Below are 55,580 nucleotides of genomic sequence, written 5' to 3'. Positions count from 1 at the left end.
CGAGCTGACCGGTGATGACGTCACCGTGGTCCTGCTGCTGCCGACCGACGATGCGCCGCTCACCGAACGCGCCGCCGCACTGGGCCAATGGTGCCAGGGCTTCCTGCACGGCTTCGGCGTAAACGCCGGCGGGCTGGAGCTGAGCACCGACGCCAAGGAAGTGTTGCAAGACCTGGCGGCCATCTCCCAGGTGCAAGACGCCCTGGAAGAATCCGAGGACGGCGAAGGCGACTATATGGAAGTGATGGAATACCTGCGTGTCGCGCCGCTGCTGCTGTTCACCGAGACCAAAAAATCCGCTGAGCCAGCCGCACCCAAGCCGTCGCTGCACTAAGCAAGGAAGTCCATCTGCCCATGATTCATATCCCGAAAGCGGAATACACCCGTCGCCGCAAGGCGCTCATGGCGCAGATGGAACCCAACAGCATCGCGATCCTGCCGGCCGCCGCCGTGGCCATCCGCAACCGTGATGTCGAGCACGTCTACCGCCAGGACAGCGACTTCCAGTACCTGAGCGGCTTCCCTGAACCCGAAGCGGTGATCGTGCTGATGCCCGGTCGCCAGCATGGCGAGTACGTGTTGTTCTGCCGCGAGCGCAACGCCGAACGCGAATTGTGGGACGGCCTGCGCGCCGGTACTGAAGGCGCCATTCGCGACTTTGGCGCTGACGACGCGTTCCCCATCACCGATATCGACGACATCCTGCCCGGCCTGATCGAAGGCCGCGACCGGGTGTATTCGGCCATGGGCAGCAACGCCGAATTCGACCGGCATGTGATGGAATGGATCAACGTGATCCGTTCCAAAGCGCACTTGGGCGCCCAGCCACCGAACGAATTTGTTGCCCTGGATCATCTGCTTCACGACATGCGCCTGTATAAATCGGCGGCGGAAGTGAAGGTGATGCGCGAGGCCGCGCGGATTTCCTGCGCGGCCCACGTCAAGGCGATGCAGGCCAGCCGCGCCGGGCTGTATGAATTCAGCCTCGAAGCCGAGCTGGATTACGAGTTCCGCAAGGGCGGTGCGAAGATGCCGGCCTACGGCTCCATCGTCGCCGCCGGGCGCAACAGCTGCATCCTGCACTACCAGCAGAATGACGCGCTGCTCAAGGACGGCGACCTGGTGCTGATCGACGCCGGTTGTGAGATCGACTGCTACGCCAGCGATATCACGCGCACGTGGCCGGTCAGCGGCAAGTTTTCGCCCGAACAAAAGGCGATCTACGAGATTGTGCTGGCCTCCCAGGAAGCCGCCTTTGCCCAGATTGCGCCGAACAAACATTGGAACCAGGCCCACGAGGCGACCGTGCAGGTCATCACCGCCGGGCTGGTGAGGCTGGGGTTGTTGCAAGGTGACGTCGACGAGCTGATCGCCAGTGAAGCCTACCGTGCCTTTTATATGCACCGCGCCGGCCACTGGCTGGGCATGGATGTGCACGATGTGGGCGAATACAAGGTGGGCGGTGAATGGCGTGTGCTGGAAGTCGGCATGGCGTTGACCGTGGAGCCGGGGATTTATATTTCGCCGGACAACCAGAATGTGGCAAAGAAATGGCGTGGCATTGGCGTACGCATCGAGGACGACGTGATAGTGACCAAGCAAGGCTGTGAGATTCTGACCGGCGGCGTCCCCAAAACCGTCGCCGAGATCGAAGCGCTGATGGCGGCTGCCCGATGAGCCGGGTCAACCTGGCGATTATCGGCGGCGGCCTGGTGGGCGCCAGCCTGGCGTTGGCCTTGCAGGCCGGTGCCAAGGCGCGGGGTTGGAAGATCGTGCTGATCGAACCGTTCGCGCCGGGTGACACTTACCAGCCGAGCTACGATGCGCGTTCTTCGGCGCTCTCCTATGGAGCGCGGCAGATCTATCAGCGCCTGGGTGTGTGGCAGGACATCTCGCGCCGCGCCGAGCCGATCAAACAGATTCATGTGTCGGACCGAGGGCGGTTCTCCACTGCGCGCTTGTCCGCCATGGAAGAAGGCGTGCCGGCCCTCGGCTACGTGGTGGAAAACGCCTGGCTCGGCCAGTGCCTCTGGCAAGGCCTGGACAAAGAGGTGGTGAGCTGGCGCTGCCCGGCGGAAGTCACGCGTATGGAGCCGCTGCCCGACGGCTATCGCCTGACCCTCAACGATGAAACCGTGCTGGACTGCGACCTGGCGGTATTGGCCGATGGCGGCCGCTCCGGTTTGCGCGAGCAGTTAGGTATTGGCGTGAAAACCCGCCCGTACAACCAGAGCGCGCTGATCGCCAACATCACCCCAAGCGAAGCCCACAACGGCGAGGCCTTCGAGCGTTTTACCGATGAAGGCCCGATGGCCCTGCTGCCGTTGCCGGACAACCGCTGCGCGCTGGTGTGGACGCGCATCGGCATGGACGCCCAGCGTTTGGCCAGCCTCGATGAGCGCAGTTTCTTGAGCGAACTGCAGGGCGTGTTCGGCTACCGCCTGGGCACCCTCAAGCAAGTCGGCGCGCGGCACCTGTACCCGCTGACGCTGGTGGAAGCCGAAGAACAAGTGCGCTCGCACCTGGCGATCCTCGGCAATGCCGCCCACAGCCTGCACCCGATTGCCGGACAGGGGTTCAACCTGTCCCTGCGCGATGCCAATGCCTTGGCCGAAGCCTTGCTGGCCGGGCCGGCGGTGCCGGGTGACTTGGCGACCTTGCAGCGTTACCGCGAAAGCCAGCATCTGGACCAGAAACTCACGGTGGGTTTCTCCAATCAAGTTACGCGCCTGTTTGGCAGTGCCCAGCCGTTAGTGGCTTTGGGCCGCAACATGGGCCTGCTCGGCCTGGACCTTTTACCGCCGGCCAAACGCTGGTTTGCTCGTCAGGCCATGGGCCTGGGAACGCGCCCCGATGCGTAAGTGGTTGATTCAACGTTTGGGTAAAGCGCGGCTGTTGCGTTGGGTCATGACCCTTTATCCGCCCTATCTCGGGGCGGGGATAAGCGTGCAGCACATGAGCGCTGACTTTCGTCATGTCAAAGTGCGCATGGGCCTGGGCTGGTACAACCGCAACTATGTCGGCACGCAATTCGGCGGCAGCCTGTATTCGATGGTCGACCCGTTCTACATGTTGCTGTTGATGGAAAACCTGGGTCGCGACTACATCGTGTGGGACAAGGCTGCGAGCATCGACTTCGTGTCGCCAGGCAAAGGCCCGGTGTACGCCGAATTTTCCATCGACGACGCCTTGCTGGACGAGATTCGCCGGCAAACCCAAGGTGGCGAGAAGTACCTGCCCCACCTCAAGGTCGAGATTCATGACGGCTCCGGCACCCTGGTGGCGCGGGTCGACAAAACCCTTTACGTGCGGCGCAAGCCGCCAGCAAAGCAGGCTTAAAGCATGGACATGCGCGCAGATGTGCTGATTGTCGGGGCCGGAATGGTCGGAAGCGCCCTGGCGCTGGCGTTGCAGGGCAGTGGCCTGCAGGTGCTGCTGCTCGACGGCAGCCCGCTGAGCGTCAAGCCATTTGACCCTACGGCTGCCTTCGAGCCACGGGTGAGCGCCTTGTCGGCCGCCAGCCAGCGCATCCTTGAGCGCCTCGGCGTGTGGGACGGCATTGTATCGCGGCGCGCCAGCCCCTATGGCGAGATGCAAGTGTGGGACGGCAGCGGCACCGGGCAGATCCACTTCTCGGCGGCCAGTGTGCACGCCGAAGTGCTCGGACATATCGTCGAGAACCGCGTGATTCAGGACGCGCTGCTCGACCGCCTGCATGACTGCGACCTGGGCCTGCTGGCCAATGCCCGCCTGGAACAAATGCGCCGCTCCGGCGATGACTGGCTGTTGACCCTGGCTGACGGCCGTAAACTGCGTGCGCCGCTGGTGGTCGCCGCCGATGGCGCCAACTCCGCCGTGCGCCGCCTTACCGGCACAGCGACCCGTGAGTGGGATTACCTGCATAACGCCATCGTCACCAGCGTGCGCAGCAGCCAAGCCCATCGGCGCACGGCATGGCAGCGGTTTACCGACACTGGCCCGCTGGCGTTTCTACCACTGGTGCGCGATGGCCAGGAAGACTGGTGCTCGATCGTCTGGTCGACCACCCCGGCCGAATCCGAGCGCCTGATGGCGCTGGATGATGAGAATTTCTGCCGAGAGCTGGAGCGCGCCTTTGAAGGGCGGCTTGGCTCGGTGATCAGTGCCGACCCGCGCGTTTGCGTGCCATTGCGCCAACGCCACGCCAAACGCTATGTGGCCGAAGGCCTGGCGCTGATCGGCGACGCCGCCCACGTGATCCACCCATTGGCGGGGCAAGGCGTGAACCTGGGGTTCCTCGATGCCGCCGTGCTGGCTGAAGTGCTGCTGGCGGCAACCGAACGCGGTGAGCGTCTGGCCGATGTGAAGGTGTTGAGCCGCTACGAACGTCGGCGCATGCCGCACAACCTGGCGCTGATGGCGGCCATGGAAGGCTTTGAACGCCTATTCCAGGCCGACCAGCTGCCGCTGCGCTGGCTGCGCAACGCCGGGCTGAAAATCGTCGACCAGATGCCCGAAGCCAAAGCCGTCTTCGTCCGCCAGGCCTTGGGCCTCACCGGCGACCTCCCGGAACTGGCCAAACCCTGAATTGCAATGCGTCTCCCTGTGGGAGCGGGCTTGCTCGCGAAAGCGGTGTATCAGTTACACATGTATCGACTGACACGACGCCTTCGCGAGCAAGCTCGCTCCCACAAGGGAAAGCGCTGTGCAACATCTCGTAACTCCTCCACCAAGCGCTACCAAATGTGAGTCCTTATCATTTGCCCTCTTTTTGCAAATGAGAGACCGCACCCATGTTGGCACCCAAGCGCCTCCTGACTGCCCTGGCACTCACCCTTATCGGCAGCACCACCGTGCAGGCAGCCGACGAAGTCGTGGTCTACTCCTCGCGCATCGACGAACTGATCAAGCCGGTGTTCGATGCCTACACCAAAAAGACCGGCGTGCAGGTGAAGTTCATCACCGACAAGGAAGCCCCGCTGATGCAGCGCATCAAGGCCGAAGGGGAGAACGCCACCGCCGACCTGTTGCTCACCGTCGACGCCGGCAACCTTTGGCAGGCTGAGCAAATGGGCATCCTGCAGCCATTCACCTCGGCGGTGATCGACAAAAATATTCCGCTGCAATATCGCTCCTCGAACCACGCCTGGACCGGCTTGAGCCTGCGTGCGCGGACCATCGCCTATTCCACTGCCCGTGTTAAGCCGGGTGACCTGACCACTTACGAAGCCCTGGCCGACAAACAATGGGAAGGCCGCCTGTGCCTGCGCACGGCGAAAAAGGTCTACAACCAGTCACTGACCGCCACCCTGATCGAAACCCATGGCGCGGCCAAGACCGAAGAAATCGTCAAAGGCTGGGTCAACAACCTGTCCACCGATGTGTTCTCCGACGACATCGCCGTGCTGGAGGCGATCAACGCCGGACAATGCGACGTGGGCATCGTCAACACCTACTACTACGGTCGCCTGCACAAGCAGAAGCCGGACCTGGCGGTAAAACTGTTCTGGCCGAACCAGGGCGACCGTGGCGTGCACGTGAACCTGTCGGGCATTGGCCTGACCCGGCACGCACCGCACCCGGAAGCGGCCAAGGCATTGGTGGAGTGGATGACCACGCCTGAAGCGCAGCAGATCTTCGCCGACGTGAACCAGGAATTCCCGGCCAACCCGGCGGTGCCGCCATCGGCGGAAGTGGCGACCTGGGGCAAGTTCGTGGCCGATACCTTGCCGGTGGAAGTGGCAGGCAAGCGCCAGGCTGAGGCTATCCGCCTGATGGATCGCGCCGGCTGGAACTGACTACAATTTGCAGGCAAGCGCCGAACTAAATGTGGGAGCGGGCTTGCTCGCGAAAGCGTCCCGTCAGTCGATACACATGTGACTGATACGCCGCCTTCGCGAGCAAGCCCGCTCCCACATTGGTTGGTGGCGCGTTCAAGACAACCGACACTCTGAGAGTCCTTTCCTTGGCCCACCCCGCCCAACGCCGCTGGTACCTGCCGGTCTTCAGTGTCGCCGCCCTGGTGCTGCTGCCGCTGAGCGTGCTGTTGCTGTCCTGGCAAAGTATCGACGCGCAAATCTGGTCGCACCTGTGGGACACCCAGATGCCACGCCTGCTGGGCAATACCCTCACCCTGGTGCTGGGCGTGGGAGTGGGGGTGACGCTGCTGGGCGTAAGCCTGGCCTGGCTGACCAGCCTCTGCGAGTTTCCCGGGCGGCGCTGGCTTGATTGGGCCTTGATGCTGCCTTTTGCCATTCCCGCCTACGTACTGGCCTTTGTGTTTGTCGGCCTGCTGGATTTCGCCGGCCCGGTGCAAAGCCTGCTGCGTGAATGGTTCGGTACCGGCCTGCGGCTGCCGCGCGTGCGCTCCACCAGTGGCGTGATTATCGTGTTGGTGCTGGTGTTCTACCCCTACGTCTACCTGCTGGCACGCACCGCGTTTCTGGCCCAGGGCAAAGGCCTGATGGAAGCGGCGCGGGTGCTGGGGCAATCGCCCTGGCAGGCGTTCTGGCGCGTCGCGCTGCCCATGGCGCGGCCGGCGATTGGAGCTGGCGTGGCCCTGGCCCTGATGGAAACCCTGGCGGATTTCGGCGCGGTTTCGGTGTTCAACTTCGACACCTTCACCACCGCCATCTACAAAACCTGGTATGGCTTTTTCAGCCTGTCCAGCGCCGCCCAACTCGCCAGCCTGTTGCTGCTGGTGGTGATGCTGGTGCTGTACGGCGAACGGCGTGCCCGTGGTGCCAGCCGCCCGAGCAATGAGCGGCCACGGGGCCAGGCGCTGTATCACCTGCGTGGGTTCAAGGCGGCAGCGGCCAGCACGTGGTGCGGTGTGGTGTTCGCCTGCGCCTTTGTCATCCCCTTGCTGCAACTGGTCGCCTGGTTTTGGCAGCGTGGCCGCTTTGACCTGGATGAGCGCTACACCGGCCTGATCGTCCACACCCTTTACCTGGGCGGTATTGCCGCGCTGATCACGGTCAGTGTGGCGCTGATACTGGCCTTTGCCAACCGGCTGGCGCCGACCCGGGCGATTCGCTCCGGTATCAGCCTGGCTAATGTCGGCTATGCGCTGCCGGGCTCGGTGCTGGCAGTGTCGATCATGTTGGCGTTCAGCTACCTGGACCGAGAGCTGGTGGTGCCGCTGTCGGGCTGGCTCGGCGGCGCGGGTAAGCCCTTGCTGCTTGGCAGCCTGTCGGCACTGGTGCTGGCGTATCTGGTGCGCTTTCTGGCGGTGGCTTACGGGCCGTTGGAAAACAGCCTGGCGCGAATCCGCCCGTCGTTGCCCGAAGCGGCACGCAGTCTCGGAGTGAGCGGGCCACGACTGTTTTGCAAAGTGTATCTGCCGTTATTGCTGCCGGGCACGTTGAGCGCGGCGTTGCTGGTGTTCGTCGATGTGCTCAAGGAAATGCCCGCAACCTTGCTGATGCGCCCATTTGGCTGGGACACCCTGGCAGTTCGCATCTTTGAAATGACCAGTGAAGGAGAATGGGCGCGAGCCTCGTTGCCGGCGCTGACCCTTGTGCTGGTGGGGCTGCTGCCGGTCATCGGCTTGATCCGACGCTCTGCGCGGCAAATCGGTTAGGTGCCAGTCCTACGGCTTGCGGCTACAATGCGCGGCATTCGGTGCGCTTCGTCTTTCGGAGCGAGTCGCTGGGCGTGGCTGCAGGCCTTGTAATTCAAGGCGTTCAGTGCAAACAGCAGCTCCGCGCACCTTCGCCAAGCCCGGAAGGAGAAACCCATGGGACAGCGTACGCCTCTGTATGACCTGCATCTCGCCCTCGGCGCGAAAATGGTCGATTTTGGCGGTTGGGATATGCCTCTGCACTACGGCTCGCAAGTTGAAGAACACCATCAGGTGCGACGCGACTGCGGGGTGTTCGATGTATCCCATATGACCGTGATCGATGTCACCGGCCCTCAGGCCAAGGAATGGCTCCAGCACCTGCTGGCCAATGATGTCGACCGTTTGCATGGCTGCGGCCGTGCGCTCTACAGCGCCATGCTCAACGAGCAGGGCGGCGTGGTGGACGACATGATCGTCTACCGCACCGAAGCCGGTTACCGGCTGGTGGTCAACGCAGCCACCCGCGACCAGGACATGGCCTGGATGCAGGCGCAACTGGGCAACTATTCGGTGCAACTGCAGGAGCGGTCCGAGTTGGCCATGCTCGCCATTCAGGGGCCCCACGCCCGGCAGAAAATCGCCGAGCTGGTCACCCAGTCGCGCGGCACCCTGATTCATCAGCTCAAACCCTTTGAAGGCCACGCTGACGGCGACTGGTTTATCGCCCGTACCGGCTATACCGGTGAAGACGGCCTGGAGATTGTCCTGCCTGCCGATCAGGCACCGGGTTTTTTCAACGATCTGGTGGGCGCGGGTATTTCACCCATTGGCCTTGGCGCTCGCGATACCCTGCGCCTGGAAGCCGGCATGAACCTGTATGGCCAGGATATCCACCAGCAGGTTTCGCCCTTGGCGGCGAACATGGCCTGGAGCATTGCCTGGGAACCTGCCGGTCGCAACTTCATTGGCCGCAGCGCGCTGCAAGCAGAGCTGGCGGCGGGTGTGCAGTACAAATTGGTCGGGCTGGTACTGGAGGAGCGTGGGGTTTTGCGCGCTCACCAAGTGGTTCGTATCGCCAATGTTGGCGAAGGGGAGATCACCAGTGGTAGTTTCTCTCCTACGCTGAGCAAATCCATTGCCCTGGCGCGCGTACCGACGGCCACCGCCGATCGGGCCGAAGTGGAAATCCGCGGCAAGTGGTACCCGGTTCGAGTGGTCAAACCGACCTTCGTACGCCATGGCAAAACCTTGATCTAACATTTCCGGCAGGCCGAAGGCCGCTGACATTTCTTCTTGAGGACACAGATTATGAGCGATATCCCAGCTGACCTGCGTTTTGCCGAAAGTCACGAATGGGCCCGTCTGGAAGCCGACGGCACTGTGACCGTCGGGATTTCCGACCATGCACAGGAAGCGTTGGGTGATGTGGTGTTTGTTGAGCTGACGGAAGTGGGCAACGTATTTGCTGCCGAAGATCAGGCGGGTGTAGTGGAATCGGTGAAAGCCGCCTCGGATATCTACTCGCCGATTGCTGGCGAAGTGATTGCGGTGAACGACGCCCTGAGCGGCGAGCCTGAGTTGTTGAACACCGACCCTTACGGCGCCTGGATCTTCAAGCTCAAGCCAAGCAACCCGGCCGACCTGGAAAAACTGCTGGATGCTGCGGGTTACAAAGCTGCCATCGGCGAGTAAAACCTGAGCCTTGCCACGGCGCAAATCAATGTGGGAGCTGGCTTGCCTGCTCCCACAGTTGATTGTTGCAAGCCAACGCTTTTTGTTTAACCCGCTTTCAACACTGCTTTAACCGCCGCAACAGACCGCTCCACGTCCGCCTCTGTCATCGCCGTGAACATCGGCAACGACACGATCAAACGCCCAACACGTTCCGACACCGGGAACATGCCTTCCTTGAAACCCTGTGCCCGGTACAGGCTCAGCAGGTGGATCGGCGGGTAGTGATAGCCAATACCGACGCCATGCGCCTGCATCTGTTCCATGAAGGTGGCGCGTGCCGGCTTGCCATCCTGACGCTCCGGCAATACCAGTTGGAACAGGTGCCAGTTGCTGTTTTCGAAGTCTGCCGGCGGCAGTTGTGCGCCGTACTGCGCTTCGAAATCACTGCCGAAGCATTTGAAGTAGTGGCGCGCCAGGTTCTGGCGATGGGCAGTGATCTTCTCGATATGAGCGAACTGACCCAGGCCGATGGCTGCAGCGATGTCGGTCATGTTGAACTTGCCGCCCAACACATCCACGTCCAGGCCGTCGAAACCGGTGCGGGTAACGCCCTGCAGGCGATATTTCTCGGCCAGGCGGGCTTCTTCGGCGTTGTTCAATACCAGGCAACCGCCCTCGGAAGAGGTGATGTTCTTGTTGGCCTGAAAACTGAAGGATACGAAGTCGCCGGTTGCGCCAATGCGTTCGCCATCCCAGCTGGAACCCAGTGCCTGGGCGGCGTCTTCGACGATACGCAGGTTGTACTTGTTGGCCAGTGCATACAGCATCGGCATATCCAGGGGCAGGCCCGCCAGGTACACAGGAATGATCGCCTTGGTACGTGGGGTGATTGCAGCTTCCACTTGGGCCAGGTCGATATTGCGGGTAACCGGGTCGATATCGGCAAATACCGGCGTGGCGCCGACTTCCAGAATCACGTTGGCAGTGGCGACCCAGGAGATCGGCGTGGTGATGACTTCATCCCCTGGGCCAATCCCGGCGATGCGCAGGGCAATTTCCATGGTGCAGGTGCCGGAATTGAACGTCCGCACCGGGCGGCCGCCAAAGTATTCCGACAACTGTGCTTCGAACGCCTGCACTTTTGGCCCACTGGTGATCCAGCCCGAGCGCAGTACATCGCCGACCGCCGAGATGGTGGCTTCATCAATGGTAGGTTTGGAAAACGGCAGAAAGGGCTGTTGGCTCATAACGACGAAGGCATCCGTTTCAGATAGGCGATGAGTAATAAACGTATCAGTACCGCATGGTTGCACGGTTCGACTGAATATAGCCTGTCACGGGTGAATGAATCGTCATGTTACGAGCAAAAAAATGCCGCTCCCAAAGAGCGGCATTTTTTATAGGCGTTTTACTCGGTCACAGCATTTTTGGCGAGGATAGCGTTGGCCAACTCCATATCCGTGGCCTTGAGGCCTGGGTTGTCAGCGCGGACCTTCTGCATGGCGGCTTCCAGGTATGGACCGCGGATGCCGCCATCGCTGGCAACAAAGCTGCCTGCGTCGTCCTGGGCGGCGACCACCAGCTTGTGGTCCTTGAAGGTCAGGTACGTCGAGCCGGTAGTAGCGCCCGATGAGATGACATTACGCCAGAAGCTGTCGGCCATGGCTGAACCGACTGGAAGGGAAAGCACAGCGAGGGTTGCGACAGCATATTTGAGACGCATGATGGGTGACTCCGACTGGGTTATCTGAACGGTTTGATTATAGTTGGCCCCGCTGAGTTCCCTATCGGACTAAACCGTTTCGACCTGTAAAACCACTCCGTCCTGACCAATGACGCGTACTTGAGCCCCTACAGGGCTGTCCGGGCCGTTGGCCATCCACACGCCATCACCGACTTTTATCTTGCCTCGGCCATCGACAATGGCCTGATGCACCATAAACGTACGGCCGATCAGCTCCGAGCCACGCATGTTCAGCCCCGGCTGGTCACTGACCTTGGCACTGCTGCGCTGGCGTTTCCACCAATAGACGGCGGTCAAAATCGACAGCACGGCGAACAACAGCAGTTGCCATTCCAGCCCGAGCGGCGGCACCAGGAACTTGATCACGCCTACAGCGGCAGCGGCGATGCCCATCCACAGCAGGTAACCGCCGGCGCCGAATACTTCAAGAATCAACAGTACCGTGCCCAGTGCCAGCCAATCCCAGAACGACAGATGCTGCAGGAAATCCCACATGGCAGTTGCCTCAGCCTTTCTTGTTGTCGAAAGTTGCCTTGACGATTTCGCCGATGCCACCGACGGCGCCAATCACCTGGCTGGCTTCCAGCGGCATCAGGATGACTTTGCTGTTGTTGGCCGATGCCAGCTTGCCCAAGGCATCGATGTATTTTTGCGCGACGAAGTAGTTAACCGCCTGCACGTTGCCCGACGCGATGGCCTCGGAGACCACTTGTGTGGCACGGGCTTCGGCCTCGGCCTGACGCTCACGGGCTTCGGATTCCAGGAAAGCCGCCTGGCGACTGCCCTCGGCCTCAAGGATCTGCGCCTGCTTTTTACCTTCGGCCGTCAGGATCGCCGATGCCCGCAGGCCTTCGGCTTCCAGGATTTGCGCGCGTTTGATCCGCTCGGCTTTCATCTGGCCGGACATGGCGGCCATCAGGTCGGCAGGCGGGCTGATGTCTTTGATCTCGATGCGGGTGATCTTGATGCCCCACGGCGCTGTGGCTTCATCCACGGTGCGCAGCAGTTTTTCGTTGATGCCGTCACGCTGGCTCAGCATGGCGTCCAGCTCCATGGAGCCAAGCACCGTGCGGATGTTGGTTTGCAGCAGGTTGCGGATGGCGTGCTCGAGGTTGTTGACCTCGTAGGCGGCCTGGGCGGTGTTGACCACCTGGAAGAAGCACACGGCGTCGATTTGCACGGTGGCGTTGTCGGCGGTGATCACTTCCTGCGGTGGAATATCCAGCACGCTTTCCATCACGTTCATCTTGCGACCGATGCGGTCCATGATCGGAATAATGATGTTCAGGCCAGGCTTGAGGGTGTTGGTGTAGCGGCCGAAACGCTCGACAGTCCACTGGTAGCCTTGGGGCACCACTTTAAAACCCATGAACAGGATGGCAATGGCCAAACCCACGAAAAGAAGCAGTACGGTTCCGATCTGCATAGCGATTCCCTATCTGATGGTGTCAGTGATGCGACGTATGGCCGATTGTAACGGCCCGGTCACGGATAAGGACGGTTTCACGGGCCAACAATCAAATCATTTGTTTCTGAATCCCCAAGATCTACGGGCGTTACCCGTAATACCTCTGCCAGGGTGGTCAGCCCGGCGTTCACTTTGTCGACACCGGCCATGCGCAGGCTGCGCATGCCTTGCTCCACTGAGGCCCGGCGCAGAGCCTGCACGTCGGCACCTGGAGTGATCAGCGCCTTGAGCGCCTCGTTCATCGGCATGATTTCGTAGAGCCCGGCGCGGCCTCGATAACCACTGTCACGGCATTCTGCGCAGCCGACAGCTTCATGGGCGGTGCCCGGCGCGCCCACCACACGTTTGCAATGCGGGCATAAAAGCCGCACCAGACGCTGCGCCATCACCCCTATAAGGGTAGCTTTGATCAAATAATGAGCAATGCCCAGCTCCTGCAACCGGCTGATGGCGCTGGGTGCATCATTGGTGTGCAGGGTCGACAGTACGAGGTGCCCGGTCAATGCGGCCTGGATCGCCATTTCTGCGGTTTCCCGGTCACGGATCTCACCGATCATGATGATGTCCGGGTCCTGGCGCAGCAGGGCGCGGACGCCGCTGGCGAAGGTCAGGTCGATGTTGTGCTGCACTTGCATCTGGTTGAAGGCAGGTTCAATCATTTCGATCGGATCCTCCACTGTGCACAGGTTGACCTCGCGGGTTGCCAGTTGCTTGAGCGTGGCGTAGAGGGTGCTGGTCTTGCCGGAGCCGGTTGGCCCGGTGACCAGGATGATGCCGTTGGCCTGACCGGTCATGGCGTGCCAGCGCTGTTGGTCGTCGTGTGATAAACCCAACTGATCGAAATCCTTGAGCAGCACCTGTGGGTCGAAAATCCGCATCACCAGTTTTTCACCAAACGCCGTGGGCAAGGTCGAAAGGCGAAGTTCCACCTCAATGCCCGCCGGGCTTTTGGTCTTGACCCGGCCGTCCTGGGGTTTGCGTTTTTCCGCCACATTCATCCGGCCCAGGCTCTTGAGGCGGCTGACCACCGCCATCGTGACCTGAGGCGGAAACTGATACACATCGTGCAGCAGCCCGTCGATGCGAAAACGCACGCGGCCTTGGTCGCGGCAGGGTTCGACATGGATATCACTGGCCCGCTGCTCGAAGGCGTACTGCAACAGCCAGTCGACGATAGTGACGATATGCGCGTCATTGGCATCCGGCTCCTGATCGCTGGCGCCGAGGTTGAGCAGTTCGACGTTGCCGGCCACCGTCGCTTTTTGATCGGCGCCGCTGACGGATTTGGCCAACCGGTAGAACTCGCCGATGCAGCGTTCAATAGCCGTGGGGTTGGCGACCACGCGCTTGATCGAGCGCTTGAGCACCTGCGCCAACCCGGCTTCCCAGTCGCGGACATGGGGTTGGGCGCTGGCGACGGTGACGGTCTGCGCATCCACGGCCACCGCCAGGATCCCATGGCGCTGCGCAAAGGCATGGGACATCAGCGGCACCACGGTGGCCACGTCGATCTTGAGCGGGTCGATACGCAGATACGGCTGCCCGACGTGCGTGGCCAGCCATTGCGTCAGGGTTTCCAGGCACAGCCCATGGTCTGCAATGCCTACCAAAGGGTGTTGCCGGGTGGCGGGCGCCGTCGACAGTGAATGCGCCATCTCTGCAGTTATCAGCCCTTGCTCGAGCAGCGCCGGCAGCAACTGATGCAGTTCCAATCGGTGAGTGTGCAAGGCGGTAGGCATGGGTATTTCCTGGCAGGCGTCGGGTGTAAACCCAGGCTAGCCTGCCCCCGAACATCCACCTGCCCCGGAGTATTGCCGGCTTTTACAGGCTGGCCGCCGTCATCGCTGCAGGCCGCAGAGAGTCAGCCCGCCACACCTCGAGCGAGCAGACGCTGATCAGGTTTCTAAGCTTTTCACCGATCACCTGGGCGCGGTGCCAGCTCAAACCGTCCATGACGATATCAATGTTCAACAGGTCGTCTTCACGGCTCACATTGACCTGTTGCGGGGTCAGGAACTGCAGAGCGAAATAGTTGAGCACCCGGCACAGCACGTCCGGCTCGGCCTCGGCGACGATCTGATAATGCGCCTGGCAATGGGCGTTGTTGACGGCCCAGGCATCGACGCGTGCGCAGGTGTGAGTGGTTTCGACGGCGTGCATGCTGACTCTCCAAATTCGACTGGAGAAATTTTTACATTCGCCATGGGAGATTTCTTATCTAAGATGGGCGCTATCTGCGATTTATTGAATAGATCAATTCAGGATAAGCACATTCAAAGGTATTTTTATGCAAAGTGAGTTGGACGCCTATGACCGCCGTATCCTGGCCCTGCTGCAAGAGGATGCTTCGCTGTCCAGTGCGCAGATCGCCGAACAGGTGGGCCTGTCCCAGTCGCCGTGCTGGCGGCGTATCCAGCGGCTCAAGGAGGAAGGGGTGATTCGCGGCCAGGTCACGCTGCTGGACCGCAAGAAGATCGGCCTTAACACGCAGATTTTTGCCGAGGTCAAACTCAATGCCCACGGCCGTTCCAACTTCACCGAGTTCACCGAGGCGATTCGCGGGTTTCCGGAAGTGCTGGAGTGTTATGTGCTGATGGGCGCGGTGGATTTTCTGCTGCGCATCGTCACCTCGGACATCGAGGCGTATGAGCGGTTTTTCTTCGAGAAGCTGTCGATGGTGCCGGGGATTCAGGAGGTGAACTCGATCGTGGCGTTGTCGGAGATCAAGTCCACCACCAGCCTGCCAGTCTTGCGCTGACAGGGCCTGCCTCATCGCGGGCAAGCCCGGCTCCCACATTGGAATGCATTCCCCTGTGGGAGCTGGGCGATAGCGATCTTACAGGCGCAGTAAAGTCTTCCAGGCGCGGTTCTGATACACCGCAATTGCCTGGTGCATACGCGCATCCAGCGATTCATCGGTGATCGGCTGGTTGGCCAGCAGCGCCAACTTGTTCAGCTCGCCGTACAAGCGGTCCAGCTCCGGGATGTCCACCACCTGGCGTGCGTGGTGCAACCAGGCCTGGATGCGTTCGATGCGCGGCAGTTGCTCGGCCAGGTCTTCCGGTTGCTGCTGGTAGCGCTGCAGTTGCAGGGCGACGGCGTCGTCGGCCAGCAGGCGTGGCAGCCAGTTGGTGATCTGCGCGGCGCCCTGGCGGTTGCCACGTACGTTGCGGTCGGCGGTCCAGGTGCGGGCCAGCAGCCAGCGCGAGGTGTTCAGCGAGAACAGGCCCCAGCGCACGTCTTCGAGTTCTTCGGCGAACTGTTCCGGTGCGGCTTTGCGGATGTCTTCGTCGTCGTCACCGGCCTGCACCAGTGGACGCCAGTCTTCCAGCAGTGCGTCCAGTGCACTGCGCAGTTCGCTGGTGGATTGACGCGGTGCGGCCTGGCCGAGGCTGCCGATCAGCGCGCGCAGTTCGCCGAGGTTGTCGACCCAGTCCTGCAACAGGCGCCAGTGGCCATTGAAACGGTATTGCTCCGCCAGACGCTGGCTGCTGCCGAGCAGATGCCACATGATCGCGGCGAAGGCATCGTCCAACGGCATTTCGGCGTGGATCTGCGGGGCCGGCAGGCTCAGCGAGTAGCTGCTGGCGTCGTACAGGCGGTAGCCGCGCTCGGCCTTGCTGATGTCGCACGGCATCAGTGCCAGGGTCGCGGCCAGTTCGGCGGCCAGTTCCAGCAGGGCAGCCGGTTCGCCTTCGCGCAGTTCCAGTTCCAGCTCGCAGATTTCTTCTTTCTGCTTGCCGACCACCACATGGCCCAGGTCCAGGGCGGCTTCGATCACCACCTTGGCCTTGCCACGGCCCCAGGCGATTTCGGCGCGCTCACGCACGAAATCGGTGGTGAAAATCGGCTTGAGGGTCTTTTTGTCCAGCTCGGCCAATTGCTCGGGCCAGCACTCGCCGTCGAGTTTCTTCACATCGAGCTTGGCTTTGGGCAGGTCCCAGTTGTATTCGTTGCGTTCCGACAAGCCGGCGACGCTTTGGCCACGGGTCTTGAGGGTCTGGATGATGTCGTCACCGTCCTTGCGCAGGCGCAGGGCGACTTTGGCCTGGGCCAGGTCGCGCTCGGGGGTGTCGAAGTACTGGTTCATCAACTCACGGCGTTCCCAGCCACTTTTGTTGCGTTTTTTCAGTAGCGGGTGCTCACGCAGCGCGGCGAGGGTTTCGCGGCTGACGCGGAGCTTGATTTCGGTTTCTTTCTGCATGGCCGGAAAATCCAGGATCGGGAGCGCAGCCGGGGAAATGTGTGGCTGCCAAGGTCGTGCAGTGTACAGGACTGAGCCCGGCAACGCGCCGCAACGGTTTATTGTGTCGTGCAGATGGTTCTATAGTGGGGCTCATCCGGGAAGTTGAGAGGCTGCGCATGCCGTTACCGTCCATGAAAGAGCAATTCGCCGCGTTGATTGCCGCGCCGTCGGTCAGTTGCACCCAAGCGTCTCTCGACCAGACCAACCGCCCGGTGATCGACCTGCTCGCCAGTTGGTTGGGCGACCTGGGTTTTGCCATCGATATCCAGCAAGTCAGCCCCGGCAAGTTCAACCTGCTGGCCAGTTTCGGCAGTGGCCCCGGCGGGCTGGTGCTGGCCGGGCATAGCGATACCGTGCCGTATGACGCCGCGCTGTGGAAGACCGATCCGCTCAAGCTGACGGAAGTCGACGGCCGCTGGGTAGGCTTGGGCAGTTGCGACATGAAGGGTTTTTTTGCCCTGGCCATCGAAGCCGTGCTGCCTTTGCTGGATCAGCCGTTCAAGCAACCTTTGCTGATCCTCGCCACTTGCGATGAAGAAAGCTCGATGTCCGGCGCCCGTGCACTGGCCGAGGCCGGGCGCCCGTTGGGCCGTGCGGCGGTGATTGGTGAGCCGACGGGGCTCAAGCCGATCCGCCTGCACAAAGGCGTGATGATGGAGCGCATTGATATTCTGGGCCAAAGCGGCCATTCGTCGGACCCAAGCCTGGGCCACAGCGCCCTTGAAGCCATGCACGACGCCATCGGCGAACTGCGCGGCCTGCGCCTGGCCTGGCAGCGTGAGTACCGCAACCCGCAATTCAGCGTGCCGCAACCGACCATGAACTTCGGTTGCATTCACGGCGGCGACAACCCCAATCGCATCTGCGGCCAATGCTCGCTGGAATTCGACCTGCGGCCGTTGCCGGGCATGGACCCGCAGGTGCTGCGCGCCGCCATCCGCCAGAAGCTCGAACCCTTGGCCGAGCGTCATAAAGTCAAGATCGACTACGCGCCGCTGTTCCCCGAAGTACCGCCGTTCGAGCAGGCCGAAGACGCCGAGCTGGTGCGGGTGGCGGAACGATTGACCGGTCATCGTGCACAAGCAGTAGCGTTCGGCACCGAAGCGCCTTATCTTCAGCGCCTTGGTTGTGAAACCCTGGTGCTTGGCCCCGGCGATATCGCCTGCGCCCACCAGCCGGGCGAGTACCTCGAAATGTCACGCTTGACGCCTACAGTGCGTCTATTGCGGGAACTGATCGAACATTACTGCCTGAAACCTGCATAAATTAACCCCTGCCTATTCGTACATAGAAGGAGAGCGAGCGTGTCGCCAAGCCTGTTCCGACGATAACCATCAGCCCGCTGTGCGCTTTCACGATTCATCCTTTTTTGGCTGCTTTTTATTACAGGCCCAGGTTTTATGCCCGAATACGTTAATTGGCTTCGTCACGCTTCGCCTTACATCAACGCCCACCGCGACTGCACCTTTGTGGTCATGCTGCCCGGCGATGGTGTGGAACACCCCAACTTCGGCAATATCGTCCACGACCTGGTGCTGCTCCACAGCCTGGGTGTGCGGCTGGTGCTGGTGCACGGTTCGCGCCCGCAGATCGAAACCCGCCTTGAAGCACGCGGCCTTACCCCGGCTTACCACGAAGGCTTGCGCATCACTGATGCGGCGACCCTGGAATGTGTGATCGACGCGGTTGGGCATCTGCGCATTGCTATCGAGGCACGCCTGTCCATGGACATGGCCTCGTCGCCGATGCAGGGCTCGCGCTTGCGCGTGGCCAGCGGCAACCTCGTCACTGCACGGCCGATCGGCGTGCTCGAAGGCGTGGACTACCACCACACCGGCGAAGTGCGCCGGGTCGACCGCAAAGGCATCAATCGCCTGCTGGACGAGCGCTCCATCGTGCTGCTGTCGCCATTGGGTTATTCGCCCACCGGCGAGATCTTCAACCTGGCCTGCGAAGACGTCGCCACCCGCGCCGCCATCGACCTGGGCGCCGACAAGCTGCTGCTGTTTGGCGCCGACCTCGGTTTGATCGATGAGCATGGTCGCCTGGTGCGTGAGTTGCGCCCGCAACAAGTGCCGGCGCACCTGCAACGTTTGGGCAACAACTATCAGGCTGAATTGCTGGACGCCGCCGCCGAGGCTTGCCGTGGCGGCGTAGGGCGCAGCCATATCGTCAGTTATGCCGAAGACGGCGCGCTGCTCACCGAGCTGTTCACCCGCGACGGCGGCGGCACCTTGGTGGCCCAGGAGCAATTCGAACTGGTGCGCGAAGCGGCGATTGAAGACGTCGGTGGCTTGCTTGACCTGATCAGCCCGCTGGAAGAGCAGGGCATTCTGGTGCGGCGTTCGCGTGAGGTGTTGGAACGCGAGATCGAGCAGTTCAGCGTGGTCGAGCGCGAAGGCATGATCATCGCCTGTGCGGCGCTGTATCAGATCGCCGATTCGGATGCCGGTGAGCTGGCATGCCTGGCGGTCAACCCGGAGTACCGTCACGGCGCACGCGGTGATGTGTTGCTGGAGCGCATCGAGACCCGCGCGCGGGCCCAGGGTTTGAAGACTTTGTTTGTCCTCACCACGCGTACCGCCCACTGGTTCCGCGAGCGCGGGTTTGTGCCGAGCAGCGTGGATCGCCTGCCGTCGGCGCGGGCCTCGCTGTACAACTATCAGCGTAATTCGAAGATTTTCGAGAAGGCGCTATAAACCCTAATCCGGGAACGCAGCAGGTCTAAATGTGGGAGCGGGCTTGCTCGCGAAAGCGCACTATCAGTCACTACACCTGTGACTGGTACACCGCATTCGCGAGCAAGCCCGCTCCCACATTGGATTGTGTTTAGTCTCTTACGAATTTATCGGTCACAAAGGCCGAGTAGTCCGGCAACACCGTTTCAACCTTCCCCTGTTCCTTCAAAAACTTCGCCGTCTCCCCGATCGCCTTCGCCGTGCCGCCTTTGAGCAGCGCCTCGGTTTGCTGCGCCTGGGCATCCGGGAAGGTGGTGCCGGCCAACAGTTCAGGGATATCGGCGGCATTCGAGCCTGTCAATTTGGCGATTTTCTGCACCGGTTCGGAATCGACGGTCCAGCGGTTTTTATGGGCCGCATAGTCAGCAAAGGAATCCAGTGTGACCTTGGCAAACTTGGCCACTACGTCAGGATGTTTTTGCGCGAAATCCTTGCGTGCCACCCACACTTCGAACGTCGGCGCGCCCCACTGGCCCACCTGGGCTGCGTCTGTCAGGGTTTTGCCGGTCTTGCGGATTTCCCCCAGCGCCGGTGACCACACGAACGCGCCGTCGATATCGCCACGTTTCCACGCGGCAGCAATTTCTGCCGGTTGCAGGTTCACCACTTTGACTTTTTGCGTGTCCAGGCCCCAGTGCTTCAGCGCCCCGAGCAGGCTGTAATGGGAGGTCGAGACAAACGGGGTGGCGATGGTTTTACCCGCCAGGTCTGCGGGTTTGTCGATGCCACTGCCATTGCGTACCACCAGGGCTTCAGAAGTGTTGATCTGCGCCGATACGATAAACGCCACGATCGGTAGATTGCGTGAAGCCGCTGCTGCCAAAGGGCTGGAACCGAGATTGCCGATCTGCACATCGCCGGAAGCGATAGCGGTGACCACTTCAGGGCCGCTGTTGAAGCGGCGCCAGGCGATGGCCTTTTCATAGAGACCGTCAGCCTGGGGAACCTTGCTGGGGTCGATACCGGTTTGATAGCCGATGGTCAAATCGGCGGCTTTGACACCAAAAGAAAGTATTAGTGACACAAAAACTGTAACAAATTGACGGGAGGATGTGCGTTTGGCCATGATGGCGTCGCCTTTTTGATCGTGAGTGACGTATGCAACCATACGGCCACACTAATCGATCTAAAAAAAGGCTGGTAAATACCCTTTAGGAATTAGCTTATGGAGCGCCTGATCTATGCTGATCGGCTCGCTGCCTGCTGAGGCTTATTCCTGAATCGTATGAAAAAGAATGAAACAATTCTTTTTGGGTGTATGAAAAACTCATTACCCTGCAGGGACCAAATCAACTGCGATTAGACGAAGGTAGTAGACACACAAGGTTACGATTGACTTGGTAGTCACTATCTGGCGCTAATCGCGCATCTGTGGATCAAGGGCGTCAGACCCGAGACCAAAGAAATACAAAAATTAGAAATGAGAGGAGCGGTACATGAAGAAGTCCACCTTGGCGTTGGCTGTGGCCCTGGGCGCAATCGCTCAGCAAGCAGGCGCTGCCGGTTTCATCGAAGACAGTAAGGCCACACTGGGTCTGCGTAACTTCTACATCAACACGGATAACCGTGATGGTGCTGCAGACCCGTCCAGGAACGAAGAATGGGGCCAAGGCTTCGATCTGCGGTTCATTTCGGGCTATACCCAAGGCACCGTTCAGTTCGGCGTTGACGCAATCGGCTTGTACGGCGTGCGCCTCGATTCTGGCCGCGGCACCAGCGGTAACATCACCGGTACTTCGTCCGGCGGTACTGTGTTCCCAAGCGACGGCAATCGCGCGGTCAACGATTTCGCCAGCCTCGGTGTGACCGGTAAGGTGAAGATCTCCCAAACCGAACTGAAACTGGGTACGTTGCAGCCTAAGCTGCCGGTTATCGTGACCAACGATGGTCGTATGCTGCCGCAAACCTTCCAGGGTGGCCAGATCACTACCAACGACATCAAGGATTTGACCCTGGTTGCCGGTCAGATCGAGCATGCCAAAGGCCGTAACTCCAGCAACAACGAAGGTTTGTCGCTGGGTGGCGCCAACGGTGGCTCGAACTACACCGCCGGCAAGTTCGTCAACAAGTTCTACTATGCCGGTGGTGACTACAAACTCACCAAAGATCTGACCGCACAGTACTACTACGGCAACCTGGAAGACTTCTACAAGCAGCACTTCCTGGGTCTGACCCATAACTGGTCGATCGGCCCGGGCGTATTGAAGTCTGACCTGCGTTATTTCAACAGTTCTGACGACGGCCTGAACGGTAACACGTCTTCCTACTACACCAGCGGTAACTACAACGGTTTCCGTGCCGGTAAGGGTAAAGTCGACAACAACCTGTACAGCGGCCTTTTCCTGTACTCCGTGGCCGGCCACACCTTTGGTGGCGGTTACCAGGTCAGCAATGGCAGCAGCGACTTCCCATGGTTGAACCAGGGTGACGGCTCGTCGGCTTACATCACTACCGACATGCAGATCCAGAAGTTCGCCCGTGCCGGCGAGCGCACCTGGCAAGCACGTTACGCTTATGACTTCGCCAAGGTTGGCGTACCTGGCCTGACGGCTGGCGTTGTGTACCTCAAAGGTAGCAACATCGACACCATCGCGAACACCAACGCGCGTACTGAAACCACCGGCCAGTCCGAGTGGGAACGCGACATCACCGTTGCCTACGTGATTCCAGAAGGCCCGCTGAAAAACCTCGGCGTTGCCTGGAAAAACGCAATGTGGCGTACCGACCTGGCGAACACCCGTTCCCAGGACGAAAACCGTCTGATCGTCAGCTACTCGCTGCCACTGTTCTAGTAGCGTGAAGCTGTTGTAAGACTGTAAACCTTGCCCGGCGCAACGCCGGGCAAGGTGTCTTGCTTTTCAAGTCAGGCTCAACCCCCGCAAGCCCTTCCTGAAACCCCTCTTTTTACAGCGTCTCAAGGCCTTCTCGAACCTTGTGGTGGATGTTGATCCTCGGCCTTTCTGACGTCCAATGAATAGATTTTTAATATTCTTTTATCGTCTAAATAAATCGATATTTATTCTTTTTAAATAATTCCTAACCCATGCACAGTGGTCTCCATAAGCACTCACCAGGAGCCACACCATGAGCCTACGATTGGGCGACATCGCCCCCGACTTTGAACAGGATTCCAGCGCCGGCAAGATTCGTTTCCACGAATGGCTGGGCGATAGCTGGGGCGTGTTGTTTTCCCATCCGGCGGACTTCACTCCGGTGTGCACCACGGAGCTGGGCTTTACCGCCAAGCTCAAGGACGAATTCGCCCAGCGCGGGGTCAAGGCCATTGCCCTGTCGGTCGACCCGGTGGACTCGCACCACAAGTGGATCGAAGACATCAATGAAACCCAGAACACGGTCGTCAACTTCCCGATCCTGGCCGATGCCGATCGCAAGGTGTCGGACCTCTACGACCTGATCCACCCGAATGCCAGTGACACGCTCACCGTGCGTTCCTTGTTCGTGATCGACCCGAACAAGAAGATCCGCCTGACCATCACTTACCCGGCCAGTACCGGCCGCAACTTCCACGAAATCCTGCGGGTCATCGACTCGCTGCAGCTGACCGACAACCACAAGGTCGCCACACCCGCCAACTGGCAGGACGGCGATGAAGTGGTGATCGTGCCGTCGCTCAAGGACGAGGAAGAGATCAAGAAGCGCTTTCCGAAGGGCTACCGTGCGGTGAAGCCGTACCTGCGCCTCACCCCACAGCCCAATCGCTGAAGCTGAAATCGCTATGCCGGGCTTGCCCGCGATGGCGATGGTGCATGCGCCACAGAACCTGAGTTGAAACCGAATCACATAGCAGGGGTTTTCAGGCCGTTTCGACGGCCTTTTTTTTCGTCTTGAGGTTAATAATCTTCATATGCATTTATAGAATAAACAAATGAAAAAATAAGATTTAAAGATATATAAATATGCTGATAGGGTCTGTTCCATCTTGGCGACATCGCCACCCAGCGAACCGCCGACACTTGCCCAAGGAATACCTGCATGCTGGTCGTAACACTTGGAGGCAGCCCCAGCCAGCGTTCGCGCTCCGGGGTCTTGCTGGAAAAAACCCGTCAGTGGCTGCAAGACAAAGGCGTGGAAGTGGTGAGTTATCAGATACGGGACTTCCCGGCCGAAGACTTGCTGCACGCCCGCTTCGACAGCCCCAAAGTCATCGATCTGTTGCAGCAAATCGCCAATGCCGACGGCCTGGTCATCGCCACGCCGGTGTACAAGGCCTCGTTTTCCGGCGCGCTGAAAACCGTGCTCGACCTGCTGCCCGAACGCGCCCTGGCCCACAAGATTGTGTTGCCGATGGCCACCGGCGGCAGCATCGCCCACATGCTGGCGGTGGACTACGCCTTGAAGCCGGTGTTGTCGGCCCTCAAGGCCCAGGAATTGCTCCACGGTATTTTCGCCGAAGACAGCCAGATCGCTTACGCCGAAGGCAGTGCCCAGGCGCAACTGGTGCCGGTGCTTGAACAGCGGTTGCACGAGGCCCTCGAGACGCTTTACGGCGCCATGGCCCGTCGCCCCAAACCGCTGGACCCCAATGTGTTGAATGAACGTTTGTTGAGTGCTCGCTGGAGCATTTAAGCCGCACCGAAACTTGTAGTACTCACCTTACTCAGCCGCCAACGGCCAAGCAGGTGCAGCCAACCCCCTCATCGCATTATTTGGAGAGAGCGCCATGCGCACTGTCATCTTGCGTCGTGGTCTGGTCGCACTGTTTGCTGCGGCTGTGTCCTTCGGCGCCATTGTTCAAGCCCAGGCCGCCGAGACTTTGCGGATCGGTTATCAGAAGTACGGCACGCTGGTGCTGCTCAAAGCCAAGGGCTCGCTGGAAAAGCGCCTGGCCGCCCAGGGCGTGCAAGTGCAATGGACCGAATTCCCCGGTGGCCCGCAGTTGCTCGAAGGCCTGAACGTCGGCGCCATCGACTTTGGCGTCACCGGCGAAACGCCGCCGGTGTTCGCCCAGGCGGCGGGCGCAGATTTGCTCTACGTCGCCTACGAGCCGCCGGCGCCGACCAGTGAAGCGATCCTGGTGCCCAAGGATTCGACGATCAAATCGGTGGCCGAGCTCAAGGGCAAGAAGATCGTGCTCAACAAAGGCTCCAACGTGCACTATTTGTTGGTGCGTGCCCTGGAAGATGCCGGCCTCAAATACACCGACGTACAGACCATCTTCCTGCCGCCCGCCGATGCCCGCGCCGCGTTCGAGCGCGGCAGCGTGGACGCCTGGGTGATCTGGGACCCGTACCAGGCGGCCGCCGAGAAACAACTGCAAGCCCGTACCCTGCGTGACGGCACCGGCATTGCCGACAACCACCAGTTCTACCTGGCCACCAGGCCTTACGCCACGCAGCACCCGGACGTGATCAAGGCGCTGGTGGAAGAAGTGCGCGCCGTGGGCGAGTGGTCCAAGGCCAACCCTACGGAGGTGACCGAACAAGTCGCGCCACTGCTCGGCTTGCCGGCGGACATCACCCTGACCTCGGTCAAGCGCCAAGGCTACGGCGCGCTGTTCCTGACCCCGGAAGTGGTCGCCGCCCAGCAGAAAATCGCCGACACCTTCTATCAGCTCAAATTGATCCCCAAACCCTTGAGCATCAAGGACGTGATCTGGACGCCATCCGCCGCCGTCGCCACAGCGCCGTAATCCGACTTCTTCAGGAGACAACTCCATGAGCCTCAATATTTTCTGGTTCCTGCCTACCCACGGCGACGGCCATTACCTTGGCACCGCCGAAGGCGCCCGCGCCGTCGATCACGGTTATCTGCAGCAAGTGGCTCAGGCGGCTGACCGCCTGGGTTTCGGCGGGGTGCTGATTCCTACCGGCCGCTCCTGTGAAGACTCATGGCTGGTGGCCGCCTCGCTGATCCCGGTAACCCAGCGTTTGAAATTCCTTGTCGCGCTGCGCCCCGGCATCATCTCCCCGACGGTGGCGGCGCGTCAGGCCGCGACCCTGGACCGTTTGTCCGGCGGGCGCGCTTTGTTCAACCTGGTCACCGGCGGTGATCCGGAAGAGCTGGCCGGCGATGGCTTGTTCCTCAGCCACGAAGAGCGCTACCAGGCCTCGGTGGAATTCACCCGCATCTGGCGCCGCGTGCTGGAAGGCGAAACCGTGGATTACGACGGCGAACACATCAGCGTCAAAGGCGCCAAATTGCTCTACCCGCCGATCCAGCAGCCACGTCCGCCGCTTTACTTCGGTGGCTCCTCTGAAGCCGCCCAGGACCTGGCAGCCGAACAGGTGGAAATGGTGCTGACCTGGGGCGAACCACCGGCCGCCGTCGCGGAAAAAATCGAACAGGTGCGCGCCAAGGCGGCCAAACTTGGACGCACTGTGCGCTTCGGTATTCGCCTGCATGTCATTGTGCGCGAAACCAACGATGAAGCCTGGAAAGCCGCCGACAAACTGATTTCCCATCTGGATGACGAAACCATCGCCCGCGCCCAGGCATCCCTGGCGCGTTTCGACTCGGTTGGCCAGCAGCGTATGGCCGCTTTGCACGGTGGCAACCGCGACAACCTCGAAGTCAGCCCCAACCTGTGGGCCGGCGTCGGCCTGGTGCGCGGCGGTGCCGGCACCGCACTGGTGGGGGACGGCCCAACCGTTGCGGCGCGGGTCAAGGAATACGCGGCGCTGGGCATCGACACTTTTATCTTCTCCGGTTACCCACACCTGGAAGAGTCGTATCGGGTTGCCGAACTGTTGTTCCCGCACCTGGATATCGAGCGTCCCGAGCTGCCGAAAAGCGCCGGTTACGTCAGCCCGTTCGGCGAAATGGTCGCCAACGACATTCTTCCCAAAGCTGCGTCGCAGAGCTGAGGCGCCATTATGGATTTTGAAAAGTTAAGCCACCGCGTCGCGCCTTGGGTGCTGCCGATTTTGTTGTTGGCGGTGTGGCAGCTGTCGGTGTCGGCGGGCTGGTTGTCGACGCGCATTTTGCCGGCGCCCAGTGCGGTGATCGAAGCTGGGGTCAACCTGGTACGCAGCGGCGAAATCTGGACGCACCTGGCCATCAGCGGCTGGCGTGCGGGCCTGGGCTTTGTGATCGGTGGCAGCATCGGTTTGGCCCTGGGCTTTATCACCGGCCTGTCGAAGTGGGGCGAGCGCCTGCTGGACAGCTCGGTGCAGATGATCCGCAACGTGCCGCACCTGGCGCTGATTCCGCTGGTGATTTTGTGGTTCGGCATTGATGAGACGGCGAAGATTTTCCTGGTCGCCCTCGGCACGCTGTTCCCGATCTACCTGAACACCTACCACGGCATCCGCAACGTCGACCCGGCGCTGATGGAAATGTCGCGCAGCTACGGCCTGTCCGGTTTCAGCCTGTTCTGGCAAGTGATCCTGCCGGGCGCCTTGCCTTCGATTCTGGTGGGCGTGCGCTTCGCCCTGGGCTTTATGTGGTTGACGCTGATCGTGGCGGAAACCATCTCGGCCAGTTCCGGCATCGGTTACTTGGCCATGAACGCCCGCGAATTCCTGCAAACCGACGTGGTGGTACTGGCGATTGTGCTGTACGCCATCCTCGGCAAGCTCGCCGACCTCGCGGCGCGTGGCCTGGAACGTGTGTGGCTGCGCTGGCATCCGGCTTACCAAGTGAATAAAGGAGGTGCGGCATGACCGCTCAACAACCTCCGCGCCTGCTCAAGGGCGTCCCGCTGGCGGTGCGCAAATTGCGCAAGGCCTTTGGTGCGCGGGAAGTACTCAAAGAGATTGACCTGCACATTCCGGCTGGCCAGTTCGTGGCCGTGGTCGGCCGCAGCGGCTGCGGCAAAAGTACCTTGCTGCGTCTGCTCGCAGGCCTGGATAAAGCCAGTGGCGGCGAGCTTTTGGCTGGTTCTGCGCCGCTGAACGAGGCGATTGAAGACACGCGGTTGATGTTCCAGGAAGCGCGTTTGCTGCCGTGGAAAAAGATCATCGACAACGTGGGCCTTGGCCTCAAGGGCAACTGGCGCCCCAAGGCGTTGGAAGCGCTGGAAGCGGTGGGTTTGGCCGAGCGTGCCAATGAATGGCCGGCGGCCTTGTCCGGCGGCCAGAAGCAGCGTGTGGCCCTGGCTCGCGCGTTGATTCACCAGCCGCGCCTGCTATTGCTCGACGAACCTTTGGGCGCGCTGGACGCCCTGACCCGCATCGAGATGCAGCAACTGATCGAAAACCTCTGGCAGAAGCACGGCTTTACCGTGTTGCTGGTCACCCACGACGTCAGCGAGGCCGTGGCGATTGCTGACCGCGTGATTCTGATCGAAGACGGCGAAATCGGCCTCGACCTGATCGTCGATCTACCGCGCCCACGCGCCAGGGGCTCACATCGCCTGGCCGCGCTGGAAGCCGAAGTGCTTAACCGGGTGCTGTCGCTGCCAGGCTCGCCGCCGGAACCTGAACCTGTTTCACCGCTGCCTACGCAATTGCGTTGGGCTCAATAACTCATAGAGGAAAACCATCATGACTATCAAAGCCATCAACGTACGTAACCAGTTCAAAGGCACCATCAAGGAAATCGTCGAAGGCGACGTGCTGTCGGAAATCGACGTGCAGACCGCGTCCGGCATCGTGACTTCGGTGATCACTACCCGCTCGGTCAAAGAGCTGGAACTGGTGATCGGCAGCGAAGTGATTGCCTTTGTGAAGTCCACCGAGGTGTCGATCGCCAAGTTGTGATCACTCCACTGATCGTTCCCACGCTCCGCGTGGTAATGCATCCCGTGACGCTCTGCGTCACCGCAATGCAGGCGGGACGCGGAGCGTCACGGGATGCATTACCACGCAGAGCGTGGGAACGATCAGCGCTTAGGCAAATACGCCGGTAAATAAAGCCCCACATACGCATCAAACACCCGCATCCCTTCCTCGGCCATGCGCGGCGTAATCTGCCCATGCTGATGCACCGAGCGCGCATACACGCGGTCGCTCAACTCCAGCGCCAGCGCGAATACGTCCACGTCGGTGGGCAAGGTCGGCACTTCGAAGTGGCGGTTGAACACTTCAAGCATCAAATCCCCCAACTCCAAGTCATGCTGACGGTCCGCCTGGGTCACTTCGGCAAGCCCGTGCTGCGCCAGGATCAACTGACGTGCAGCCGCGTCGTTGCTGTAGATGCTGAGCATGCGTTGCTCGACGATAGAGGACAGGTCGCGCCACACCTTGAGTGAATCATGCTCGATAGGCGCCTGGATCGCGGCGCGGAAAGCGGCGTGCACATCGGCGGTCAACGCCTCCAGCAGCGCCGGCACGCTGGCGAAAAAGTGATACACCGACGACGGCGGGATCTGCGCCCGTTCGGCCACGCTGTAGATCGACAAGCTCGCCACGCCCTCGCTCGCCAACAAGGTGCGAGCGGCGTCGAGGATCGCATCGATCCGGGCCTGGCTGCGGGCGCGGGGTTTGCGAGGGGCGGCGGGGCGGGTGGGCATGGAAGTCTCCTACAAGGCAGAGCGCATTGTACGCGACCTTATGATCGTTCCCACGCTCTGCGTGGGAATGCCTCGCTGGACGCTCCGCGTCCGCTCTTGGGACGCAGAGCGTCCCTGGCTGCATTACCACGCAGAGCGTGGGAACGAGATTGCAGCGCAAAAAATGCCGCAGGCCATAAAGCCTGCGGCATTCTTTTAAAACTGCAACTGCTTACACTGTATGCAGATACCAGTTGTACTCAAGGTCGGAGATGGAGTGTTCAAACTCTTCCAGCTCACTTTCCTTACAGGCGACGAAGATATCGATGTACTTGGGATCGATGTACTTGGCCATCACCTCGCTGTCGTCCAACTCACGCAATGCATCGCGCAGGTTGTTCGGCAGGCTCTGTTCGTTCTGTTCGTAGCTGTTGCCTTCCACCGGAGCACCAGGCTCGATCTTGTTGGTCAGACCGTGGTGCACACCCGCCAGGACCGAAGCCATCAGCAGGTAAGGGTTGGCGTCGGCACCGGCCACGCGGTGTTCGATACGCACGGCATCGGACGAGCCGGTGGGTACGCGAATCGCCACAGTGCGGTTGTCCAGGCCCCAGCACGGCGAGTTCGGCACGTAGAACTGTGCGCCGAAACGACGGTAGGAGTTGACGTTGGGGCACAGGAACGCCATTTGGGCGGGCAGGGTCTCGAGCACACCGCCGATCGCGTGACGCAGTGCGGCGTTCTGCTCGGGATCCTCGCTGGCAAAAATGTTCTTGCCGTCCTTGTCCAAAATGGAGATGTGTACGTGTAAACCGTTGCCTGCCTGGCCTGGATAAGGTTTGGCCATGAAGGTGGTGTCCATCTCATGGTCGTAGGCGATGTTCTTGATCAGGCGCTTGAGCAGTACCGCGTAGTCGCAAGCCTTGATCGGGTCGGCGACGTGGTGCAGGTTCACTTCGAACTGCGCCGGGGCACTTTCCTTGACGATGGCGTCAGCCGGGATACCTTGCTCTTTGGCACCTTCCAGAATGTCCTGGAGGCAGTCGACGTATTCGTCGAGGTCGTCGATCAGGTAGACCTGTGTCGAGTGCGGGCGTTTGCCGGAGATCGGCGAGCGGGGCGGTTGTGGGCGGCCGTTCACGTTCTCCTGGTCGATCAGGTAGAACTCAAGCTCGAAGGCGGCGCAGATGGTCAGGCCAAGGTCGTCAAATTTGCTTACAACTTGGCGGAGCACTTCGCGAGGATCGGCGAAGAAAGGTTCACCTTCAAGTTCGTGCATGGTCATCAGCAGTTGCGCGGTGGGGCGCTTTTGCCAGGGCTCATTGCACAGGGTGTCGGGGATTGGATAACAGATTCGGTCAGCATCACCGATGTCCAGACCCAGGCCGGTGCTTTCCACCGTCGAGCCATTGATATCCAGGGCAAATAAAGAGGCAGGCAGGTTAATGCCCTTCTCGTAAACCTTGTGGAGGCTGGTGCGTTCGATGCGCTTACCGCGCACCACACCATTCATATCCGCAATTAGAAGGTCTACGTACAGAACCTCAGGATGATCCTTAAGGAACGCGTTCGCTTCGTTAAGCTGAACGGCACGCGGGGGTACCGACATGATGCAACACCTTTGTTGTTAAAAATATCAATCATTGATCTTTTCTGGTTTCAGTCAACCCGAACGGCATGCCGAAGTCAAGCAAGGCCTTTTTTGCCCTAAAAAAGCGCCCTGAGGCCTTTTTTGGGGCTTTTCGGGGCGGTTTTGTGGGTTTGAAGGGCTTGGGACTAGCAGGCTAAAGCGGGCCGTGTTGTATTTTTTACGGGGGTGTTGTGTAAAAAAATGAACAAGGCTAAGCTCGATTCAAACCCATAACAGCAATAATACCGGGGTGCTTCATGTTTCACCTGCCGCCGTTCGGCGTCTCTGCCTGCCTCCGCCAGGCTTTGTCCGCAGTCTATTCCTACAGCGTAAATGCCCACGCACCGGCCAATATTCTTGACGGCCCGTCCGACCTCTTTTTTGCCTCCCCATCTGCCACTGACCGGCCGCTGCCTGCGCTGCCGATCAAGATTGCGCACAACTTTGGCGTGAGGAATGCAACGCTGCAGCAAATGGCAGGTAAGCTCCTACCCTGAATGAACCAACGACGCGGATGCTGCGTCAACCAACGCCTGACCTTTAATGGATGTCAGGAAACACAGCCCAGAGGCATTTATGAGTAACAACCTCGACCAGCTCACCGATTGGTTGAAAGACCACAAGATCACAGAAGTCGAATGCATGATTGGCGACCTCACGGGCATCACCCGGGGCAAGATCTCGCCGACCAACAAGTTCATCGCCGAAAAAGGCATGCGCCTGCCCGAGAGCGTTCTGTTGCAGACCGTGACCGGCGACTATGTCGAAGACGACATCTATTATGAATTGCTCGACCCGGCCGACATCGACATGATCTGTCGCCCCGACCAGAACGCGGTATTCCTGGTGCCTTGGGCCATCGAGCCCACCGCCCAGGTGATCCACGACACCTACGACAAGCAAGGCAACCCTATCGAGCTGTCGCCGCGCAACGTGCTCAAGAAGGTACTCAAGCTCTATTCCGACAGGGGCTGGCAGCCGATCGTGGCGCCGGAGATGGAGTTCTACCTGACCAAGCGCTGCGAAGACCCGGACTTCCCGCTGCAACCGCCGATTGGCCGTTCCGGTCGCCCGGAAACCGGTCGCCAATCCTTCTCTATAGAAGCCGCCAACGAATTCGACCCGTTGTTCGAAGACGTCTACGACTGGTGCGAACTGCAGGAGCTGGACCTCGATACCCTGATCCACGAGGACGGCACGGCGCAGATGGAAATCAACTTCCGTCACGGCGATGCCCTGTCCCTGGCCGACCAGATCCTGGTGTTCAAGCGCACCATGCGTGAGGCCGCGCTCAAGCACAACGTGGCCGCCACCTTTATGGCCAAGCCGATGACCGGCGAGCCGGGCAGCGCGATGCACTTGCACCAGAGCATCATCGACATCGCCACCGGCAAGAACGTCTTCTCTAATGAAGACGGGACCATGAGCCAGCTGTTTCTCAACCACATTGGCGGCCTGCAGAAGTTCATCCCGGAATTGCTGCCGCTGTTTGCTCCCAACGTGAACTCGTTCCGTCGCTTCCTGCCCGACACCTCGGCGCCGGTGAACGTGGAGTGGGGCGAAGAAAACCGCACCGTCGGCCTGCGCGTACCGGATGCCGGCCCGCAGAACCGCCGCGTCGAAAACCGCCTGCCGGGCGCTGATGCCAACCCGTACCTGGCGATTGCCGCCAGCTTGCTGTGTGGCTACATCGGCATGGTCGAAGGCCATAACCCCAGTGCACCGGTGGTGGGCCGTGGTTACGAGCGCCGCAACCTGCGCCTGCCGTTGACCATCGAAGACGCCCTGGAACGTATGGAAAACAGCAAAACCATCGAGAAGTACCTGGGGCAGAAATTCATCACAGGCTACGTCGCGGTCAAGCGGGCCGAGCATGAAAACTTCAAGCGCGTGATCAGTTCGTGGGAGCGGGAATTCCTGCTCTTCGCCGTCTGATGCGCCGGGCGCGTGGGGCAACCCGCGTGCCCTTCACCGAAAAAGTCTAGGAGACCGGTATGTCCAGCAACAACCCGCAAACCCGTGAATGGCAAGCCTTGAGCAATGATCACCACCTGGCGCCGTTCAGCGACTTCAAGCAATTGAAAGAGAAAGGCCCACGGATCATCACCAAAGCCCACGGCGTTTACCTGTGGGACAGCGAAGGCAACAAGATCCTCGACGGCATGGCCGGCCTGTGGTGCGTGGCGATCGGTTACGGTCGCGACGAGCTGGCTGACGCCGCCGCCAAACAGATGAAAGAACTGCCTTACTACAACCTGTTCTTCCAGACCGCGCACCCGCCGGTGCTGGAGTTGGCCAAAGTCATTGCCGATATCGCGCCTGCCGGCATGAACCACGTGTTCTTCACCGGTTCCGGCTCCGAAGGCAACGACACCATGCTGCGCATGGTCCGCCATTACTGGGCGATCAAGGGCCAGCCGAACAAGAAAACCATCATCAGCCGCAAGAATGGCTACCACGGCTCCACCGTGGCCGGCGCCAGCCTGGGCGGCATGACTTATATGCATGAACAGGGCGACTTGCCGATCCCGGGCATCACCCACATCGCCCAGCCGTACTGGTATGGCGAAGGCGGCGACATGAGCCCGGAAGAGTTCGGGGTCTGGGCTGCCAACCAGCTGGAAGAAAAGATTCTGGAGCTGGGCGTGGACAACGTCGGGGCCTTTATTGCCGAGCCGATCCAGGGTGCCGGTGGCGTGATCGTGCCGCCTGAGAGCTACTGGCCGCGCATCAAGGAAATCCTCGCCAAGTACGACATCCTGTTCGTCGCCGACGAAGTGATCTGCGGTTTCGGCCGTACCGGCGAATGGTTCGGCAGCGATTTCTACGACCTCAAGCCGCACATGATGACCATCGCCAAAGGCCTGACCTCGGGTTACATCCCCATGGGCGGCCTGATCGTGCACGACGACGTGGTTGCCGTGCTCAATGAAGGCGGCGATTTCAACCACGGCTTCACCTATTCCGGTCACCCGGTGGCCGCCGCCGTGGCTTTGGAAAACATCCGCATCATGCGTGATGAAAAAATCATTAAGCGCGTGCACGAAGAAGCGGCACCGTATTTGCAGAAACGCCTGAGGGAACTGGCTGATCACCCGCTGGTGGGTGAAGTGCGCGGTGTGGGCATGCTCGGGGCGATTGAGCTGGTGCAGGACAAGGCCACGCGCAAACGTTACGAAGGCCGTGGTGTGGGCATGATCTGCCGCACGTTCTGCTTCGAGAATGGCCTGATCATGCGCGCCGTAGGCGACACCATGATCATTTCGCCGCCGCTGGTGATCAGCAATGCGCAAATCGACGAGCTGGTGACCAAGGCTCGCCATTGCCTGGACCTGACTTTGGCGGCATTGCAGGGCTAAGTGCTAGGCTCAGAACGCAGCGGCTTTCGGGCGCTGCATTCTGAGCAGCTATAAATGAGGCTTTGGTTGAAAGCCGGCCTCGGAACTTGCCAGACTGTCGCCCTGTTTTGTTGCCCTTTAACGGGCCGCTTAACACTGTAAGAACGTGGCCCAAAAAAGAAAAATTGGAGCATCACCAAATGAAGGCATTAGGTTTGAAGAACGCTGGCAAGACCCTCCTCGCCTTGTCCCTGTTGGGCGCAATGGCGGGCGCGGCCCAGGCAGACGATAAAGTCCTGCACGTATACAACTGGTCCGACTACATTGCACCGGACACCATCGCCAACTTTGAAAAAGAGTCCGGCATCAAGGTGGTGTACGACGTTTTTGACAGCAACGAGACCCTCGAAGCCAAGTTGCTGGCAGGCAAGTCCGGTTACGACATCGTCGTGCCGTCGAACAACTTCCTCGCCAAGCAGATCAAGGCCGGTGTCTATCAGGAGCTGGACAAGTCCAAGCTGACCAACTACGACAACCTGAACAAATCCCTGCTTAAAGCCGTGTCGATCAGCGACCCGGACAACAAGCACGCTTTCCCGTACATGTGGGGCTCGATCGGCATCGGCTACAACCCGGAGAAGGTCAAGGCTGCACTGGGTATCGACAAGATCGACTCGTGGGACGTGCTGCTCAAGCCTGAGAACATCGCCAAGCTCAAAAGCTGCGGTGTGAGCTTCCTTGATTCGCCAACCGAAATGCTGCCGGTGGCACTGCACTACCTGGGCCTGCCGACCGACACCCAGAAGAAAGCTGACCTCAAGCAAGCTGAAGACCTGTTCCTCAAGCTGCGCCCATCGATCGGCTACTTTCACTCGTCCAAGTACATCTCGGACCTGGCCAACGGCAACATCTGCGTAGCCGTGGGTTACTCGGGTGACATCCAGCAGGCCAAGTCCCGCGCGGCTGAAGCCGGTGGCAAGGTCAAAGTGGCCTACGACATTCCGAAAGAAGGCGCCGGCAGCTTCTTCGACATGGTCGCCATCCCTAAAGATGCCGAAAACGTCGACGCCGCCTACAAGTTCATGAACTACCTGCTCAAGCCGGAAGTCATGGCCTCGATCACCAACAGCGTGCGTTTCCCGAACGGTAACGAGAAGGCTACCGCACTGGTCGACAAAGACATCACCAGCGACCCGGGCATCTACCCGCCAGCCGATGTGCAGGCCAAGCTCTACGCCATTGCTGACTTGCCGGCTGCAACCCAGCGTGAAATGACACGCAGCTGGACCAAGATCAAGTCTGGTAAGTAAGCCTTAAAAGCTGTGGGAGTGGCTTGTGTGGGAGCGGGCTTGCTCGCGAAGACGGTGTGTCAGCCAGCGGATGTATCAACTGATACTCCGCTTTCGCGAGCAAGCCCGCTCCCACATAGCCCGTTCACACAAATTAAATGACAGAAAGTTTTGCCGGATCGGTTTATCGAGGGTAAGTTGCGCGCCGGTTTTGTTGCCGGGCAACAACTTTAAGGCCCAACTATTTAAGAGGACCTCCACTTGCCAATTTCTTTATTTCGCAAAGCCATGCTGGTGGGTGCAGGTATCACGCTGGCTGTGAGCGTGCAGGCCGCACCGACGGTGCATATTTATAACTGGTCGGACTACATTGGCCCGGACACCCTGGCCAATTTTGAAAAGGCGACAGGCATCAAGCCCGTGTATGACGTGTTTGATTCCAACGAAACCCTGGAAGGCAAGTTGCTCGCCGGTCGTACCGGTTACGACGTGGTCGTGCCGTCCAACCATTTTCTCGGCAAGCAGATCAAGGCCGGGGCGTTCCAGAAGCTCGACAAGTCATTGCTGACTCACTATTCCAACCTGGACCCGGTGCTGCTCAAGCGCCTGGAAAAGAACGATCCGGGTAACCAGTACGCCGTACCGTACCTGTGGGGCACCAACGGCATCGGTTACAACGTCGACAAAGTCAAAGAAGTGCTGGGCGTCGACCATATCGATTCCTGGGCCGTGCTGTTCGAACCGGAGAACATGAAGAAGCTCGCCACCTGTGGCGTTTCGTTCATGGATTCGGCCGATGAGATGCTGCCGGCGGTGCTCAACTACATGGGCCTGAACCCCAACAGCACCAACCCCGAAGACTACAAGAAGGCCGAAGAGAAGCTGCTCAAAGTGCGGCCCTACGTGACCTATTTCCATTCTTCCAAATACATCTCGGACCTGGCCAACGGCAACATTTGCGTGGCGGCCGGTTTCTCCGGGGATGTGTTTCAGGCCAAGGCCCGTGCGGCTGAAGCTGGCAAAGGCGTGAACATCGCCTACACGATTCCCAAAGAAGGCGGCAATTTGTGGTTTGACGTGCTGGCGATCCCGGCGGATGCCACCAACGTCAAAGAGGCCCATGCCTTCATCAACTATTTACTGCAACCTGAGGTGATCGCTCAGGTCAGTGATCAAGTCGGTTATGCCAACCCTAACCCAGGGGCGGACAAACTGATGGAGCAATCGATACGCACTGACGCAGCGGTTTACCCACCGCAGGCGGTTCTCGACCGGACGTTCGTCAACTTCGAGCTACCCCCGAAAGTGCAGCGTTTAATGACCCGTAGCTGGACCAAGGTCAAGACGGGCAAGTAAAGCTCAAACTATCCAAGGTTTCGCCCGTCTTGGGCGAACCTCAAATTTTGTTGGGAGTTTCGTAAATGGCAGTTGCCTCCGGCGCCTATAAGAAAGCCCTCGAGGGCGACCAGACACCGAAAAAGGTGTTGGTCAAAATCGACCGGGTCACGAAGAAGTTCGACGAGACGATTGCCGTGGACGATGTGTCCCTGGAAATCAAAAAAGGCGAGATCTTCGCCTTGCTCGGCGGATCGGGTTCGGGCAAATCCACCCTGCTGCGCATGCTCGCAGGCTTCGAGCGCCCAACGGAAGGTCGCATCTACCTCGACGGTGTGGACATCACCGACATGCCGCCCTACGAGCGGCCGATCAACATGATGTTCCAGTCCTACGCCTTGTTCCCGCACATGACCGTGGCGCAGAACATTGCCTTCGGCCTGCAACAGGACAAGATCCCCAAGGCTGAAGTCGACGCCCGCGTGGCCGAGATGCTCAAGCTGGTGCAGATGAGCCAGTACGCCAAGCGCAAGCCGCACCAGCTGTCCGGTGGCCAGCGCCAGCGTGTGGCGTTGGCACGTTCCCTGGCCAAGCGCCCGAAACTGCTGCTGCTCGATGAGCCGATGGGTGCATTGGACAAAAAACTGCGTTCGCAGATGCAGCTGGAACTGGTGGAAATCATCGAGCGCGTGGGCGTGACCTGCGTGATGGTGACCCACGACCAGGAAGAGGCCATGACCATGGCCGAGCGCATCGCGATCATGCACCTGGGCTGGATCGCGCAGATCGGCAGCCCGATCGACATCTACGAAACCCCCACCAGCCGCCTGGTGTGCGAGTTCATCGGCAACGTCAACATCTTCGACACCCAGGTGGTGGACGATGCCGAAGGCCACGCGGTGCTCAAGTGCCCGGACCTGGACCGCGACATCTACGTGGGCTACGGCATCGCCACCTCGGTGGAAGACAAGTCGGTGACCTACGCGATCCGCCCGGAAAAACTGCTGGTCACTACCGAAATGCCGACCTGTGAACACAACTGGTCCAGCGGCAAGGTGCACGACATCGCTTACCTCGGCGGCCATTCGGTGTTCTACGTGGAACTGCCGAGCGGCAAGCTGGTGCAGTCTTTCGTGGCCAACGCCGAACGCCGTGGCCAGCGCCCAACCTGGGGTGACCAGGTGTACGTGTGGTGGGAAGACGACAGCGGCGTGGTACTTCGCTCATGAATATGAAGAAGTTCAAGCGGCGCTTGGATCGCATAATCCCCAATGGCAAGCAGGTGGTCATCGGGATTCCATTCCTCTGGCTGTTTCTGTTTTTCGCACTGCCGTTTTTCATCGTATTGAAAATCAGCTTTGCCGAAGCCGACGTGGCGATCCCGCCTTACACCGAGATCTACACCTACGTTGAGCAAAAGCTGCAAGTGGTGCTGAACCTGGCCAACTACAGCTTGCTGGCGGGCGACGAGTTGTACATCGCCGCCTACCTGGGCTCGCTGAAGATGGCGTTTTTCAGCACGCTGCTGTGCCTGCTGATCGGCTACCCGATGGCCTACGCCATCGCCACCGCGCGCAAAGAGATGCAGACCGTGCTGGTGCTGCTGATCATGATGCCGACCTGGACCGCGATCCTGATCCGCGTGTATGCGTGGATGGGCATCCTCAGCAACAACGGCTTGCTCAACGGCTTCCTGATGTCCATCGGGCTGATCAACGAGCCGCTGCAGATCCTCAACACCAACATTGCGGTGTATATCGGCGTGGTCTATTCGTACCTGCCGTTCATGATCCTGCCGCTGTACGCCAACCTGGTCAAACACGACCAGAGCCTGCTGGAAGCCGCATCCGATCTGGGTTCGAGCACCTTCAACAGCTTCTGGAAAATCACCGTGCCGCTGTCCAAGAACGGCATCATCGCCGGTTGCATGCTGGTGTTTATCCCGGTGGTGGGCGAGTTCGTGATTCCTGAACTGCTCGGCGGCCCGGAAACCCTGATGATCGGTAAAGTGCTGTGGCAGGAATTCTTCAACAACCGTGACTGGCCGGTGGCGTCTGCCCTGGCGGTGGTGATGCTGGCGATCCTGATCGTGCCGATCATCCTGTTCAACCGCAGCCAAGCCAAAGAGCTGGAGGGCAAGATATGAAGCGCTTTCGTTTCTCCAGCTTCATGCTGGTCGCAGGCTTGTTGTTCATCTACCTGCCGATGTTGATCCTGGTGATCTACTCGTTCAACGAATCCAAGCTGGTGACAGTGTGGGGCGGTTGGTCGATCAAGTGGTACGTGGGCCTGTTGGACAACACCCAGTTGATGGGCTCGGTGGCGCGCTCGCTGGAAATCGCCTGCTACACGGCGGTGGCCGCGGTGGCATTGGGTACGCTGGCGGCCTTCGTGCTGACACGTATCAGCCAGTTCAAGGGCCGCACGCTGTTCGGTGGCCTGGTGACTGCGCCATTGGTGATGCCCGAAGTGATCACCGGTCTGTCGCTGTTGCTGCTGTTCGTGGCCATGGCGCAGATGATCGGCTGGCCCCAGGAGCGTGGCATCGTCACCATCTGGATCGCTCACACCACGTTCTGTGCGGCGTATGTGGCGGTGGTGGTGTCGGCGCGCTTGCGTGAGCTGGACCTGTCGATCGAAGAAGCGGCGATGGACTTGGGCGCACGGCCATGGAAGGTGTTCTTCCTGATCACCATCCCGATGATCGCGCCGTCGCTGGCGGCGGGCGGCATGATGTCGTTCGCGCTGTCGCTGGACGACCTGGTACTGGCCAGCTTCGTCTCGGGCCCAGGTTCGACGACGTTGCCGATGGAAGTGTTCTCGGCGGTGCGTCTGGGGGTTAAACCCGAGATCAACGCCGTGGCCAGTTTGATTCTGCTGGCGGTGTCGCTGGTGACCTTTCTGGTGTGGTTCTTCAGCCGTCGGGCCGAAGAGATGCGCAAGAAGGCGATTCAACAAGCCATCGAAGAAGCGGCGGCGGACGGTTGGCAGCAACCGGACAAGCGCCGGGCGCCTGCGCCGGTCTAACCTGATAAAGATCGTTCCCACGCTCCGCGTGGGAACGCCTCCTGTGACGCTCTGCGTCACACTCCCAAGAGCGGACGCGGAGCGTCCATGGCTGCATTCCCACGCAGAGCGTTGGAACGATCTAGTCAGGCAGCCCACGGTGACTTGCGAATCACCTCGACAAAGTTCATCGGCTTGAACCCCGGCTCCTGATCCACCAGCACATCGGTCTTCACGTTGCCAAACGTGGTCTGCGGGCGATGACGCAAGCCGTCGGCAAACGCGCAGATGATGCATTCCTTGAACCCTTCACCGCGTGGATGCGCATGCACCACGGCTTCGCGCTGCACGCTGGAAAACGCCGCGTAGTCCATGCCCAGCACGTCCATCTCAACGCCTGCAGTCACCAGCGCCACGGTCGGGCGCAAATGCTGCGGTACACCCGGCGTGGTGTGCAGGGCGATCGACAACCAGACTTGTTCGATATCGTCATCGCTCAGCCCGTAAGGCTTGAGGAACGCGGCCGCCGCGTTGGCGCCGTCCACTTCGAAACGCTCGTTGTCACTGCGATGGCCTTCGACCAGGCCCAGGTCATGGAACATCGCGCCGACGTACAGCAGTTCCGGGTTGTAGGCCAGTTGCTTGCGCTCACCGCTCAACGCGCCGAACAGAAACACCCGGCGGGAGTGGTGGTACAGCAGGTCGGACTCGACGTCGCGGATGTATTCGGTGGTGGCCTTGGCCAGGGCGCTGTCCGGGATTTGGATGCCGGCGATGGCGTTGCTCATGGTCGTTCTCCTCAACAAAGCGCCGGGGGTGGCGCCGATGAGTGAAGTCTGGTCCCGTGCCCGCGATGGGGCTATCGCGGCGAGGGTGCGATGTCGGCCAATATGGCGCCATATCGCGCCAGTCTGAATACTCTCTTGAGGCTTGAGTAGATCAAATGTGGGGGCGGGCTTGCTCGCGAAAGCGGTATGTCAGTTAATACCGGTGTCGACTGACCCACCGCATTCGCGAGCAAGCCCGCTCCCACAAGGGTTTTGTGTTTATTCAGTTAGAGAAAGGTGTTTGTGAGCATGGGCAAAACCGTCGCCATCCTGATCTTCCCCGGCGTCCAGTCACTGGACGTGACCGGCCCCATGGATGTGTTCTGCGAGGCCAACCGTTTTCTGCCGCCCGAAGACCATTATCAGCTTGAAGTGATCGGCCTGAGCCACGGCACTATTCCAGCCTCCAACGGCCTGTCATTGCAGGCCCACAAGCATTACTGCGACGCCTTGCAAGCCTATGATCTGTTGCTGGTCGCTGGCGGCCCACAGCTGCCTTTCGAAGATTTCGGCGCCCAGTTTGATGATTGGCTACGCGGCGCCGCCGCCCGCGCACAGCGTTTCGGCTCCATCTGCAATGGCGCCTTTATGCTGGCGCGCGCCGGATTGCTGGATGGCAAAACCGTCACCACCCACTGGAACGACGCCGCCGACCTGGCGCGCCTGTGCCCCTCGGCCCAGGTCGAGGCCGACCGCCTCCACGTGCAGGACGGCAACCTTTACACCTCGGCTGGCGTCACGGCCGGTATCGACCTTTCGCTGTATCTGCTGGCTCAGGACCACGGCCCGGAAGTTGCGCTGAGCGTGGCCAAGCGCCTGGTGGTGTTCACTCAGCGCTCGGGCGGGCAGTCGCAGTTCAGCCCGTTCCTCACGCCCCACGCCGAAAGCACCTCGGCGGTGGCGTTGGTGCAGTTGTACGTGCTGGCCAACCTGACCGGGGATTTGGGCATCGCCGACCTGGCCAAGGCCGCCAATATGAGCGCGCGTAATTTTTCCCGGGTATTTGCCCGTGAAGCGCGCATAACGCCTGCCGAGTTCGTCGAGCGGGCGCGAGTAGATGCGGCGCGGGTGCTGCTCGAAAGCAGCCCCGCACCGCTGAAAACCGTGGCCTACCAATGCGGCTTTCGTGACGCCCAGCACATGCGCAGTGTGTTCAACCGCCGGCTGGGCGTGACGCCGCAACAGTTCCGGCTTAACTTTGCGACGCCGGTGTGAGCGTGTCGTAGGCTTCCAGCGCGCGCAGCGAATAGATGTACGCAGCACCGGCATTCAGCGAGATGGCGGTGGCGAGCGTGGCGGCCACTTCTTCGCGGGTCGCACCAGCCTTGATCGCCGCGTCGGCATGCACACCGATGCAACCGTCGCAGCGCGTGGTGATGGCCACGGCGATGGAAATCAGCTCACGGGTCTTGGCGTCGAGTACGTTGTTTTCCTCGGCAGCCTCGCCCAGCGCCATGTAGGCTTTGACCATCTTCGGGTTGCTCTTGCCCAGCGCGCCAAAGGCTTTCTTCACGGTAGGCAGCAAGTCGGACCAGTTATTGAACATTGCGGTAACTCCTGAACGGGTTGGGTGTGAAGCCAGTGTGCGCGGTTCAGGTTTGGCGCTTTTGTTCGATCCACTCACCTTTTTGATCGATGCTCGCAAATGAACTCCATCGACACCCTGATTGCGTTGGCCAACCTGCGCGGCAGCCTGGACCTGCGCTGCCAGTTCCAGGGCGCGTGGGCCATGGACCACGCGCCTGAGCCGCTGGGCGTGGCGCCGTATCACATTGTGCTGGCGGGCACCTGCCATGCCGAGTTGTCGGGCGGCCAGCAGGTGACGCTGGAGGAGGGCGACATTCTGTTGATGCCCGGTGGCGCGACGCACCTGGTGCGCAGCCAGGGCGTGCGGGTCAAACCGGTGGCGCAGACCGTTATTGAGGGCGGCGTGTTGCCGATCCACCGCCTGGGTGGCGAGCAACCGGACGTGGACATGCTCTGCGGCAGCTTTCGCTACAACCGCCAGTCATTGTTGTTCGGTGCGTTGCCGGACTACTTGGTGGTGTCCAGCCGTCAGTGGCAGGGCGATGGGCAATTGGCAGCGCTGATTGCCTTGTTGCGCAGCGAAGCGGACGGCCAGCAACTGGGCGCACGCTCGTTTATCGACGCGTTGTCGCAGGCCTTGTTCACCCTGATCCTGCGCACCTGGCTGACTCGCCAGGCGCCGGTGGCAGGCACCTTCGCCTTACTCGCCGACAAACGCCTGAGCAAAGCCTGGCAGGCGATGCTGGCCGAGCCCGGCCATGAGTGGACCATCGACAGCCTGGCGGCGGCAGCCACCATGTCGCGGGCCACCTTCATGCGGGCGTTTGTGAAAGTCGCGGGTGTGTCGCCGTGGGTGCTGCTGACCCAGCTGCGCATGGAGCTGGCGTTCAACCTGCTGCGCCAGTCGCGCCTGAGCCTGCTGGATATCGCCGCGCAGGTGGGTTACCAGTCTCAGGCGGCGTTCAGCAAGAAATTCAAGGAAACCTACGGCGAGGCGCCAGGGCGAATGCGGGCTCTTTAGTCGCTCCCACATTTTGACCGCGTTCCATGCGGCTATCGGGCAGGCAACAGCTTCAGCGTGCCACGGGTATTCGCCGTCACCTCTTCCTCACTGAAATGCGCCTGCTCGTACCCACCCTCGATATAGGTTTCCGCCTGGTCGCCATAGTGCGAATCAAACGGCACGCCGCTTTGCCCCACGGGGTTGATGGTCAACGCATGGGCCGGGTCGGCAAAGTCGATCAGGCGCCGCGTCGATGGGCCATAGGTCACAGGCCACGGCGCAGGGCCGATCATGGCCGATTGGTTATTTGGCACCTCGTGGGTGCCCGGCGCCGGGAATGGGCCGACGTTGAAAATCATGTCCAATGGCTTCTGCATGCCCAGCGGGTGGCCGTGGGTCAGGGTGTGGGCCTTGCCCCACTGCCATTGCGACGGGTCATCGCCAAAGGTGGCCTTGAGGTGCGCCAGGCTGTTGTCCCAGGCGAGTTTTACCGTGTCGGCGCGCTTGCCGTTCCACCACGGCGAATCCGCTGAGGCGGCCAGGCGTGGCAGTGCGGCGTCGATCACCCGCGTGGTGATCAGGGTTTTGAACATCGCATCGCCCAGTTTCGGGTGGAAGGCCGCGTCGGTGAGGTTGAACAGGAACTGGTTGAACAGCGTGGCACTGGTGGAGTCCAGCGGGTAGTCGCCTTTCCAGCTTGCAAGCTGCTCCACCAGTTTAAGCTGCGCCGGGTCCTTGACCACTTCACGCAGCACCGGTAACAGCGGCGCCAGCAGGCGTGGGCCGTAGGCGGTGGTGGTACCCAATTGCAAGGCCTGGCTGTTGTTCACGTCCCACTTCACGCTTTTGTCGCTCAACTGCGTGTTCAACTGCTGGCCGCGGTCGGCGAGGTTGTAGTAACCGGGGATCTCCATCCCAGTGGGCGAGGTCGGCTGGGCGTTGGCCGACACCACATAACCACGGGCCGGGTTTTCTTCCTGTGGGTTGGCGCTGAACGGGTAGAAGCCCAGCTTGTCGGCCTGGGCGGTACTGCCGTCGAGAATGAATGCCGGGTTCACGCCGGCCGGGCGGATCGGCAACTGCGCCGCCGCCCACCAGCCGATATCGCCCTTGGCATTCGCCCACACGATATTCAGGCCCGGCGCCGAAACCTTGGCGGCGGCGGAGCGCACCTTGGCCAGGGTGTCGGCGCGGTTGAGTTCGTAGAAGCCTTCGAGGATCGGGTCTTCGGTGTCGAGGAACGCCCACCACATGGCAATCGGCGTGCTGCCGGCATTCTCGCCCAGCACGTCATTGATGATCGGGCCGTGGGGCGACTGACGCAGGGTGAGCGTCACCGGCGCCTGACCCTTGACTGCAATCTGCTGTTCGCTGCTGGTCAGGTTGACCCATTGGCCGTGGTACCAGACCTGGTTGGGGTTGTCCGGGTTGACCTTTTCGGCGATCAGGTCGAGGTCATCGTTCTGGAACATGGTCAGGCTCCAGCCGAAATCCAGGTTGTGCCCCAGGAAGGCCACCGGCACCAGTGCGTTGTGATAGCCGTACAGCTCAAAGCCCGGCGCCGACAACTGCGCCTCGTACCACACCGACGGCACCGAGAAGCGAATATGCGGGTCGCCGGCCAGCAACGGCTTGCCGCTTTTAGTGCGGCTGCCGCTGATGGCCCAGGCGTTGCTGCCTTCGAACTGCGGCAAGCCGTTATCGGCCAGGGCCTTGTCGCTCAAGGCGGCGAGGGCGCCGAGGGATTTCCAGTCGCCGGCAGCCAGGTTGAGGGCGCCCTTGGGTTGCCAGTCGAGGTCGAAGACTTTCAGATAGTCGCTGCCTAACTGGTCGCGCACGTAAGTCAGCAGCGGCTCGGTACGAAACGCGGCCGCAAAGCTGTAGGCCATATACCCGGCGACGCTGATGGTGTCCTCGGCGGTAAAGCGTCGTTTAGGGATGCCCAGCACGTCAAACTCCATGGGGCTGGCGTGGCTGTCCTGATATTGGTTGATGCCGTCCAGGTAGGCTTGCAAGGCCTTCCAGGCTGCCGAGTCGTGATCCATGTGCTCGACGTAACTCAAGGCGCGCTCGCGAATGCGCAGGCTGCGAAACAGCTTGTCGGTCTCCAGCATCTTCGGCCCCAGCACTTCGGCCAGCTCGCCACGGGCCAGGCGCCGCATGATCTCCATCTGGAACAGCCGATCCTGGGCGTGTACATAGCCCAGGGCGCGGTACAGGTCGGTCTCGTTCTCGGCGCGAATGTGCGGCACGCCGCGGTCGTCATAACGCACCGTGACTGCGCCTTGCAGGTTGGCCAGTGTCTCGGTGCCCTGGCGGGTCGGTTGCTTGCTGTAGACATACCAGCCAGCGCCGGCCAAGAGGGCGGCAATCAGGATAGCGAGCACGGTCAGGCTGCGTTTCATGGACGGTCCTTGAGTCAGTCACCTTGAAGGTCAACGGAGTCTAATCGGTTTGGCGAGCACTGCGGGAAATGCTGATATGCCGCAGCGACAGCCGAGGTTCAAGTGCAGAATGTGTCGAGTCGCTACTATTGCGCCGGTCATCTTTGAGCTTTTTTCCATGACTTGCGCCACGCCACCTATCCCAGACTCCAGCCGCCCCGAGGTTGCCTATGCGTGCTGTCTGGAAGCGCCATCGTTAATCGGCCGGTTTTTGCAGCACCCGCCGGAGGGTTTTGACGCGCGGCTGTCCGCCCAGGGCCTGCCGTACTTCTTCACGCCATTCGACCTGCTGACGACGGCTGAAGACGAGTTCGCGAACCGTGTGCGCGGCTGGCCCGGGTTTGGTCTTTGGAATGCGTGGCTGCGCATCGACAGCTGCTTTGTCGGCACCACGGTCAGCGAATATTCGCCATTGCCCCGCAACGTACCGCCCCAGGACCTCGCGCAGTGGCTGCAAGAAGAGTGCGCACCGCAGCGCAAACTCATGGTCGTCAAAGATGTGCCCTGCGACTCGCCACTGCTGAGCGAGGCGGATAACCGCTACGCCCAAGCCTTGATCGAGGACTGCACCCGGCGCGGCTTTATCAGCCTGGAAGGCCAGGCGCTGGCCTACGTGCCGATCAACTTCAGCAACATCGACGAGTACCTGGCGCGTTTGTCCCACAGCCGTCGGCGCAATATCCGACGCAAACTGCGCAGCCGCGAAGCATTGCGGGTGGAAGTCTTGAACACTGGCGATGCGCGCTTCAACGATGAGGCCTGGCTTGCGCAGTTGTACGGCCTGTACAAGGCGGTGTACGACCAGAGCGAGATCCACTTCGACCTGCTCACCCCGGGGTTTTTCCGCAGCTTGTTACAGGACGGCGCCAGCAACGGGCGGGTGTTCTGCTACTGGCACTGCGACGAACTGATCGGCTACAACCTCTGCTACGTGGAGGGCGACAAGCTGCTCGACAAGTACATCGGGCTCAACTACCCGCAGGCGTTGGAGTTCAACCTGTACTTCGTCAGCTGGTTTGTGAACCTGGAATACGCCGTGGCCAATGGGCTGAAATTTTATGTGGCGGGTTGGACCGACCCGCAGGTCAAGGCCAGCCTCGGCGCCGACTTTACCTTCACCCGCCATCTGGTGTGGATCCGCAACCCGCTGCTGCGCAAGCTCGGCAACCGTTTCCGCCATTACTTTGAAAGCGATGCGCAGTGGCAGCAGGAGAAACCCGAATGAGCCAGGACCGCGCACCGCTGATCCTCGATTTCGACAGTGCCGTGAGTGACATTCCCGGCGCGATCACCTTGCCCCTGCAGGCCTGGCAGGAAAAAATCCGCTTCGGTTGCCGCTGGGCGCAGTTCAAGGAACTGGAAACCGCTCTGCACACGCAGATGCCCAGGGATTACGGTTGTGTGTTCACTGGCAGCGGCGATTATCACCACCTCAGCCAACTGCTGCTGAACCGCCTGCCGACGCAGCAGAAATTTCAGCTGATCATTTGCGATAACCACCCCGACAACATGCGCTACCCGTTCGGCATCCATTGCGGCTCATGGGTTTACTGGGCCAGCCGCTTGCCCCAGGTCGAGCATGTGCATGTGCTGGGCATTGGTTCGCAGGATATCGGCCTGGGTCACGCCTGGGAGAATCACTGGTCGCCGCTGCTCAAACGCAAGCTGACCTACTGGAACGTCAACGTCGACACGCGCTGGATGAACTGGATCGGCGCCGGGCAGAGCAACCGTGCGTTCAGCAACGCCGATGAGCTGATGCGTGCGTTCCTGGCGCAGTTCGACCGAACGCTGCCGGTTTACCTGTCCATCGACAAAGATGTGCTGAGCCCCGAAGTGGTCAACACCAATTGGGACCAGGGCGAGTTCCTGGAGCAGCATTTGAACGATCTGATCGACGCTTGCCAGGGCCGGATCATCGGTGCGGACATCACCGGCGATGTCTCGGCTTACCACTATGAGAGCAAGTTCAAACGCTGGTTGAGTGCCTCCGATGGCCAGGAAGAACTGCCGCCGGCGCAGGTGCAGATCTGGCAAGCACAGCAGAATGAGCTGAATGGCCGGCTGGTGGCCCGGATCAATCAGGGTTGGCGACAATAACTTTTAGCTGGGCGAATACGCGTTCGAAGTGTTCGTCCGTCAGCCAATGGCTGTTGCTGATCGACAGTGTGCGGCTGGCAAACGCCTGGGCCTGGCTAATGTCGCCGCCCGGTTGCAGCAAAGGGGCGACGGCGGGGTAGTCCGGCAAGGTGTGGATAAACAGGCGCGTCACGCCCAGCCCGGCCGTCCACAGTTGCGCCATGGCGGCATCACGCGCCTGTGCGGTCGGCATCAGCACCATTAAAAACGGCCAGGTGCCTTGCTGCCCCAGCCGGTCCATGATCACCGAGACGCCGGGCAAGTCATTCAAACGTGCTGCCCGGCGCAAGGCGCGGGTACGGCCTTGCTGCAAGTGGTCGGGCAAGCGCGCCAGTGCGGCGGCGCCGACCTTCTGCCGATAACCGCCGAGGCGGTGCAACGGGATATCGTTGATCGAAAAGTCATCGCCCACGGCGCCGACTTCGTCGCCCTGTGCCAGCGCCGAGCGCAAGGCGTTGCCATACACGTAGTGCAAGCCGCGCGGTTGGTAAAGCAGCGCGTAAGCCCAGAGTTCGGCGCTGCGTTGCAGCTCCCAGCGCAGGCTGAAGGGCAGGTCCTGCGCGCACTGGCGGTGCAATGCCTGATGCAGCACCGGGTCGCGGCTGAACAGCACGCCGCCTTCGGCCGTGGTCAGGCCTTTGCCAAATGCCAGGCTGAAAAAACCCACGTCGCCTTTAAGCCCGACGCTGCGGCCATCGTCGAGGGCGCCCAGGGCTTGGGCGGCGTCTTCGATAACCAGGGCGCCGACTGACTCGGCAATACGCTTGGCGGCGTCTACATCCGCCACGCGCCCGGCCAGGTGGGTGACCACTACGGCCAGGGTGCTGTCGTCGCACAGTTGCTTGAGGTGTTGCTCGTCGAGGTCAATGCTGGCGGGCTGCAAATCACAGGGCGCCACCCGCAACGGCGGGCAGTAATGCGCGGCCAAGGCCACCAGCGGGCAGGTGTACGCCGGCACAATCAGCCGGGTGCGGCCGGGCATGCGCTGCTGCAACACGCGCAGGGCGATGATCAGCGCGGCGGTGCCGGAGCAGGGCAGTGCAGGCAGTGGAATCGAAAACTGTTGGGCCAGCGACTGGGCGAGGTCGCCCGATAAACTGAGCAAGTCCCGCCCACGCAAGGGCAGGCCGGCGGTGGGCGGGATTTCCTTGTTCATGACACCAGTGGCTGCGAAGGTTCGGCCTCGACGGTTTTGCTCTCTTTGTCTTCACTGCGCGCCAGGCACAGGATGCCCGCGATGATCAGCGCGCCGCCGATGATTTTCGGCCAGGTCAGGGTGTCATCGAACAGCCAGACCGAGATCAGCGTCACGCTGATCAACTCCAGGTGCGAGGCCGCAAATGCAGGGCCCACCGGCGCGTACTTGAGCAAGGTCATCCAGGTAAAAAACGCGCCGATATAGCCGACAAAAGCGCCGTAGATCCACGGCGCGCCAAACACGCGCACCAGCCAGGCGGCATCCATGGTCAACGGTTCGGCATGCACCGAGGCAAATTTGAAACTGACCTGCGCCAAGGTGTCGAAAATGATCAGCGCGAGAAAACCCAGGATATAAAAACGTTTCATCATTCAAACCCTACGACGGTCACGCCACAGGCGATCAGCATGATGCCGATCAACCGCCATTTGCTCAGGCTTTCCTTGAACAGGAAACGCCCGGCAATCATGATCACCACAATGTTGATCGAGCCCAGCATCACGCCGACCGACAACGGCACCAGCGTGAGAAACGCCAGCCACAATACGAATTCGAAGACATAGCAGATCACCCCAAGCCAGATCCACGGGCGCTTGAGCATGTGTTTCCAGTGGGCGAGGCCGTCATGCTCGGCGCTGGCCGAGGCGGCGGCTTTGAACGCGAGTTGGCCGGACGTATCGACGATAACGTTGAGCATCCAGAGGATGATGGTTAACTGGCTCATGGAGTCTCGTGTCTGCTTGCAATGTCACTGGACGCTTACAATACAGGAGCCTGCCGGCCAGGTTAGCGGAGTTTGCCGCTCGAACAGCCGGCGTTCAGTTTGACGCTTTGCTCCACTGGCAATAGCAACCCACCGCCAGGGTGTGGGTGGCATCGACGTCGCGACCGGCCTTGAGGGCTTTGAGGATAGGCTCGATAAAACTGTTGCTCGAATTGCACGTCAGCCCTTCGCTGTAGGGGCCGAAATACGCGAGTTTGCCGCTGCGATCCCAAATGCCAACGGCCGGCGTTGCCGGCACTTGGTCGGCGCCGAGCAGGGCATCGAGCGGTTTCATTTTGCGCAAATTGTCGGGCAGTTGGCCGTGGCTGCCGGCCTTTTGCAGGGCGTAGAACTCAACGCCCTGGGGCGCGTATTGCTCGATCAGTTCACCCAGGTGCTGCTGGTTGCCGACGTTGCAGGGGCAGGCCGGGTCCCAGAAGTGCACCAGGCGAATCGGGCCGGGGCCTGCCAGTTCGGCGGGCAGGCGCAGGGCATCACCGGAAAACACCGCCGTGTGTTCGCTGAATGCGCGTAAATAGCGGCCCTGGAACCAGTCATAAGCCGCCCACAGCACGCCGGCGCAGATGACCAACAGCAGGCCGGCAAACAAGGCAGAGCGGTAGGGTTGTCGCATTCGGAACTATCCTCGAAGGTCGCGTAGCTTGCCATGCTTGCCCTGACAGATGAATATCGCAGCTCGATATTCATCTTCACCGTCAGTCTGGAAGCCTTTATGCCTGTGAGTTTTGACCCCGATCATCTGCGCGAGAGCTTGCGGCCACTGGTGGATGCGCAGCCGCTCAGCGTCGAGGCGCGGGTCTACCAGCGTTTCTATGGGCTGGACCTGGCGGCGCGCAAAGTGCCTGCGGTGAGCCGTTTGGGGCGCTTTGAGGTAAATGGCTTCCAGGTGGTGGCGCAGGTGTGGTGGCCGGCGGTGCCGGTGGCGACGATGTTTATGTACCACGGTTTCTACGACCATATGGGCCTGTATCGGCATGTGGTGGACTGGGCGCTGGATCAAGGTTTTGTGGTGATCGCCTGCGACTTGCCGGGCCACGGGCTTTCCAGTGGCGTGCGCGCCAGCATCGACGATTTTGCGGTGTATCAGAACGTGGTGCAGGGGTTGTTCGCCCAGGCCAAAGCCCTGCAACTGCCGCAACCGTGGCACCTGTTCGGGCAAAGCACCGGCGGCGCGGTGGTGGTGGACCATCTGCTCAACCACGGCGCCGACAGCCCGGCCCAAGGCAAGACCTTCCTGCTCTCGCCCCTGGTACGGCCGCGTGCGTGGGGTTGGTCGCAGGTCAGTTATTACCTGCTGCGCCCGTTCGTCAAAGGCATTGCGCGGCGGTTCAGCGAGAACACCCACGATCCCAAATTCAAACCCTTTCTGGAAGCTGACCCGTTACAGCCGCGCCAACTGCCCACCGCCTGGGTGGGCGCGCTGGCGCGCTGGATCAAACGCATCGAAGCCGCGCCGCAAAGCCCAAGGCGGCCGGTGATCGTGCAGGGTGAGGAAGACATGACGGTGCACTGGCAGCACAACTTGCAGGTGCTGCGGAGCAAGTTCGACCAGCCGCAGGTGTTGATGCTGCCGCGTGGTCGGCATCACTTGGCCAATGAGATTCCTGAGATTCGCGAAGAGTATTTCAAATTCCTCACCGATCAACTGAAGTAACGCAATCTAATTGTGGGAGCGGGCTTGCTCGCGAAAGCGGAGTGTCAGTCACTGATTTGTTAACTGACCCACCGCTTTCGCGAGCAAGCCCGCTCCCACATTAATTACTGCGTCAGGCTGGAGGTGCTTTGGCCTACTGCAAGTCCGGCGCGAATCGCGGCCAGCGCCGCCTTGTAATACGCCCGGCCTTCAGGCGACTCCGCAAACGTAGCGAATTCTTCCAGCTCCGGGTCGGACAAATCTCGGTAGACGTAAAGGAGCGTGTTGTTCAGGTCATTGCCGATCTGCTGCATCAGCCGCTCACGTTGGCCGTTCAACATGCCTTGCGCCTGACCGCCGCCCAACAGGCCGGGGATCATTTGGCTCAAGCTGTCGGCCGCCACGCCGGCAATCGCCAGGCTGACTTCCGCACCGGCTTCGCGGGCCGGCAGCGCCTGGGCCAGGTGGCCGATGATCAGGCTGCGGGTGGCGTCGGCTTCAATGTGCGGCAGGCCCTTGGCATTTTTCGCCAGTTGGTCGCGGCGCGTGGCCAGCAGTTCGGCGGCGACGATTTTGCGGCCCAATGGCGACTGGAAAAACGCCAGGGCCGGTTTCGGGTCCGTCAGGTTTTTGCGCAATTGTGCCTCGGCCCGCTGGTCGACGGCCTGGGCGGCAAAGCGTTTATTGCTGTTGTCCACCAGCGCCTGGTACACCGCCGGCGGCAGGCTATTGCGGTAGCGTTGCTGGGCGGCACTGAGGGCGTCATTGAAATGCGCACGTTGTTCGGCCCAGCCGGCGACCTTGTACAACTGGTCATGGCCGTCTGCCCAGGCGGGCAAAACGCAGAACATCAGCAAGGAAAAAAACAAACGACGCATAGGGACTCCTGTCAGTCGGCCACTATTGTCCGTGTCGGGCGTAGGATTTGTCGAGAAATCCTATCAGTCACCTGACTAAAGTGTGTTCAGACGCTCGGCGGCTCTGTCGGATTCATAGGCGTATGGATACTATGCGCGCCATGCAAATATCCCTCGAACACCCGCTGCTGCAACGCATCGTCGACGACCTGGCCGAAAAAGGTTGGTCGCAGCAGAACGGCTTCCTGCCCCAGGCTCTGACCCTGGAGTTGGCGGCTGAGTGCCGTAAACGTGCGGCTGAGGGTGAATTGGCTCCGGCGGCTGTAGGACGGGGACCCGCGCAGGAGATACGCGAGGGCATTCGCGGTGACCATATCCAGTGGCTGGAGGAGGGCGACGCCGCTGTCTGCGAGACCTACATGAGCGTGATGGACAGCCTGCGCCTGGCCATGAACCGCAGCCTGTTCCTGGGCCTGGAAGATTTCGAAAGCCACTTCGCGATGTACCCGCCAGGGGCGTTTTACCTCAAGCATCTGGACCGTTTTCGTGACGATGACCGGCGCATGGTCTCGGCGGTGGTCTATTTGAATGACGCCTGGTTGCCTGAGCATGGCGGCCAGTTGCGCATGTACCTCAAGGGCGGCGTGGAATACGATGTGGTGCCCACCGGCGGTAGCCTGGTGGTGTTCCTGTCGGGGGAGGTGCCCCACGAAGTCCTGCCCGCCACGCGTGAACGCCTGTCCCTGACCGGCTGGTTTCGCCGACGTGGTAACGAGCCGTTTTAACCATGGAAAAGATTCTGATCAGTCGCTGCCTGCTCGGGCACAAGGTGCGCTATGACGGTGGCGCCAGCGGCCCCTTCGATCAATTGGCGGCCTGGCAGGCCGAAGGCCGGGTGGTTGCGATCTGCCCGGAAGTGTCAGGCGGTTTGCCGACACCGCGGCCTCCCGCTGAGATCGCCGGCGGGCAGGGTATAGCTGTGTGGGAAGGGCGGGCGCAAGTGCTGACGGCCGAGGGCGAAGACTTCAGCGCCGCCTTCCTCGACGGCGCCCGCCAGGCTCTTGCGTTGGCGCAGCGGCATAACATCCGCATCGCGATTCTCAAGGCCAATAGCCCGTCCTGCGGCAACCTGCGGACCTATGACGGCACCTTCAGCGGCGTAAAGGTCAGCGGCGAAGGCGTGACTGCGGCGCTGCTCAAGCGCCATGGCGTGCGGGTGTTCAGTGAGCTGGAGTTGCCTGAGGCGGCACTGCATCTTTCAAGCCTTGCCTAGATCAAAATGTGGGAGCGGGCTTGCTCGCGAAAGCGGTGTGTCAGCTAGCAAATTAGTTGACTGACACTCCGTCTTCGCGAGCAAGCCCGCTCCCACAGTTGATCTAGGGTGCCTTCACGCCCGGCGTGTCGCCCTCAAACCACTTCTGCGTCAGCGCCTTCAAGCGGCCATCGGCCTTCACCCGCTGCAATGCATTGTCCAGGCTGCTTTTGAATGCCGGGTTGCCCTTTTGGAATGGAATGGCCAGCTCAGGTGTTTGCTTATAGGCCTCACTGAAATCGAACCGATCCTGCAGCGTGGCAGTCATAGCGATATGGTTGATGGCCACGTCGAACTTACCGCTTTCCACACCTGGCAACAGGTCGGCGTCATCGACGGTAATGAACGAGGGGCGAACCTCCATTTCCTTGGCTAACTGTTCACCCAACTCCACTTCAAAACCGGTTAGCTTGTCACCGTCCTTGAAGTTGTAAGGCGGGGTGTTGGCCTCCAGGGCGATGCGCAGTTCGCCGCGATCAAACACGTCATCGATCAGTTCGGCGTGAGCCAGTGGGCTCAACAGGGGCAGTAACAGTACAAGGCCAGGCACAAAGCGCATGGTCGCTCCTAAAGAATTTGTGCGTGCGAGGCGCCGTTGAGCATCGCTTGCTAGGGTGTTGAGTGCCTTGGACAGCAATTTGCCGCGAAGTTGTCATAACCCTACAGATTTCACCGTAAAACTGGAGAAGCGAATGAAAGCCCTTTTGTCCCGTGCAACCCTGGCCAGCCTCTTGCTGGGTGCTTCGATGTTGGCCACAGCCGCTGACGGTATTCCGCGCAGTGCGCCACCGGAAGGCGCCAAAGTCTTTATCGTGTCGCCCAAAGACGGCGCCACCGTCGATAAAACCTTCACTGTGAAGTTCGGCATGGAAGGCCTGAAACTGGCGCCAGCGACCAGCCAGGACCCAGGTACCGGCCATCACCACCTGCTGATCGACCAGAAAGAACTGCCGGACGCCAGCGTGCCGATCCCGGCCACCGACACCGTGATCCACTACGGCAAGGCCCAGACCGATACCGAGCTGACCCTCACCCCAGGCAAACACACCTTGCAACTGGTAGCCGGCGACAAACTGCACATGCAGTTCAACCCGACTGTAGCCTCCAAAGTCATCACGGTTAACGTCAAGTAAGATTTGTTTGTCCAGTCCTGACATAGGTTTACACCTATTTCAGCCTCAAAACGCCCGATGCACCGCATCGGGCGTTTTGTATTTCAGCGATAGATGTGGCCGCTCACTGTTATAGATATGCACGGATTGATCCACCATTCGCGCGGCTTCAGCCGCATCTTTGGGCCGATGCAAGAGAAACTCGGTTTTCAAAATCCCGTTCACTCGTTCGGCCAAAGCATTTTGGTAGCAGTCGTAACCATCGGTCATAGAACACCGGATACCGTGCTTTACATGCAGCCGCTGATAAAGCTCGGAGCAGTATTGGATGCCTCGATCTGAGTGATGAACAAGGTTTTGCTCTGTTTTTCTGCACTTGAGGGCTTTACTGAATGCCTGAATCACAGACTCCGTGTGCAAGCTTTCGTGAACATGATGCCCCACGATCTTCCGAGAGTAGGCGTCAGTCACCAAGCTCAGATAGGCCACGCCCGTTTGAGTGGGCAAGTAGGTGATATCGGCTACCCAAACTTGTTCTGGCGCCGTAGCAACTACCTGTGATGGCCCTTCTTTGAGCAGGTTGGGGTGCCTGTGAAAGCGATGATGACTGTTTGTCGTTTTGTGATAGGCCCGCTTTCGAGGAACCAACTCTCTGCGATCCCGCAAAATGTCGAAAAGGCAGTCTCGACCAACCTTTACCGGGGCTTCGGGCTCGCTATGCATGAGGTTATGAAGCTTTCGGGTTCCAAGCCTAGGTTGTCTGAGGCGCTTTTCGTGCACGAACCCCATAACCTTCTGAGCCTGGAGGGCTCGAGCATTACATGCTCGAATGCGTTTGTAATATGCCTGGCGGGATATCCCGATGAACTGGCAAGCCCGGCTGATACTCAGGTCTTGGACTTTCCTTTGGGAGAGGGCTTGCCGGATCGCTTTTTTACGACAGAGACACCAAAGTCATTCTTGAGTACATCAACAACGGCTTCGAAAAACTGAGCTTTCTGATTGGCTTGAGCGAGTTGCTCTTCAAGCTCTTTGATTCGCTGTTCGGGCGTCAGCGGCTTGTCGGGCTCATCCATGGAACGGGATCTCTTGGTACGAATGGACGCGCTTTGACTCCAGTTCTGTCGACCATGCCTGCGTAGCCAGTTCAACACCGTAGATTTGCCCTGGATGCCGTAGCGCTCTTGAGCCTCTTTATAACTCAACTCGCCTTTTTCGACCTGATCGACGACTGACAATTTAAAGGTCAGCGAGTAGTCACGCTGACTGCGCCTTTTTCCTGAATTCATTACGCCTTCCTGAGATTGGGTCAGAAGGTGTAAACCTTATTCAGGACGGGACA

At 60.4% G+C, this 55,580-nt stretch carries 56 protein-coding genes (1 of these 56 running past the window's edge); 36 read left to right on the top strand and 20 right to left on the bottom strand.

All coding sequences use genetic code 11. The features are described from left to right. The 9 genes from BFP92_RS26925 to gcvH all read left to right on the top strand — a co-directional run. Positions 1-334 carry the 3' portion of a YecA/YgfB family protein gene (locus BFP92_RS26925; RefSeq protein WP_017135268.1) on the top strand. Its footprint begins 224 nt before the window's first position, so 334 of the gene's 558 nt are visible here — the last part of the coding sequence; its start codon lies off the left edge, out of view; the stop codon is at positions 332-334. A gap of 20 nt (positions 335-354) precedes the next feature. After that, positions 355-1,677 (top strand): Xaa-Pro aminopeptidase, encoded by a 1,323-nt coding sequence (gene pepP, locus BFP92_RS26920; protein ID WP_065931842.1) that lies wholly within the window; start codon positions 355-357, stop codon positions 1,675-1,677. Beyond that, a complete protein-coding gene (gene ubiH, locus BFP92_RS26915) occupies positions 1,674-2,861 on the top strand; it encodes a 2-octaprenyl-6-methoxyphenyl hydroxylase (protein WP_065931841.1) in 1,188 nt (395 codons plus the stop codon). The genes pepP and ubiH overlap by 4 nt, the downstream gene beginning before the upstream one ends. Further along, positions 2,854-3,339: a DUF4442 domain-containing protein gene (locus BFP92_RS26910; RefSeq protein WP_058421186.1), complete on the top strand. Its 486-nt coding sequence runs from the start codon at positions 2,854-2,856 to the stop codon at positions 3,337-3,339. Before ubiH ends, BFP92_RS26910 begins: the two co-directional genes overlap by 8 nt. Before the next feature lie 9 nt (positions 3,340-3,348). Beyond that, a complete protein-coding gene (locus BFP92_RS26905; RefSeq protein ID WP_170875879.1) occupies positions 3,349-4,566 on the top strand; it encodes a 2-octaprenyl-3-methyl-6-methoxy-1,4-benzoquinol hydroxylase in 1,218 nt (405 codons plus the stop codon). Between the two features lie 206 nt (positions 4,567-4,772). Beyond that, positions 4,773-5,777, top strand: coding sequence for an extracellular solute-binding protein (locus BFP92_RS26900; protein ID WP_065931839.1), 1,005 nt, complete (start codon positions 4,773-4,775; stop codon positions 5,775-5,777). Positions 5,778-5,944: 167 nt separating this feature from the next. Further along, positions 5,945-7,561 (top strand): ABC transporter permease, encoded by a 1,617-nt coding sequence (locus tag BFP92_RS26895; protein WP_065931838.1) that lies wholly within the window; start codon positions 5,945-5,947, stop codon positions 7,559-7,561. Between the two features lie 156 nt (positions 7,562-7,717). Then, the gene (gene gcvT, locus BFP92_RS26890) at positions 7,718-8,800 is read left to right on the top strand and encodes a glycine cleavage system aminomethyltransferase GcvT (protein ID WP_065931837.1); all 1,083 of its coding nucleotides are present in this window, start codon (positions 7,718-7,720) and stop codon (positions 8,798-8,800) included. Positions 8,801-8,851: 51 nt separating this feature from the next. Next, entirely contained in the window at positions 8,852-9,235 is a 384-nt protein-coding gene (gcvH, locus tag BFP92_RS26885) for a glycine cleavage system protein GcvH (RefSeq protein ID WP_065931836.1), read from the top strand. Positions 9,236-9,321: 86 nt separating this feature from the next. Here the strand turns inward: gcvH and BFP92_RS26880 are convergent, their stop codons facing one another. From BFP92_RS26880 to BFP92_RS26855, 6 genes are all read right to left on the bottom strand, one after another. Next, on the bottom strand, positions 9,322-10,464 hold the full coding sequence (locus BFP92_RS26880) for a DegT/DnrJ/EryC1/StrS family aminotransferase (protein ID WP_056860748.1): 1,143 nt from the start codon (positions 10,462-10,464) through the stop codon (positions 9,322-9,324). Positions 10,465-10,625: 161 nt separating this feature from the next. Next, positions 10,626-10,940: a DUF2388 domain-containing protein gene (locus BFP92_RS26875; protein WP_043046966.1), complete on the bottom strand. Its 315-nt coding sequence runs from the start codon at positions 10,938-10,940 to the stop codon at positions 10,626-10,628. Between the two features lie 69 nt (positions 10,941-11,009). Continuing rightward, positions 11,010-11,456, bottom strand: a complete 447-nt coding sequence (locus BFP92_RS26870; protein WP_065931835.1) for an NfeD family protein — start codon at positions 11,454-11,456, stop codon at positions 11,010-11,012. A gap of 10 nt (positions 11,457-11,466) precedes the next feature. Further along, on the bottom strand, positions 11,467-12,387 hold the full coding sequence (locus tag BFP92_RS26865) for an SPFH domain-containing protein (RefSeq protein WP_065931834.1): 921 nt from the start codon (positions 12,385-12,387) through the stop codon (positions 11,467-11,469). A gap of 77 nt (positions 12,388-12,464) precedes the next feature. After that, the gene (locus BFP92_RS26860) at positions 12,465-14,168 is read right to left on the bottom strand and encodes a GspE/PulE family protein (protein WP_065931833.1); all 1,704 of its coding nucleotides are present in this window, start codon (positions 14,166-14,168) and stop codon (positions 12,465-12,467) included. An 82-nt stretch (positions 14,169-14,250) separates the two neighbouring features. Next, a complete protein-coding gene (locus tag BFP92_RS26855; RefSeq protein ID WP_065931832.1) occupies positions 14,251-14,589 on the bottom strand; it encodes a hypothetical protein in 339 nt (112 codons plus the stop codon). A 127-nt stretch (positions 14,590-14,716) separates the two neighbouring features. On the opposite strand from BFP92_RS26855, the gene BFP92_RS26850 reads away from it, so the two are divergent. Next, entirely contained in the window at positions 14,717-15,187 is a 471-nt protein-coding gene (locus BFP92_RS26850; RefSeq protein ID WP_065931831.1) for an Lrp/AsnC family transcriptional regulator, read from the top strand. 78 nt (positions 15,188-15,265) lie between these two features. Here the strand turns inward: BFP92_RS26850 and BFP92_RS26845 are convergent, their stop codons facing one another. Next, complete coding sequence (locus tag BFP92_RS26845; RefSeq protein ID WP_065931830.1) at positions 15,266-16,633, bottom strand: CYTH domain-containing protein; 1,368 nt, start codon at positions 16,631-16,633, stop codon at positions 15,266-15,268. 158 nt (positions 16,634-16,791) lie between these two features. Here BFP92_RS26845 and argE point away from each other — a divergent pair, with 158 nt between their 5' ends. Together argE and argA are read left to right on the top strand one after the other, a co-directional pair. Next, positions 16,792-17,940, top strand: coding sequence for an acetylornithine deacetylase (gene argE, locus BFP92_RS26840; RefSeq protein WP_065931829.1), 1,149 nt, complete (start codon positions 16,792-16,794; stop codon positions 17,938-17,940). Positions 17,941-18,075: 135 nt separating this feature from the next. Further along, on the top strand, positions 18,076-19,374 hold the full coding sequence (argA, locus tag BFP92_RS26835; protein ID WP_058421195.1) for an amino-acid N-acetyltransferase: 1,299 nt from the start codon (positions 18,076-18,078) through the stop codon (positions 19,372-19,374). A gap of 130 nt (positions 19,375-19,504) precedes the next feature. Here the strand turns inward: argA and tauA are convergent, their stop codons facing one another. After that, positions 19,505-20,479 carry a taurine ABC transporter substrate-binding protein gene (tauA, locus tag BFP92_RS26830; RefSeq protein ID WP_065931828.1) on the bottom strand — a complete coding sequence of 325 codons (975 nt, stop codon included), beginning with the start codon at positions 20,477-20,479 and terminating at the stop codon, positions 19,505-19,507. Positions 20,480-20,849: 370 nt separating this feature from the next. Between tauA and BFP92_RS26825 the strand changes: the two genes are divergently transcribed. The 8 genes from BFP92_RS26825 (at position 20,850) to BFP92_RS26790 (ending at position 28,073) form a co-directional block, all read left to right on the top strand. Further along, on the top strand, positions 20,850-22,205 hold the full coding sequence (locus tag BFP92_RS26825; protein WP_065931827.1) for an OprD family porin: 1,356 nt from the start codon (positions 20,850-20,852) through the stop codon (positions 22,203-22,205). A 292-nt stretch (positions 22,206-22,497) separates the two neighbouring features. Next, complete coding sequence (locus BFP92_RS26820; protein ID WP_015886425.1) at positions 22,498-23,136, top strand: peroxiredoxin; 639 nt, start codon at positions 22,498-22,500, stop codon at positions 23,134-23,136. Positions 23,137-23,406: 270 nt separating this feature from the next. After that, the gene (gene ssuE / locus BFP92_RS26815) at positions 23,407-24,000 is read left to right on the top strand and encodes an NADPH-dependent FMN reductase (protein WP_056860738.1); all 594 of its coding nucleotides are present in this window, start codon (positions 23,407-23,409) and stop codon (positions 23,998-24,000) included. A gap of 94 nt (positions 24,001-24,094) precedes the next feature. Further along, a complete protein-coding gene (locus BFP92_RS26810) occupies positions 24,095-25,063 on the top strand; it encodes a sulfonate ABC transporter substrate-binding protein (RefSeq protein ID WP_065931826.1) in 969 nt (322 codons plus the stop codon). A 25-nt stretch (positions 25,064-25,088) separates the two neighbouring features. Next, positions 25,089-26,237, top strand: coding sequence for an FMNH2-dependent alkanesulfonate monooxygenase (ssuD, locus tag BFP92_RS26805; protein ID WP_017139539.1), 1,149 nt, complete (start codon positions 25,089-25,091; stop codon positions 26,235-26,237). A gap of 9 nt (positions 26,238-26,246) precedes the next feature. After that, positions 26,247-27,035: an aliphatic sulfonate ABC transporter permease SsuC gene (ssuC, locus tag BFP92_RS26800; protein ID WP_065931825.1), complete on the top strand. Its 789-nt coding sequence runs from the start codon at positions 26,247-26,249 to the stop codon at positions 27,033-27,035. Beyond that, complete coding sequence (ssuB, locus tag BFP92_RS26795) at positions 27,032-27,838, top strand: aliphatic sulfonates ABC transporter ATP-binding protein (protein WP_065931824.1); 807 nt, start codon at positions 27,032-27,034, stop codon at positions 27,836-27,838. The genes ssuC and ssuB overlap by 4 nt, the downstream gene beginning before the upstream one ends. A 19-nt stretch (positions 27,839-27,857) precedes the next feature. Beyond that, a complete protein-coding gene (locus BFP92_RS26790) occupies positions 27,858-28,073 on the top strand; it encodes a TOBE domain-containing protein (protein WP_003213899.1) in 216 nt (71 codons plus the stop codon). A 122-nt stretch (positions 28,074-28,195) separates the two neighbouring features. Here BFP92_RS26790 and BFP92_RS26785 read toward each other — a convergent pair whose 3' ends face one another. Both BFP92_RS26785 and BFP92_RS26775 read right to left on the bottom strand, forming a co-directional pair. Continuing rightward, entirely contained in the window at positions 28,196-28,825 is a 630-nt protein-coding gene (locus BFP92_RS26785) for a TetR/AcrR family transcriptional regulator (RefSeq protein ID WP_056860733.1), read from the bottom strand. Positions 28,826-29,036: 211 nt separating this feature from the next. Continuing rightward, on the bottom strand, positions 29,037-30,413 hold the full coding sequence (locus tag BFP92_RS26775) for a glutamine synthetase family protein (RefSeq protein ID WP_003213894.1): 1,377 nt from the start codon (positions 30,411-30,413) through the stop codon (positions 29,037-29,039). A 278-nt stretch (positions 30,414-30,691) separates the two neighbouring features. Here BFP92_RS26775 and BFP92_RS30820 point away from each other — a divergent pair, with 278 nt between their 5' ends. The 8 genes from BFP92_RS30820 to BFP92_RS26740 all read left to right on the top strand — a co-directional run bounded on the left by BFP92_RS30820 (position 30,692) and on the right by BFP92_RS26740 (position 39,423). Then, complete coding sequence (locus BFP92_RS30820; protein ID WP_074854488.1) at positions 30,692-30,931, top strand: hypothetical protein; 240 nt, start codon at positions 30,692-30,694, stop codon at positions 30,929-30,931. A 79-nt stretch (positions 30,932-31,010) separates the two neighbouring features. Continuing rightward, on the top strand, positions 31,011-32,369 hold the full coding sequence (locus tag BFP92_RS26770) for a glutamine synthetase family protein (protein WP_017139534.1): 1,359 nt from the start codon (positions 31,011-31,013) through the stop codon (positions 32,367-32,369). A 59-nt stretch (positions 32,370-32,428) separates the two neighbouring features. Next, positions 32,429-33,793, top strand: a complete 1,365-nt coding sequence (locus BFP92_RS26765) for an aspartate aminotransferase family protein (protein ID WP_065931822.1) — start codon at positions 32,429-32,431, stop codon at positions 33,791-33,793. Positions 33,794-33,987: 194 nt separating this feature from the next. Continuing rightward, complete coding sequence (locus BFP92_RS26760) at positions 33,988-35,082, top strand: polyamine ABC transporter substrate-binding protein (protein WP_058421218.1); 1,095 nt, start codon at positions 33,988-33,990, stop codon at positions 35,080-35,082. 240 nt (positions 35,083-35,322) lie between these two features. Beyond that, a complete protein-coding gene (locus BFP92_RS26755) occupies positions 35,323-36,417 on the top strand; it encodes a polyamine ABC transporter substrate-binding protein (RefSeq protein WP_065931821.1) in 1,095 nt (364 codons plus the stop codon). Between the two features lie 65 nt (positions 36,418-36,482). Continuing rightward, complete coding sequence (gene potA / locus BFP92_RS26750; RefSeq protein WP_003195240.1) at positions 36,483-37,625, top strand: ABC transporter ATP-binding protein; 1,143 nt, start codon at positions 36,483-36,485, stop codon at positions 37,623-37,625. Between the two features lie 35 nt (positions 37,626-37,660). Beyond that, positions 37,661-38,542: an ABC transporter permease subunit gene (locus BFP92_RS26745; RefSeq protein WP_170875878.1), complete on the top strand. Its 882-nt coding sequence runs from the start codon at positions 37,661-37,663 to the stop codon at positions 38,540-38,542. After that, positions 38,539-39,423 (top strand): ABC transporter permease subunit, encoded by an 885-nt coding sequence (locus tag BFP92_RS26740; RefSeq protein ID WP_065931819.1) that lies wholly within the window; start codon positions 38,539-38,541, stop codon positions 39,421-39,423. The genes BFP92_RS26745 and BFP92_RS26740 overlap by 4 nt, the downstream gene beginning before the upstream one ends. Before the next feature lie 125 nt (positions 39,424-39,548). On the opposite strand, the gene BFP92_RS26735 is transcribed toward BFP92_RS26740, so the two are convergent. After that, on the bottom strand, positions 39,549-40,190 hold the full coding sequence (locus BFP92_RS26735; protein WP_056860727.1) for an HD domain-containing protein: 642 nt from the start codon (positions 40,188-40,190) through the stop codon (positions 39,549-39,551). 288 nt (positions 40,191-40,478) lie between these two features. Between BFP92_RS26735 and BFP92_RS26730 the strand changes: the two genes are divergently transcribed. Then, positions 40,479-41,444, top strand: coding sequence for a GlxA family transcriptional regulator (locus BFP92_RS26730; protein ID WP_065931818.1), 966 nt, complete (start codon positions 40,479-40,481; stop codon positions 41,442-41,444). On the opposite strand, the gene BFP92_RS26725 is transcribed toward BFP92_RS26730, so the two are convergent. After that, the gene (locus tag BFP92_RS26725; protein ID WP_065931817.1) at positions 41,422-41,775 is read right to left on the bottom strand and encodes a carboxymuconolactone decarboxylase family protein; all 354 of its coding nucleotides are present in this window, start codon (positions 41,773-41,775) and stop codon (positions 41,422-41,424) included. The two genes, BFP92_RS26730 and BFP92_RS26725, sit on opposite strands and share 23 nt — an antisense overlap. A 99-nt stretch (positions 41,776-41,874) precedes the next feature. Between BFP92_RS26725 and BFP92_RS26720 the strand changes: the two genes are divergently transcribed. Continuing rightward, positions 41,875-42,777, top strand: coding sequence for an AraC family transcriptional regulator (locus BFP92_RS26720; RefSeq protein ID WP_065931816.1), 903 nt, complete (start codon positions 41,875-41,877; stop codon positions 42,775-42,777). Positions 42,778-42,809: 32 nt separating this feature from the next. Here the strand turns inward: BFP92_RS26720 and BFP92_RS26715 are convergent, their stop codons facing one another. After that, positions 42,810-45,164 carry a penicillin acylase family protein gene (locus tag BFP92_RS26715; RefSeq protein WP_065931815.1) on the bottom strand — a complete coding sequence of 785 codons (2,355 nt, stop codon included), beginning with the start codon at positions 45,162-45,164 and terminating at the stop codon, positions 42,810-42,812. Between the two features lie 157 nt (positions 45,165-45,321). On the opposite strand from BFP92_RS26715, the gene BFP92_RS26710 reads away from it, so the two are divergent. Next, positions 45,322-46,428, top strand: a complete 1,107-nt coding sequence (locus BFP92_RS26710) for a GNAT family N-acetyltransferase (protein WP_065931814.1) — start codon at positions 45,322-45,324, stop codon at positions 46,426-46,428. After that, positions 46,425-47,303: an arginase family protein gene (locus BFP92_RS26705; RefSeq protein ID WP_065931813.1), complete on the top strand. Its 879-nt coding sequence runs from the start codon at positions 46,425-46,427 to the stop codon at positions 47,301-47,303. Before BFP92_RS26710 ends, BFP92_RS26705 begins: the two co-directional genes overlap by 4 nt. On the opposite strand, the gene BFP92_RS26700 is transcribed toward BFP92_RS26705, so the two are convergent. From BFP92_RS26700 to BFP92_RS26685, 4 genes are all read right to left on the bottom strand, one after another. Beyond that, complete coding sequence (locus tag BFP92_RS26700; protein WP_065931812.1) at positions 47,281-48,498, bottom strand: DegT/DnrJ/EryC1/StrS family aminotransferase; 1,218 nt, start codon at positions 48,496-48,498, stop codon at positions 47,281-47,283. The two genes, BFP92_RS26705 and BFP92_RS26700, sit on opposite strands and share 23 nt — an antisense overlap. After that, positions 48,495-48,908 carry a DMT family transporter gene (locus BFP92_RS26695; protein WP_065931811.1) on the bottom strand — a complete coding sequence of 138 codons (414 nt, stop codon included), beginning with the start codon at positions 48,906-48,908 and terminating at the stop codon, positions 48,495-48,497. Before BFP92_RS26695 ends, BFP92_RS26700 begins: the two co-directional genes overlap by 4 nt. Then, positions 48,908-49,264, bottom strand: coding sequence for an EamA family transporter (locus tag BFP92_RS26690; protein ID WP_026013873.1), 357 nt, complete (start codon positions 49,262-49,264; stop codon positions 48,908-48,910). Before BFP92_RS26690 ends, BFP92_RS26695 begins: the two co-directional genes overlap by 1 nt. Before the next feature lie 94 nt (positions 49,265-49,358). Next, positions 49,359-49,937, bottom strand: coding sequence for a DUF6436 domain-containing protein (locus BFP92_RS26685; protein ID WP_065931810.1), 579 nt, complete (start codon positions 49,935-49,937; stop codon positions 49,359-49,361). A gap of 99 nt (positions 49,938-50,036) precedes the next feature. On the opposite strand from BFP92_RS26685, the gene BFP92_RS26680 reads away from it, so the two are divergent. Beyond that, on the top strand, positions 50,037-50,978 hold the full coding sequence (locus BFP92_RS26680) for a phospholipase BipL (protein WP_065931929.1): 942 nt from the start codon (positions 50,037-50,039) through the stop codon (positions 50,976-50,978). A gap of 104 nt (positions 50,979-51,082) precedes the next feature. Here BFP92_RS26680 and BFP92_RS26675 read toward each other — a convergent pair whose 3' ends face one another. Beyond that, positions 51,083-51,835 carry a DUF2059 domain-containing protein gene (locus tag BFP92_RS26675; protein ID WP_065931809.1) on the bottom strand — a complete coding sequence of 251 codons (753 nt, stop codon included), beginning with the start codon at positions 51,833-51,835 and terminating at the stop codon, positions 51,083-51,085. 131 nt (positions 51,836-51,966) lie between these two features. On the opposite strand from BFP92_RS26675, the gene BFP92_RS26670 reads away from it, so the two are divergent. Together BFP92_RS26670 and BFP92_RS26665 are read left to right on the top strand one after the other, a co-directional pair. After that, on the top strand, positions 51,967-52,599 hold the full coding sequence (locus BFP92_RS26670) for a 2OG-Fe(II) oxygenase (protein ID WP_026013871.1): 633 nt from the start codon (positions 51,967-51,969) through the stop codon (positions 52,597-52,599). A 2-nt stretch (positions 52,600-52,601) separates the two neighbouring features. Continuing rightward, positions 52,602-53,087 (top strand): 2-thiouracil desulfurase family protein, encoded by a 486-nt coding sequence (locus BFP92_RS26665; protein WP_065931808.1) that lies wholly within the window; start codon positions 52,602-52,604, stop codon positions 53,085-53,087. A 103-nt stretch (positions 53,088-53,190) separates the two neighbouring features. On the opposite strand, the gene BFP92_RS26660 is transcribed toward BFP92_RS26665, so the two are convergent. After that, complete coding sequence (locus BFP92_RS26660; protein WP_065931807.1) at positions 53,191-53,685, bottom strand: transporter substrate-binding domain-containing protein; 495 nt, start codon at positions 53,683-53,685, stop codon at positions 53,191-53,193. Positions 53,686-53,818: 133 nt separating this feature from the next. Between BFP92_RS26660 and BFP92_RS26655 the strand changes: the two genes are divergently transcribed. Continuing rightward, positions 53,819-54,259 carry a DUF4399 domain-containing protein gene (locus tag BFP92_RS26655; protein WP_065931806.1) on the top strand — a complete coding sequence of 147 codons (441 nt, stop codon included), beginning with the start codon at positions 53,819-53,821 and terminating at the stop codon, positions 54,257-54,259. Positions 54,260-54,304: 45 nt separating this feature from the next. Here the strand turns inward: BFP92_RS26655 and BFP92_RS26650 are convergent. Continuing rightward, a protein-coding gene (locus BFP92_RS26650) for an IS3 family transposase (RefSeq protein WP_122527355.1) occupies positions 54,305-55,527 on the bottom strand; the annotation gives its coding sequence in 2 pieces (ribosomal slippage) (positions 54,305-55,176 and positions 55,176-55,527; 1,224 coding nt in all). Positions 55,528-55,580: the final 53 nt, after the last annotated feature.

The organism is Pseudomonas sp. 58 R 3, assembly GCF_900006605.1.
Lineage (GTDB): Bacteria > Pseudomonadota > Gammaproteobacteria > Pseudomonadales > Pseudomonadaceae > Aquipseudomonas > Aquipseudomonas salomonii.
The sequence above is the reverse complement of the archived record's forward strand: the minus strand, read 5'-3'. Positions and strand labels throughout refer to the sequence as shown.

Coding starts and splice junctions, on each gene's coding strand:
- BFP92_RS26700 (WP_065931812.1), bottom strand. CDS start 48,498: ATGAACAAGGAAATCCCGCCCACCGCCGGCCTGCCCTTGCGTGGGCGG.
- BFP92_RS26825 (WP_065931827.1), top strand. CDS start 20,850: ATGAAGAAGTCCACCTTGGCGTTGGCTGTGGCCCTGGGCGCAATCGCT.
- BFP92_RS26680 (WP_065931929.1), top strand. CDS start 50,037: ATGCCTGTGAGTTTTGACCCCGATCATCTGCGCGAGAGCTTGCGGCCA.
- gcvT (WP_065931837.1), top strand. CDS start 7,718: ATGGGACAGCGTACGCCTCTGTATGACCTGCATCTCGCCCTCGGCGCG.
- BFP92_RS26875 (WP_043046966.1), bottom strand. CDS start 10,940: ATGCGTCTCAAATATGCTGTCGCAACCCTCGCTGTGCTTTCCCTTCCA.
- BFP92_RS26785 (WP_056860733.1), bottom strand. CDS start 28,825: ATGCCCACCCGCCCCGCCGCCCCTCGCAAACCCCGCGCCCGCAGCCAG.
- gcvH (WP_065931836.1), top strand. CDS start 8,852: ATGAGCGATATCCCAGCTGACCTGCGTTTTGCCGAAAGTCACGAATGG.
- BFP92_RS26870 (WP_065931835.1), bottom strand. CDS start 11,456: ATGTGGGATTTCCTGCAGCATCTGTCGTTCTGGGATTGGCTGGCACTG.
- BFP92_RS26845 (WP_065931830.1), bottom strand. CDS start 16,633: ATGCAGAAAGAAACCGAAATCAAGCTCCGCGTCAGCCGCGAAACCCTC.
- BFP92_RS26900 (WP_065931839.1), top strand. CDS start 4,773: ATGTTGGCACCCAAGCGCCTCCTGACTGCCCTGGCACTCACCCTTATC.
- pepP (WP_065931842.1), top strand. CDS start 355: ATGATTCATATCCCGAAAGCGGAATACACCCGTCGCCGCAAGGCGCTC.
- BFP92_RS26665 (WP_065931808.1), top strand. CDS start 52,602: ATGGAAAAGATTCTGATCAGTCGCTGCCTGCTCGGGCACAAGGTGCGC.
- BFP92_RS26860 (WP_065931833.1), bottom strand. CDS start 14,168: ATGCCTACCGCCTTGCACACTCACCGATTGGAACTGCATCAGTTGCTG.
- BFP92_RS26660 (WP_065931807.1), bottom strand. CDS start 53,685: ATGCGCTTTGTGCCTGGCCTTGTACTGTTACTGCCCCTGTTGAGCCCA.
- BFP92_RS26880 (WP_056860748.1), bottom strand. CDS start 10,464: ATGAGCCAACAGCCCTTTCTGCCGTTTTCCAAACCTACCATTGATGAA.
- ssuD (WP_017139539.1), top strand. CDS start 25,089: ATGAGCCTCAATATTTTCTGGTTCCTGCCTACCCACGGCGACGGCCAT.
- BFP92_RS26695 (WP_065931811.1), bottom strand. CDS start 48,908: ATGAAACGTTTTTATATCCTGGGTTTTCTCGCGCTGATCATTTTCGAC.
- BFP92_RS26910 (WP_058421186.1), top strand. CDS start 2,854: ATGCGTAAGTGGTTGATTCAACGTTTGGGTAAAGCGCGGCTGTTGCGT.
- BFP92_RS26715 (WP_065931815.1), bottom strand. CDS start 45,164: ATGAAACGCAGCCTGACCGTGCTCGCTATCCTGATTGCCGCCCTCTTG.
- BFP92_RS26690 (WP_026013873.1), bottom strand. CDS start 49,264: ATGAGCCAGTTAACCATCATCCTCTGGATGCTCAACGTTATCGTCGAT.
- BFP92_RS26730 (WP_065931818.1), top strand. CDS start 40,479: ATGGGCAAAACCGTCGCCATCCTGATCTTCCCCGGCGTCCAGTCACTG.
- BFP92_RS26820 (WP_015886425.1), top strand. CDS start 22,498: ATGAGCCTACGATTGGGCGACATCGCCCCCGACTTTGAACAGGATTCC.
- BFP92_RS26850 (WP_065931831.1), top strand. CDS start 14,717: ATGCAAAGTGAGTTGGACGCCTATGACCGCCGTATCCTGGCCCTGCTG.
- BFP92_RS26725 (WP_065931817.1), bottom strand. CDS start 41,775: ATGTTCAATAACTGGTCCGACTTGCTGCCTACCGTGAAGAAAGCCTTT.
- BFP92_RS26765 (WP_065931822.1), top strand. CDS start 32,429: ATGTCCAGCAACAACCCGCAAACCCGTGAATGGCAAGCCTTGAGCAAT.
- ssuB (WP_065931824.1), top strand. CDS start 27,032: ATGACCGCTCAACAACCTCCGCGCCTGCTCAAGGGCGTCCCGCTGGCG.
- argE (WP_065931829.1), top strand. CDS start 16,792: ATGCCGTTACCGTCCATGAAAGAGCAATTCGCCGCGTTGATTGCCGCG.
- BFP92_RS26720 (WP_065931816.1), top strand. CDS start 41,875: ATGAACTCCATCGACACCCTGATTGCGTTGGCCAACCTGCGCGGCAGC.
- BFP92_RS26810 (WP_065931826.1), top strand. CDS start 24,095: ATGCGCACTGTCATCTTGCGTCGTGGTCTGGTCGCACTGTTTGCTGCG.
- BFP92_RS26670 (WP_026013871.1), top strand. CDS start 51,967: ATGCGCGCCATGCAAATATCCCTCGAACACCCGCTGCTGCAACGCATC.
- BFP92_RS26770 (WP_017139534.1), top strand. CDS start 31,011: ATGAGTAACAACCTCGACCAGCTCACCGATTGGTTGAAAGACCACAAG.
- BFP92_RS26775 (WP_003213894.1), bottom strand. CDS start 30,413: ATGTCGGTACCCCCGCGTGCCGTTCAGCTTAACGAAGCGAACGCGTTC.
- BFP92_RS26675 (WP_065931809.1), bottom strand. CDS start 51,835: ATGCGTCGTTTGTTTTTTTCCTTGCTGATGTTCTGCGTTTTGCCCGCC.
- BFP92_RS30820 (WP_074854488.1), top strand. CDS start 30,692: ATGTTTCACCTGCCGCCGTTCGGCGTCTCTGCCTGCCTCCGCCAGGCT.
- ssuC (WP_065931825.1), top strand. CDS start 26,247: ATGGATTTTGAAAAGTTAAGCCACCGCGTCGCGCCTTGGGTGCTGCCG.
- tauA (WP_065931828.1), bottom strand. CDS start 20,479: ATGGCCAAACGCACATCCTCCCGTCAATTTGTTACAGTTTTTGTGTCA.
- argA (WP_058421195.1), top strand. CDS start 18,076: ATGCCCGAATACGTTAATTGGCTTCGTCACGCTTCGCCTTACATCAAC.
- BFP92_RS26790 (WP_003213899.1), top strand. CDS start 27,858: ATGACTATCAAAGCCATCAACGTACGTAACCAGTTCAAAGGCACCATC.
- BFP92_RS26740 (WP_065931819.1), top strand. CDS start 38,539: ATGAAGCGCTTTCGTTTCTCCAGCTTCATGCTGGTCGCAGGCTTGTTG.
- BFP92_RS26865 (WP_065931834.1), bottom strand. CDS start 12,387: ATGCAGATCGGAACCGTACTGCTTCTTTTCGTGGGTTTGGCCATTGCC.
- BFP92_RS26905 (WP_170875879.1), top strand. CDS start 3,349: ATGCGCGCAGATGTGCTGATTGTCGGGGCCGGAATGGTCGGAAGCGCC.
- ssuE (WP_056860738.1), top strand. CDS start 23,407: ATGCTGGTCGTAACACTTGGAGGCAGCCCCAGCCAGCGTTCGCGCTCC.
- BFP92_RS26710 (WP_065931814.1), top strand. CDS start 45,322: ATGACTTGCGCCACGCCACCTATCCCAGACTCCAGCCGCCCCGAGGTT.
- BFP92_RS26655 (WP_065931806.1), top strand. CDS start 53,819: ATGAAAGCCCTTTTGTCCCGTGCAACCCTGGCCAGCCTCTTGCTGGGT.
- ubiH (WP_065931841.1), top strand. CDS start 1,674: ATGAGCCGGGTCAACCTGGCGATTATCGGCGGCGGCCTGGTGGGCGCC.
- BFP92_RS26855 (WP_065931832.1), bottom strand. CDS start 14,589: ATGCACGCCGTCGAAACCACTCACACCTGCGCACGCGTCGATGCCTGG.
- potA (WP_003195240.1), top strand. CDS start 36,483: ATGGCAGTTGCCTCCGGCGCCTATAAGAAAGCCCTCGAGGGCGACCAG.
- BFP92_RS26705 (WP_065931813.1), top strand. CDS start 46,425: ATGAGCCAGGACCGCGCACCGCTGATCCTCGATTTCGACAGTGCCGTG.
- BFP92_RS26735 (WP_056860727.1), bottom strand. CDS start 40,190: ATGAGCAACGCCATCGCCGGCATCCAAATCCCGGACAGCGCCCTGGCC.
- BFP92_RS26685 (WP_065931810.1), bottom strand. CDS start 49,937: ATGCGACAACCCTACCGCTCTGCCTTGTTTGCCGGCCTGCTGTTGGTC.